The organism is Cellulomonas sp. WB94, assembly GCF_003115775.1.
Lineage (GTDB): Bacteria > Actinomycetota > Actinomycetes > Actinomycetales > Cellulomonadaceae > Cellulomonas_A.
Genome location: NZ_QEES01000002.1, coordinates 57,672 through 114,434, shown reverse-complemented (window position 1 = coordinate 114,434; position 56,763 = coordinate 57,672). Strand labels below are relative to the sequence as shown.

General features: G+C 71.3%; 51 protein-coding genes, 2 tRNA genes and 2 pseudogenes (2 of these 55 running past the window's edge). 31 read left to right on the top strand and 24 right to left on the bottom strand.

Annotation, left to right across the window (positions count from 1 at the left end; genetic code table 11):
- On the bottom strand, positions 1-4 hold the 5' portion of the coding sequence (locus DDP54_RS01630) for a M13 family metallopeptidase (RefSeq protein WP_109130282.1). It extends 1,997 nt beyond the left edge of the window; only the first 4 of its 2,001 coding nucleotides appear in the window; the start codon lies at positions 2-4; its stop codon lies off the left edge, out of view.
- 52 nt (positions 5-56) lie between these two features.
- Between DDP54_RS01630 and DDP54_RS01625 the strand changes: the two genes are divergently transcribed.
- Complete coding sequence (locus DDP54_RS01625; RefSeq protein WP_109130281.1) at positions 57-509, top strand: ribose-5-phosphate isomerase; 453 nt, start codon at positions 57-59, stop codon at positions 507-509.
- On the opposite strand, the gene DDP54_RS01620 is transcribed toward DDP54_RS01625, so the two are convergent.
- The gene (locus tag DDP54_RS01620; protein WP_109130280.1) at positions 506-1,780 is read right to left on the bottom strand and encodes a GNAT family N-acetyltransferase; all 1,275 of its coding nucleotides are present in this window, start codon (positions 1,778-1,780) and stop codon (positions 506-508) included. The two genes, DDP54_RS01625 and DDP54_RS01620, sit on opposite strands and share 4 nt — an antisense overlap.
- A gap of 103 nt (positions 1,781-1,883) precedes the next feature.
- Here DDP54_RS01620 and DDP54_RS01615 point away from each other — a divergent pair, with 103 nt between their 5' ends.
- Positions 1,884-2,978 carry a PP2C family protein-serine/threonine phosphatase gene (locus DDP54_RS01615; RefSeq protein WP_242448155.1) on the top strand — a complete coding sequence of 365 codons (1,095 nt, stop codon included), beginning with the start codon at positions 1,884-1,886 and terminating at the stop codon, positions 2,976-2,978.
- Positions 2,979-2,989: 11 nt separating this feature from the next.
- Positions 2,990-3,349 carry an MGMT family protein gene (locus DDP54_RS01610; protein WP_109130279.1) on the top strand — a complete coding sequence of 120 codons (360 nt, stop codon included), beginning with the start codon at positions 2,990-2,992 and terminating at the stop codon, positions 3,347-3,349.
- Between the two features lie 27 nt (positions 3,350-3,376).
- On the opposite strand, the gene DDP54_RS01605 is transcribed toward DDP54_RS01610, so the two are convergent.
- The 4 genes from DDP54_RS01605 to DDP54_RS01590 form a co-directional block, all read right to left on the bottom strand.
- Positions 3,377-4,411, bottom strand: a complete 1,035-nt coding sequence (locus DDP54_RS01605) for an LLM class F420-dependent oxidoreductase (RefSeq protein ID WP_109130278.1) — start codon at positions 4,409-4,411, stop codon at positions 3,377-3,379.
- Positions 4,412-4,489: 78 nt separating this feature from the next.
- On the bottom strand, positions 4,490-5,071 hold the full coding sequence (gene epsC, locus DDP54_RS01600; protein WP_109130277.1) for a serine O-acetyltransferase EpsC: 582 nt from the start codon (positions 5,069-5,071) through the stop codon (positions 4,490-4,492).
- 16 nt (positions 5,072-5,087) lie between these two features.
- Positions 5,088-6,023 carry a cysteine synthase A gene (cysK, locus tag DDP54_RS01595; protein ID WP_109130276.1) on the bottom strand — a complete coding sequence of 312 codons (936 nt, stop codon included), beginning with the start codon at positions 6,021-6,023 and terminating at the stop codon, positions 5,088-5,090.
- A 347-nt stretch (positions 6,024-6,370) separates the two neighbouring features.
- Positions 6,371-7,012, bottom strand: coding sequence for an SGNH/GDSL hydrolase family protein (locus DDP54_RS01590; RefSeq protein ID WP_109130275.1), 642 nt, complete (start codon positions 7,010-7,012; stop codon positions 6,371-6,373).
- Between the two features lie 101 nt (positions 7,013-7,113).
- Here DDP54_RS01590 and DDP54_RS01585 point away from each other — a divergent pair, with 101 nt between their 5' ends.
- The 3 genes from DDP54_RS01585 to DDP54_RS01575 are packed head-to-tail and all read left to right on the top strand — an operon-like array spanning position 7,114 to position 9,342.
- Positions 7,114-7,719, top strand: a complete 606-nt coding sequence (locus DDP54_RS01585) for an XRE family transcriptional regulator (RefSeq protein WP_109130274.1) — start codon at positions 7,114-7,116, stop codon at positions 7,717-7,719.
- Complete coding sequence (locus DDP54_RS01580; RefSeq protein ID WP_109130273.1) at positions 7,712-8,443, top strand: phenylalanine--tRNA ligase beta subunit-related protein; 732 nt, start codon at positions 7,712-7,714, stop codon at positions 8,441-8,443. Before DDP54_RS01585 ends, DDP54_RS01580 begins: the two co-directional genes overlap by 8 nt.
- The gene (locus tag DDP54_RS01575; RefSeq protein WP_242448154.1) at positions 8,440-9,342 is read left to right on the top strand and encodes an EamA family transporter; all 903 of its coding nucleotides are present in this window, start codon (positions 8,440-8,442) and stop codon (positions 9,340-9,342) included. The genes DDP54_RS01580 and DDP54_RS01575 overlap by 4 nt, the downstream gene beginning before the upstream one ends.
- 527 nt (positions 9,343-9,869) lie before the next feature.
- On the opposite strand, the gene DDP54_RS01570 is transcribed toward DDP54_RS01575, so the two are convergent.
- Positions 9,870-10,091, bottom strand: a complete 222-nt coding sequence (locus DDP54_RS01570; protein ID WP_197711278.1) for a helix-turn-helix domain-containing protein — start codon at positions 10,089-10,091, stop codon at positions 9,870-9,872.
- A 240-nt stretch (positions 10,092-10,331) separates the two neighbouring features.
- Between DDP54_RS01570 and DDP54_RS01565 the strand changes: the two genes are divergently transcribed.
- Complete coding sequence (locus tag DDP54_RS01565) at positions 10,332-11,042, top strand: hypothetical protein (RefSeq protein WP_109130272.1); 711 nt, start codon at positions 10,332-10,334, stop codon at positions 11,040-11,042.
- A 178-nt stretch (positions 11,043-11,220) separates the two neighbouring features.
- Here DDP54_RS01565 and DDP54_RS17925 read toward each other — a convergent pair whose 3' ends face one another.
- Positions 11,221-11,628: a hypothetical protein gene (locus tag DDP54_RS17925; protein WP_146192337.1), complete on the bottom strand. Its 408-nt coding sequence runs from the start codon at positions 11,626-11,628 to the stop codon at positions 11,221-11,223.
- Between the two features lie 875 nt (positions 11,629-12,503).
- On the opposite strand from DDP54_RS17925, the gene DDP54_RS01555 reads away from it, so the two are divergent.
- The gene (locus tag DDP54_RS01555) at positions 12,504-12,734 is read left to right on the top strand and encodes a ribbon-helix-helix domain-containing protein (protein ID WP_109130270.1); all 231 of its coding nucleotides are present in this window, start codon (positions 12,504-12,506) and stop codon (positions 12,732-12,734) included.
- Positions 12,709-13,068: a type II toxin-antitoxin system PemK/MazF family toxin gene (locus DDP54_RS01550; protein WP_277949574.1), complete on the top strand. Its 360-nt coding sequence runs from the start codon at positions 12,709-12,711 to the stop codon at positions 13,066-13,068. Before DDP54_RS01555 ends, DDP54_RS01550 begins: the two co-directional genes overlap by 26 nt.
- 213 nt (positions 13,069-13,281) lie before the next feature.
- On the opposite strand, the gene DDP54_RS01545 is transcribed toward DDP54_RS01550, so the two are convergent.
- From DDP54_RS01545 to DDP54_RS01535, 3 genes are all read right to left on the bottom strand, one after another.
- Entirely contained in the window at positions 13,282-14,007 is a 726-nt protein-coding gene (locus tag DDP54_RS01545) for a hypothetical protein (RefSeq protein WP_109130269.1), read from the bottom strand.
- A gap of 1,023 nt (positions 14,008-15,030) precedes the next feature.
- The gene (locus tag DDP54_RS01540) at positions 15,031-15,273 is read right to left on the bottom strand and encodes a toxin (RefSeq protein WP_109130268.1); all 243 of its coding nucleotides are present in this window, start codon (positions 15,271-15,273) and stop codon (positions 15,031-15,033) included.
- Complete coding sequence (locus DDP54_RS01535; protein WP_109130267.1) at positions 15,270-15,503, bottom strand: ribbon-helix-helix protein, CopG family; 234 nt, start codon at positions 15,501-15,503, stop codon at positions 15,270-15,272. The genes DDP54_RS01540 and DDP54_RS01535 overlap by 4 nt, the downstream gene beginning before the upstream one ends.
- Positions 15,504-15,760: 257 nt before the next feature.
- Here DDP54_RS01535 and mobF point away from each other — a divergent pair, with 257 nt between their 5' ends.
- Together mobF and DDP54_RS01525 are read left to right on the top strand one after the other, a co-directional pair.
- Positions 15,761-19,183, top strand: a complete 3,423-nt coding sequence (mobF, locus tag DDP54_RS01530) for a MobF family relaxase (RefSeq protein ID WP_242448153.1) — start codon at positions 15,761-15,763, stop codon at positions 19,181-19,183.
- Positions 19,184-20,431: 1,248 nt separating this feature from the next.
- Positions 20,432-21,565, top strand: a complete 1,134-nt coding sequence (locus DDP54_RS01525) for a glycoside hydrolase family 15 (protein ID WP_146192335.1) — start codon at positions 20,432-20,434, stop codon at positions 21,563-21,565.
- A 324-nt stretch (positions 21,566-21,889) separates the two neighbouring features.
- Here DDP54_RS01525 and DDP54_RS01520 read toward each other — a convergent pair whose 3' ends face one another.
- Positions 21,890-22,657: a site-specific integrase gene (locus tag DDP54_RS01520; protein ID WP_146192334.1), complete on the bottom strand. Its 768-nt coding sequence runs from the start codon at positions 22,655-22,657 to the stop codon at positions 21,890-21,892.
- Between the two features lie 131 nt (positions 22,658-22,788).
- Here DDP54_RS01520 and DDP54_RS17915 point away from each other — a divergent pair, with 131 nt between their 5' ends.
- Together DDP54_RS17915 and DDP54_RS01515 are read left to right on the top strand one after the other, a co-directional pair.
- Positions 22,789-24,096 carry a hypothetical protein gene (locus DDP54_RS17915; RefSeq protein WP_146192333.1) on the top strand — a complete coding sequence of 436 codons (1,308 nt, stop codon included), beginning with the start codon at positions 22,789-22,791 and terminating at the stop codon, positions 24,094-24,096.
- A gap of 14 nt (positions 24,097-24,110) precedes the next feature.
- Positions 24,111-24,509, top strand: a complete 399-nt coding sequence (locus tag DDP54_RS01515) for a hypothetical protein (RefSeq protein WP_146192332.1) — start codon at positions 24,111-24,113, stop codon at positions 24,507-24,509.
- A 283-nt stretch (positions 24,510-24,792) separates the two neighbouring features.
- On the opposite strand, the gene DDP54_RS01510 is transcribed toward DDP54_RS01515, so the two are convergent.
- Entirely contained in the window at positions 24,793-26,154 is a 1,362-nt protein-coding gene (locus DDP54_RS01510) for a site-specific integrase (RefSeq protein WP_146192331.1), read from the bottom strand.
- Between the two features lie 107 nt (positions 26,155-26,261).
- A tRNA-Gly gene (locus tag DDP54_RS01505) sits at positions 26,262-26,335 on the bottom strand.
- Positions 26,336-26,412: 77 nt separating this feature from the next.
- Between DDP54_RS01505 and DDP54_RS01500 the strand changes: the two genes are divergently transcribed.
- The 7 genes from DDP54_RS01500 to DDP54_RS01470 all read left to right on the top strand — a co-directional run bounded on the left by DDP54_RS01500 (position 26,413) and on the right by DDP54_RS01470 (position 32,832).
- Positions 26,413-26,486, top strand: a tRNA-Pro gene (locus DDP54_RS01500).
- Positions 26,487-26,695: 209 nt separating this feature from the next.
- Positions 26,696-28,081, top strand: coding sequence for a trigger factor (gene tig, locus DDP54_RS01495; protein ID WP_109132253.1), 1,386 nt, complete (start codon positions 26,696-26,698; stop codon positions 28,079-28,081).
- 233 nt (positions 28,082-28,314) lie between these two features.
- The gene (locus tag DDP54_RS01490) at positions 28,315-28,938 is read left to right on the top strand and encodes an ATP-dependent Clp protease proteolytic subunit (RefSeq protein ID WP_109130262.1); all 624 of its coding nucleotides are present in this window, start codon (positions 28,315-28,317) and stop codon (positions 28,936-28,938) included.
- Between the two features lie 43 nt (positions 28,939-28,981).
- Positions 28,982-29,689: an ATP-dependent Clp protease proteolytic subunit gene (locus tag DDP54_RS01485; RefSeq protein WP_109130261.1), complete on the top strand. Its 708-nt coding sequence runs from the start codon at positions 28,982-28,984 to the stop codon at positions 29,687-29,689.
- Between the two features lie 195 nt (positions 29,690-29,884).
- Positions 29,885-31,174 (top strand): ATP-dependent Clp protease ATP-binding subunit ClpX, encoded by a 1,290-nt coding sequence (gene clpX / locus DDP54_RS01480; protein ID WP_109130260.1) that lies wholly within the window; start codon positions 29,885-29,887, stop codon positions 31,172-31,174.
- Entirely contained in the window at positions 31,171-31,506 is a 336-nt protein-coding gene (locus DDP54_RS01475; RefSeq protein ID WP_109130259.1) for a chorismate mutase, read from the top strand. Before clpX ends, DDP54_RS01475 begins: the two co-directional genes overlap by 4 nt.
- Before the next feature lie 129 nt (positions 31,507-31,635).
- Complete coding sequence (locus DDP54_RS01470) at positions 31,636-32,832, top strand: Vms1/Ankzf1 family peptidyl-tRNA hydrolase (protein ID WP_109130258.1); 1,197 nt, start codon at positions 31,636-31,638, stop codon at positions 32,830-32,832.
- Positions 32,833-32,895: 63 nt separating this feature from the next.
- On the opposite strand, the gene DDP54_RS01465 is transcribed toward DDP54_RS01470, so the two are convergent.
- The 5 genes and pseudogenes from DDP54_RS01465 to valS all read right to left on the bottom strand — a co-directional run bounded on the left by DDP54_RS01465 (position 32,896) and on the right by valS (position 39,950).
- Positions 32,896-34,710: an AMP-dependent synthetase/ligase gene (locus DDP54_RS01465; RefSeq protein ID WP_109130257.1), complete on the bottom strand. Its 1,815-nt coding sequence runs from the start codon at positions 34,708-34,710 to the stop codon at positions 32,896-32,898.
- A 37-nt stretch (positions 34,711-34,747) separates the two neighbouring features.
- Positions 34,748-35,551: an amino acid ABC transporter ATP-binding protein gene (locus DDP54_RS18480; protein WP_109130256.1), complete on the bottom strand. Its 804-nt coding sequence runs from the start codon at positions 35,549-35,551 to the stop codon at positions 34,748-34,750.
- Positions 35,552-35,567: 16 nt separating this feature from the next.
- A pseudogene (locus DDP54_RS18475) lies at positions 35,568-36,383 on the bottom strand (amino acid ABC transporter permease); the annotation flags it as partial.
- 1 nt (position 36,384) lies between these two features.
- Positions 36,385-37,212, bottom strand: coding sequence for a transporter substrate-binding domain-containing protein (locus DDP54_RS01450; protein WP_109130255.1), 828 nt, complete (start codon positions 37,210-37,212; stop codon positions 36,385-36,387).
- A 47-nt stretch (positions 37,213-37,259) separates the two neighbouring features.
- On the bottom strand, positions 37,260-39,950 hold the full coding sequence (valS, locus tag DDP54_RS01445; RefSeq protein ID WP_109130254.1) for a valine--tRNA ligase: 2,691 nt from the start codon (positions 39,948-39,950) through the stop codon (positions 37,260-37,262).
- A gap of 140 nt (positions 39,951-40,090) precedes the next feature.
- Here valS and DDP54_RS01440 point away from each other — a divergent pair, with 140 nt between their 5' ends.
- Genes DDP54_RS01440 through cofC form a run of 3 tightly spaced genes read left to right on the top strand, consistent with a single transcriptional unit; the run spans position 40,091 to position 42,656 of the window.
- Positions 40,091-41,122 carry a TIGR03557 family F420-dependent LLM class oxidoreductase gene (locus DDP54_RS01440; RefSeq protein WP_277949573.1) on the top strand — a complete coding sequence of 344 codons (1,032 nt, stop codon included), beginning with the start codon at positions 40,091-40,093 and terminating at the stop codon, positions 41,120-41,122.
- Positions 41,119-41,943: a coenzyme F420-0:L-glutamate ligase gene (locus DDP54_RS01435; RefSeq protein WP_109130253.1), complete on the top strand. Its 825-nt coding sequence runs from the start codon at positions 41,119-41,121 to the stop codon at positions 41,941-41,943. The genes DDP54_RS01440 and DDP54_RS01435 overlap by 4 nt, the downstream gene beginning before the upstream one ends.
- Positions 41,940-42,656, top strand: a complete 717-nt coding sequence (gene cofC / locus DDP54_RS01430; protein WP_197711277.1) for a 2-phospho-L-lactate guanylyltransferase — start codon at positions 41,940-41,942, stop codon at positions 42,654-42,656. The genes DDP54_RS01435 and cofC overlap by 4 nt, the downstream gene beginning before the upstream one ends.
- A 5-nt stretch (positions 42,657-42,661) precedes the next feature.
- Here the strand turns inward: cofC and cofD are convergent, their stop codons facing one another.
- The 5 genes from cofD to DDP54_RS01405 form a co-directional block, all read right to left on the bottom strand.
- The gene (gene cofD / locus DDP54_RS01425) at positions 42,662-43,654 is read right to left on the bottom strand and encodes a 2-phospho-L-lactate transferase (RefSeq protein ID WP_109130252.1); all 993 of its coding nucleotides are present in this window, start codon (positions 43,652-43,654) and stop codon (positions 42,662-42,664) included.
- Entirely contained in the window at positions 43,651-44,481 is an 831-nt protein-coding gene (locus DDP54_RS01420; protein WP_109130251.1) for an ATP-binding cassette domain-containing protein, read from the bottom strand. The genes cofD and DDP54_RS01420 overlap by 4 nt, the downstream gene beginning before the upstream one ends.
- Entirely contained in the window at positions 44,472-45,500 is a 1,029-nt protein-coding gene (locus DDP54_RS01415; protein ID WP_242448418.1) for a putative F420-0 ABC transporter permease subunit, read from the bottom strand. Before DDP54_RS01415 ends, DDP54_RS01420 begins: the two co-directional genes overlap by 10 nt.
- Before the next feature lie 16 nt (positions 45,501-45,516).
- Positions 45,517-46,551 (bottom strand): putative F420-0 ABC transporter substrate-binding protein, encoded by a 1,035-nt coding sequence (locus DDP54_RS01410; RefSeq protein ID WP_109130250.1) that lies wholly within the window; start codon positions 46,549-46,551, stop codon positions 45,517-45,519.
- A gap of 202 nt (positions 46,552-46,753) precedes the next feature.
- Positions 46,754-48,103 carry an aminotransferase class I/II-fold pyridoxal phosphate-dependent enzyme gene (locus DDP54_RS01405; RefSeq protein ID WP_109130249.1) on the bottom strand — a complete coding sequence of 450 codons (1,350 nt, stop codon included), beginning with the start codon at positions 48,101-48,103 and terminating at the stop codon, positions 46,754-46,756.
- 232 nt (positions 48,104-48,335) lie between these two features.
- On the opposite strand from DDP54_RS01405, the gene DDP54_RS01400 reads away from it, so the two are divergent.
- From DDP54_RS01400 to DDP54_RS01365, 8 genes and pseudogenes are all read left to right on the top strand, one after another.
- Complete coding sequence (locus tag DDP54_RS01400; RefSeq protein WP_109132249.1) at positions 48,336-49,184, top strand: nitrilase-related carbon-nitrogen hydrolase; 849 nt, start codon at positions 48,336-48,338, stop codon at positions 49,182-49,184.
- A 31-nt stretch (positions 49,185-49,215) separates the two neighbouring features.
- Positions 49,216-50,633 (top strand): annotated as a pseudogene (gene hydA, locus DDP54_RS01395) (dihydropyrimidinase).
- A gap of 12 nt (positions 50,634-50,645) precedes the next feature.
- Entirely contained in the window at positions 50,646-51,677 is a 1,032-nt protein-coding gene (locus tag DDP54_RS01390; RefSeq protein WP_109130248.1) for a TIGR03842 family LLM class F420-dependent oxidoreductase, read from the top strand.
- Positions 51,674-52,570 carry an ABC transporter permease subunit gene (locus DDP54_RS01385; RefSeq protein ID WP_109130247.1) on the top strand — a complete coding sequence of 299 codons (897 nt, stop codon included), beginning with the start codon at positions 51,674-51,676 and terminating at the stop codon, positions 52,568-52,570. Before DDP54_RS01390 ends, DDP54_RS01385 begins: the two co-directional genes overlap by 4 nt.
- Complete coding sequence (locus DDP54_RS01380; protein ID WP_109130246.1) at positions 52,567-53,457, top strand: ABC transporter ATP-binding protein; 891 nt, start codon at positions 52,567-52,569, stop codon at positions 53,455-53,457. Before DDP54_RS01385 ends, DDP54_RS01380 begins: the two co-directional genes overlap by 4 nt.
- Entirely contained in the window at positions 53,454-54,221 is a 768-nt protein-coding gene (locus tag DDP54_RS01375; protein WP_109130245.1) for an ABC transporter permease subunit, read from the top strand. The genes DDP54_RS01380 and DDP54_RS01375 overlap by 4 nt, the downstream gene beginning before the upstream one ends.
- A 71-nt stretch (positions 54,222-54,292) precedes the next feature.
- Complete coding sequence (locus DDP54_RS01370; protein WP_109132248.1) at positions 54,293-55,471, top strand: ABC transporter substrate-binding protein; 1,179 nt, start codon at positions 54,293-54,295, stop codon at positions 55,469-55,471.
- Between the two features lie 118 nt (positions 55,472-55,589).
- A protein-coding gene (locus DDP54_RS01365; RefSeq protein WP_109130244.1) for an aspartate aminotransferase family protein crosses the window boundary here: on the top strand, positions 55,590-56,763 show its 5' portion. 149 nt of this gene lie beyond the right edge of the window; 1,174 of the gene's 1,323 nt are visible here — the first part of the coding sequence; it begins with the start codon at positions 55,590-55,592; its stop codon lies beyond the right edge, outside the window.

Genomic DNA, 56,763 nt, shown 5'->3' with positions numbered 1-56,763 from the left:
TCATGGGCTCAGGCTATGACACCCGGTGGGGCCTCCGGATGCGGCACAATCGGCGCATGCGCATCCACGTTGCTGCTGATCATGCCGGGTACGAGCTCAAGGTCGCGCTCATCGAGCACCTCAGTGCCGGTGACCGGTTCGAGGTCGTCGACCACGGGGCCTTCGCCTACGACGCCGACGACGACTACCCCCCGTTCTGCCTCGCGGCGGGCGAGGCGGTCGTCGCCGACCCGGGGAGCCTCGGTGTCGTCATCGGCGGCTCGGGCAACGGCGAGGCCATCGCCGCCAACAAGGTGGTCGGCGTCCGCGCAGCACTCGCCTGGAACCACGACACCGCGCAGCTCGGCCGTGCCCACAACGACGCGAACGTCGTCGCGATCGGGGCGCGGCAGCACTCCGTCGATGAGGCGATCGAGCTCGTCGAGGCGTTCCTCGCCGAGCCGTTCAGCGGCGATGCGCGGCACCAGCGCCGCATCGACCTGCTGACGGCGTACGAGGCGTCCCGCTAGAAGATCCAGCTGCACATCGGCGCGACGGGCCACCCGAACGCCCCGGAGGCCGCCTGCACGGCCCCCGCGCGGTGCTCGGTCACGAGGCCGGCTCGAGCCAGGGCAGCCAACGACCGCCCGCCCAGGTAGGTCGCAGCGAGCTCGCGCACGTCCGCGGTCAGGTCGGCCGGCTCGTCCGTCGAGGTGACCTGGGCGTCCCACGCGCCGTCCGGTCCCTGCGCGCCCGTCACGAGGCGCCACCGCCCGGCGTTGGCGGGCAGGCACGCGTCGACGACGTCGAGCACGACGTCGACGGGGGCGCAGTAGCGGCGCGCCGCAAGCGCCGCCGGCACGTCGAGGAGCCGCACCCAGAGGTTGTCCGTGACCTTGGGGACGGTCGCGCGGGCGTCGACCAGAAGGTGCAGCAGCTCGTCGTCGACCGCGAGCATCCCGGTCTCGACGGTCGCCGTCAGGTCGAGGTCCAGCAGCACCGACCACAGCCGGTGTGCGGCGGCCGCGTCGAGGGCCGCGACCTCGCGCACGAGGACCTTGCTCCGTGCGCCGCCCTCACCCCAGACCTCCTTGCGGCGCAGCAGCGCGTAGGCGCGGGGCGTGTCTCCGGCGAGCACCGTGACGACCCGCAACGGCTCGCCGCCCTCACGCCACGCGGGCGGGTCGGCGAGCTGGCGTTCCTGGAGCAGCCCCGTGTCGCGTGTGATCCAGCCGGGCCGACCGTTCCCCGTGGCCGCGTGCACCGCCTGGACGAGGGGGACGTGGACCGCCCGGTCGAGCGGCTCGAACCTCACCGTGAGCTCGTCGGACCCTGCGACGTCCCGCAGCGCGGCCCCGCGAGGGATCACGAGACGCACGTCGTCGGCTGCGGAGCCGTACCCGAACCGCCCGTAGATGGCGGGCTCGGCGGCGAACAGCGCCGACACGGGCTCGCCACGGCCCATGGCCCGTTCGAAGTGCGTGTCGATCATCGCGGAGAGCAGCCCCCGGCGCCGGTGGTCGGGCCGCGCCCCGACCCACGTGAGGCCCGCGCACGGGACCTCGGCGCCAGGCACCGGCAGCGTGAACGGGAACGACGCGTGCACCGCGGCGAGCGTCCCAGCCTCCGTCTCGACGGCCATCGTCCGCGACCAGTCCAGCGTGAGGGGGACCTGGGCGGACGTCTCGGCGTCGGGCTCGAACGCGAACGCGAGCTGGTCGACCTGCTGGAACTCGTCCTTGCGGGACTCGGGGACCTCGATGATGCGGTAGCCGGCGGGTGCAGTGGTCACCTGAGCCATTCTGGCCTTCGTGCAGGTGACGGTCACGCGAATACCGTGACCCGCAGGAGGTGCCGCGGGGCGGCAGCGTGCATGCGCGCCGTGGACCTCGATACCCTCGGGCGTGCACACCACGGCGCGCGTCGCTCGACACGAGACCCCGCTGTCGCATGCTCGCTCCCGGCTGCGCCGGCGCGGGATGGGTCTGCAAGTCACCGCCACGGCGGTGCTGGTGCTCCTGACGGTGATCGCCTCGGTGGGGATCATCAGCGCGCCGGCCTGGGTACCCCCGTCGGTGCTCCTGCTCGTCGAGATCCTCGGAGCGTTCCTGCTGCGGCTGCGCGGGATGGCCGTGCTGTGCGTGGCCATCGTCGTCCAGGTCGTCGTCATGGTCTGGACGGGCATCGCGGCCATCACGCCGGGGCAACAGCTCGTCATCGCCATCTCGATCGTCGCCCTTGTCGCGTTCACGGCGCATCGCGACCGGCTCGGTCTGCAGGGCGCGCCGAGCGACCTCATGATCGTCGACCTGCGTGACCGGCTCGCGGCTCACGGTCGGATCCCGCGCCTCCCGTCGGGCTGGCGTGTCGACACGGCGATGCGGTCGGCCCACGCCGAGGCGTTCTCCGGCGACTTCCTCGTCGCAGCGCGCGCCGGGAGCCGGGACCTCCTCGAGGTCGTCCTCGTGGACGTCTCCGGGAAGGGTCAGGGTGCCGGCGTCCGCTCGCTGCAGCTGTCCGGAGCCTTCGGCGGGCTGCTCGGGCTCATGCCCCGCGAGGACTTCCTCGCCGCAGCGAACACCTACCTGCTCGAGCGGTCGTGGGAGGAGGGCTTCGCGACGGCGATCCACGTGGCCGTCGACCTCACGACCGGCCGGTACTGGGTGGACTCGGCCGGCCACCCGCCCGCGCTCCACCTGCACGCCGGCTCGGGGCTCGTCGAGATCGTCGACACGATCGGTGCGCCGGCGCTGGGGATCGTGCGCGACCTCCCGCACGTCGAGCGGACCGGGCGCCTCGACCACGGCGACGCCCTGATGATCTACACGGACGGTGTGGTCGAGGTGCCGGGCTACGACCTCGATCTCGGGATCGACCGCCTCATGGGCGCGGCTGAGCGGGTCGTGGCGACCCGGCGCGGCGGCGCCGAGGCGGTGCTGGACGCGGTGCGCGCCGGTGACAGCGACGACCGCGGCCTGGTCCTGGTGCACCGGGACTGACGCGGGCACCGGTGGACGACGACTACCTCGAGGCCGTGCTGGACCTGGTCGACCGCATCCCGTCCGGACGGGCGATGACGTACGGCCTCGTGGCCGAGGTCGTCAGCGAGGAGCTCCTCGCCGCGGGAGGTGCCGCGCGGGGCGGACCCCGCCAGGTGGGCCACATCATGGCGCGCGCCGGCGGCGGGGTCCCGTGGTGGCGGGTCGCCAACGCGACCGGCAGGGCACCCGCTCACCTGAGCGCGAGCGCGCTCGCCCACTGGGTCGCGGAGGGGACGCCGCGCACGGCCGACGGCGAGCGGGTCGCGCTGCGTCGGGCCATCTGGTTCCCGCCGCAGGACCGCACGGGCGACCTGCCCGACGCGCCCTGACGGCGGCCTGCGCGTCGTGGCCCGCCGTCAGCCGAGCAGCTCGCGGAGCACCGGGAGCGTGCGCGGGTCCGCCTGCACGAGCATCGTCGTGATCGCGGTGGCCTCCCAGGCGGGCAGCCGCGACCGGATCTCGTCGGGCGGCCCGACGAGGGCGACGTCCTGGACGAGCTCGAGCGGTACGGCAGCGGTCGCCCGGGCGCGGTCGCCCGCGAGGTAGTGCGCCTGGATCTCGTCGCACGCGTCGGAGTAGCCCAGCCGGTCGAGCACGTTGCGGTGGAAGTTCGCGCCCTTGGCGCCCATGCCCCCGGCGTACAGCGCGATGAACGGGCGCACGGCGTCGGCCGCGCGCTCGATGTCGTCGTCGATCACGACGGGCACGGTCGCGGTGACCTCGAACTCCTCGATCGGTCGCCCGCCGGCACCGCGCTGCGCGAAGCCGTCGGCGAGCATCTCGCGGTAGCTGGCGTCCATCCGCGGCGAGTAGAACATCGGCAGCCAGCCGTCGGAGATCTCCGCCGCGAGCGCGACGTTCTTGGGGCCCTCCGCGGCGAGATGGATCGGCAGGTCGGCGCGCAGCGGGTGCACCGTCGAGCGCAGCGCCTTGCCCAGCCCCGAGCTCTCGGCCGCGGGCAGGGGCAGGCGGTAGAACGCGCCGTCGTAGGTCACGGGGTTCTCGCGCCGCAGGACGTCGCGCACGATCGCGACGTACTCGCGCGTCCGGGCGAGCGGACGCGGGTACGGCTGGCCGTACCAGCCCTCGACGACCTGCGGCCCCGACACCCCGAGCCCGAGCGTGAAGCGGCCCCCCGAGAGGTGGTCGAGGGTGAGCGCGGCCATGGCCGTCGCCGTGGGGGTCCGCGCGGAGATCTGGGCGATCGCGGTGCCGAGGCGGATGCGCGAGGTCCGCGATCCCCACCACGCGAGCGGGGTCAGAGCGTCCGAGCCGTACGCCTCGGCGGTCCAGACCGAGTCGTAGCCGAGCTGTTCGGCGGCGATGACCGCCTCCTGCGCGCCGACCGGGGGACCCGCTGACCAGTAGCCCGTGTGATAACCCAGCCGCATCGCGCGCCTCGTCTCTGATCGACCGGACGCCTCGTCGCGCCCGGGGGAGAGTGTCGCAGGTGGCGACGGGCGATCCGGTCAGATGTAGATCGCCGGGTCGAGGAAGTCGGCGTCGATCGACCACGCCGCGGGGCGCGGGCGCACCGCGGCCGGGACGCCGACCGCCACCGCGCCGGCGGGGACGTCCTTGACGACGACCGCGTTCGCGCCGATCTGCGCGCCGTCACCGATGCGGACGGGACCGAGGATCTTCGCGCCCGCTCCGACCACCACGCGGTCGCCGAGAGTCGGGTGCCGCTTGCCATGCCGCATCGAGCGCCCGCCGAGGGTCGCGCCGTGGAAGAGCACGACGTCGTCCCCGACCTCGGCGGTCTCGCCGATGACGACACCCATGCCGTGGTCGATGAACAGGCGGTGGCCGAGCTTGGCGGCCGGGTGGATCTCGATGCCCGTGGCGGCCCGCGTCGCCTGCGAGAGCAGGCGAGCGGGCAGCTGCAGGCCGGGCTGGTGCCACATCCTGTGCGCGAGCCGGTAGGCCCACACCGCGTGCACACCCGGGTACGCGACGGCGACCTCGAAGCGCGTGCGCGCTGCGGGGTCTTCACGGAGCGCGACCTCGAGGTCGTCCCGCAGGACGGACCAGAACGTGCGAAGGGACACGGTGTGGGCGCCCCGGTCAGTCGAGCAGGTCGGCGTAGAGGATCGTCGAGAGGTACCGCTCGCCGAACGACGGGATGATGACGACGATGAGCTTGCCCGCGTTCTCCGGGCGCTTGCCGACCTCGATCGCGGCGTGCAGCGCGGCACCCGAGGAGATCCCGACGAGCAGGCCCTCCTCCTTGGCGGCGCGCCGCGCGACGGCGACGGCCGTGTCGGTGTCGACGTCGAAGACCTCGTCGTAGACCGTGGTGTCGAGGATCTCCGGGATGAAGTTCGCGCCCAGGCCCTGGATCTTGTGGGGGCCCGGAGCGCCGCCGTTGAGGATCGGCGACTCGGCGGGCTCGACGGCGATGATCTGCACGCCGGGCTTGCGCGCCTTGAGCACCTGCCCGACGCCGGTGATCGTCCCGCCGGTGCCGATGCCCGCGACGAGGATGTCGACCTTGCCGTCGGTGTCGGCCCAGATCTCCTCGGCCGTCGTGCGGCGGTGGATCTCAGGGTTCGCGGCGTTCGCGAACTGGCGCGCGAGGATCGCACCCGGACGCTCGGCGGCGATCTCGTTGGCCTTGTCGACGGCGCCCTTCATGCCCGCGGCACCCGGCGTGAGGATGAGCTCGGCGCCGTAGGCACGCAGCAGTGCGCGGCGCTCCTTGGACATCGAGTCGGGCATCGTCAGGACCACGTCGTAGCCGCGCGCCGCACCGACGAACGCCAGTGCGATGCCGGTGTTGCCGCTCGTGGCCTCGACGATCGTCCCGCCGGGCTTGAGCTCGCCCGACGCCTCGGCCGCGTCGACGATCGCGACGCCGATGCGGTCCTTGACCGAGCTGGCCGGGTTGTAGAACTCGAGCTTGCCGACGATCGTGGCGCCCACGCCCTCGGTCAGCTTGTTGATGCGGACCAGCGGCGTGTTGCCGACCAGCTGGGTCGCGTCGTCATAGATGCGTGCCATGTCGTCCTCTTGTCTGGTGTCGCGGGTCGGGGTGGACGCGCGGGCGAAGGGTGTGTCGGGGTGCCTGGGGCGTGGCGCAGGGGCTGTAACGCGGGATCTGGCGCCGGTATGCCGGGGAGGTGCCGGCCGGGGCGAGCGCTGGCAGGGGGGCGGCCCTCACGGGGCGCGCCGCCGTGCGGCAGCCAGCGCTCTAGAGACAGCGACAGCTGGCGGCGGTCCGGCGGGTCGACGCTGCGACAGGAGTGGCGGACATGCAGCGGTGCATGGTTCCGACCTTCCTCCTCGTGACGGACCGCAGACGCTACGACGGTAGCCGCCCCGCGGGGCGCGTGCAAAGCAGTCGGTCGTCAGCCCAGCCCGACGGCGTCGAGCCACGCCTGAGCGAGCAGCCCGTGCCCGGCCGGCGTGGGGTGCACGCCGTCGGCAGTCCACACCTCGGGCGACGTGCGCACGGCGGCTGCGGCGAAGAGGCCGTCGGCGGGGACGAGCACCGCGCGGTACTCGGCCGCGAGGCGACGCACGACGCCGATCCGGGGATCGAGGTCGGTGCGCCAGCCGTGCTGGTCGTCGCTCACGGGGACGAGGAACGGCTCGATCAGCACGAGCCGCGCGCCGAGCTCGTCCCGGGCCGAGTCGAGGACGGCGCGCAGGTCTGACTCGTAGGACTCGGTCGACGTCGCCCGGCCCGCGTCGAAGCGGCGCCACGTGTCGTTGATGCCGATCATGACCGAGACGACGGTCGGGGCCAGCGCGAGACCGTCGTCCGCCCACCGCGCGCGCAGCAGGGCGGCCGTGTCGCCTCCGACCCCGCGGTTGAGGAACGTCAGGTCGAGGTCGGGCCGCCGGGCGCCCGCGAGCGCCGCGACGACGAAGGCGTAGCCGTGCCCGAGGCTGGTCGGGTCGGAGAAGTCGCGGCCCCACTCGGTGACGGAGTCGCCGGTCAGCAGGACACGGTCGTGGAGTTCGAGGAGCGTCGTCACGACGGACATCCCATCACGACGGCCGGCCGATCGGGCGGAGCGGCACGAGGGTCGCGACCCGGGCAGCAGGACGTCGCCAAAGTGCACGCGGAGTGCACTATGGTGCACTCATGGAAGACGGGACCGCGGGTCTGGCTGTGACGATCGGTGCGCGCGTGCGACAGGCGCGGCAGTCGCGGCGATGGACGCTGGACCAGCTGGCGGACGTTGCCGGGGTCAGCCGTCGGATGGTGGTCAACGTCGAGCAGGGTGCGGTCAACCCGAGCGTGGGGACCCTGCTGAGGATCAGCGACGCGCTCGGCGTCGGGCTGCCGTCGTTGGTCGAGCCGTCCGGCCCCAGGCCGCTGTCGGTGACACGCCGGGGTGAGGGCGCGGTGCTGTGGCGCAGCGAGTCCGGCGGGCGCGGGGTGCTGGTGGCCGGCACCGAGAAGCCCGACGTGGTCGAGCTGTGGGACTGGACGCTGGGCGCGGGGGACACCCATGTGAGCGAGGCCCACACCGCGGGGACCAAGGAGCTCGTGCAGGTCCAGCAGGGCAGCATCACGATCACCGTCGGCGACCATTCGGTCTCGCTCGAGGCGGGGGACGCGGTCGCGTTCGGCGGCGACGTGGCGCACTCATATGGAAACCCGGGCACGCAGGAGGCGAGGTTCTCGTTGGCCGTCTTCGAGCCGGGCGTCGGTTCAGGGCGTCGGTCGGAGGTCCACGATGGATGAGCCCACGCGGCTCGACGACTTCCTCGCAGGCGGCCTCGTCGCGGCGGACGTCCTCGGGTTGCGGCCCGACTACCGGGCGATGCTCGTGGCGGTCGACGGGCTCGTCCCCGGACCGGGCGACGCGGCCGGCGACGCGCTGATCCAGGCCGCGCAGGACGCTGCCTGTGAGGCGCTGGCGGGCACCGCAGTGGAGGAGGTCCCGCACGTGGCGCAGTGGCGGGAGGCCTACCGGGCGTTCGGAGCGAAGCCGCAACGAACCCGCAACAGCCTGGAGGCGCTCCTGCGGCGCGCGGCGGAGGGACTTCCGCGTGTCAACCGGCTCACGGACCTCTACAACGCGGTGTCGGTGCTGCACCAGATCCCGATCGGCGGGGAGGACCTGAACCGGTACAGCGGCTCGCCGCGGCTGGTCCGCGCCGCGGGCAGGGAAACCTTCGACACGGTCGGCGGAGGTACCGACGTGGTCGAGCACCCGGAGCCGGGTGAGGTCGTGTGGTGCGACGAGGCAGGGGTGACCTGTCGACGGTGGAACTGGCGCCAGGCTCGTCGCACCCAGCTGAGCGACGACACCACGGCCGCCTTCTTCATCCTCGACGCTCTCGGAGCGGTCACGGACGAGGCGCTCCACCTCGCCGCGGACGACCTCGTCGCTCACCTGGTCCGGCTCGGCCCCGACGTCAGGGTCGCTCGCCGCCTCCTCGCAGACGACGGCGGCGGCTCATGACCGCCCTGCTGCCGCCGTCGCCGCGACGTCCGCCGTGGGCCTCGGCGCTCGCGGCGATGCTGTCGGTGCAGCTCGGCTCGGCGCTCTCGGTGCCCATGATCGACTCCGTCGGTCCGGCCGGTACCGCATGGCTCCGACTCAGCCTCGGGGCGGTCGTCTTCCTCGCCTTCGTCCGGCCGCCCCTGCGAGCCGTCAGCCGTGGCGACGTGCCGGTGCTGCTCGGACTGGGCACAGCGACCGGCCTCGTGACGGTCACCTTCCTCGCCGCGATCGAACGGATCCCGCTCGGCACCGCCGTCGCCGTCGAGTTCCTCGGTCCGCTGACCCTTGCCGCCGTCCGCAGCCCCAGCCGGAAGGTGCTGGCCTGGCCGGCCCTCGCGCTGGTCGGGGTCGTGCTGCTCACGCAGCCCTGGAACGGGCACGTCGATCCGGTAGGGCTCGGCTTCGCCGCGCTCGCGGCCCTGGGTTGGGCCACCTACATCCAGCTCACCCAGCGGATCGGCGACCGCTTCACGGGGATGGGCGGCCTGGCCATGACCATCCCGATCGCCGCGGCGACGGCGGCCGTCGTCGGCATCCCGCAGGCCGCCGGCCACCTCACCCTCGGCGTGATCGGCGCCGCGGCCGGGCTCGCCATCCTCCTGCCGGTCCTTCCGTTCGCGCTGGAGATGCACGCCCTGCGCCACATGACAGCGAGTGCGTTCGGGACCTTGATGGCGCTCGAGCCGGCCGTCGGCGTCCTCCTCGGGCTGGTCGTGCTCCACCAGCGGCCGTCGCCCGCCCAGCTGGCCGGCATCCTGCTGGTGGTCCTCGCCGGCGCCGCTGCACAACGAGGGGGACGACGACGCCGCGGCGTGGACGCTGACGCAGCTCGCCCGGAGCTCGATCTCATCGGCTGAGCAGGGCTGAGACTGCTGACCTGCGAGAGCCGCTGGCCTGCGAAATCGTGAGGGGAGCGGGTGAGGAGAATCGAACTCCCGTAGCCAGTTTGGAAGTTACGCCGAAGGGTTGTAACGACCCTCTTCAGAACATGTTTCTGCAGGTCAGACGCTTCCGAGGTTACACCGAGTGGAACCGAGATGCACCCTGAGGGACCCCCTTATGGCACGTTATGGCATGCCACTCGGGACTGACTAAGTGCGTTGTTTGTCGACACGGCTTCATGGCGCCCGTCCCTCCACGCCGAAGCCGGCCACGATCCGCGGGCAGGGCGACGCGGCCTGGCCGGCGCCGCGGACGACGCGGTCGACAGCGGCGTCGTCGACAACGACGAGGACCCGCCGGGCGGCACCCTTGTCACGGCGCCATTGACGTGGTCCTGTGCGAACCGCCGTCAACGGCCGGGATGGGCTGACGGATCAACGCCGTCAGTCGACGCTGGTCCGCACCTGAACGGTGCGACGTGCACTCGGTCAGCGGCGATCACTCAACGTCGACCGAGTTGCGGCACTACCCGGGCGGGCCGCAGGAGGTCGTCGAGGTCGGTGCGGCGGATGCGGACGACGCGCGTCCCGACCTTGACAGCACGGAGCTGGCCGTTGGAGATGAGCTTGCGGATGAATCGTTCGGTGACGGCAAGCTCGTCAGCGGCCTCCGCAACCGTGAGCATCACCCGCCGCGCGTCCGCGGTCGGAATCGTCTGGGTCATCGAGTGCTCCTCCGGGGTGGGTTGGCGCTGCCCTCTGCCGCCCGCCGAGTGCCGGCTCCGGTCGCACGAGGGGCCGACCGGCAGGGTTCTGCTCGGGACGTTTCGCGTTCGGCGCTGAGGCTCGATGCCGTCGTGGCCATTGCTTACCTCGTGTTCTCGCGGGTACATGCGATTAGACCACACGGGCGGGTGTATCGGCAAGTACATGAGTTGGTGCCGAAACTCGCGTAGCCTGGTCCCATGTTGACTGCCCCGCGCCTGCCCGGCGATCAGACCTATGACGGGCTGCTCGTCCAGGGCGACCTGCCTGCGGGCTGGCACCTGCCGAACCGCTTTCCCGGGGAACGCCCCGACGATGCCAGCGGCGCGATCGACGCCCTGCTTGGCTACGACGATCAGACCGTCGTGGGCGAGGAGCGTCAGGCGCAGCTCGACTCCGAGCAGAACGAGACGATCGACGGCCGCTGGCGCTACATCGAGCACACCGCCACCGCGACCCGCGTGTTCATCAGGCTCCAGCGCCAGCTCCTGGCGATCCCCGAGGAGATCCGCATCACCGGGGTCGTCTACCTGCCCTGGCGCCCCGGAGACCCGATCACCAGCCAGCTCCTGCGCGAGCTGCCGACCGCTCGCATCGAAGCCGCGATCAACAAGCGACTGTTCGCCATGACCCGCACAAGCACCATCACCGGCGGCAAGATCGAACTCCCCAGCGGCCGCAAGGTCGCCGAGCGCGACCTGCTCAAACCCCTCGGCGACCCGAAGCAGACGCCTGACTTCTATGAGCTCGTCGCCCTCCAGCACGGCCAGCTCACCGTGAATGGCGACTCGAACCCGTCGGCGACCATGGCCGAGCTCAGTGGTGTCGCGCTCAGCACCGCCCAGGGCTGGGTCGCGAAGGCCCGCGCCCGCGGACTACTCCCGCCCGGGCGCCGGGGTCGGGCGGGATAAGGACCGCGGGCGGTCAGCTGCCGCCCACGGAACGGCCGCCCAAAGCCGCTCCCCGGGAACGCGCGGGCGGCGCGATGTCCGAATATCCCGGGCGGCCCAGAAAGCAGCTGAACGCGGCCGAGCGAGAGGCGTGCCGCGGAGCAGCGAGCGGGCAGCGGGCCTTGGGCGCCGCGACTTCCTATGGGGTCGCGGCGGGTCGGCTGGCAGTCACCTGCACGATCTGGTCTCCGGACAGCGCAGCACCACCCGAGGCGACGGTGGTCCGTACGTCGTAGAAACCGATCGGTGCCTGGGCGGGCAGTTGCAGGGAGGAGGTTGGCGTTCCACCCACGCGGTCTGTGGTGTGTACGTCGGTCGCGGTCACTGTCGGGGCAGGCGGGTTGGTGGCGCTCATCGCGGTCTTCAGCGCGGCCACATCCGGGAACGGGCCGGTCAGTGACGCGGATAGAGTCGTAGCCGTCGCAGCGGTGGAGGCGGTCGGTGGTTGCGCGGTGGAGGTCCAGTCCAAGGCGATGACCTCGCCGGGATAGGCCACCGTGGGCAGGCCGGACTGGCAGCAGGAGTACTGGTAGCGCGCATACTCCACCGCTGGCGCTGGTGCTTGACTGCTGCATCCGGCCGCCAGGAAGCCGATCCCTAGCACCACTGCCACCGGGCCCAGCACGTCAGGGTGTTGCCTCAGCGCACCCACCCCCCGTCCCGTCAACCGACGCCGCCTCCTCTACCGGGGCCGCGACTCACACGGGGGCGAGCGTAGCCGCCCCGACCGCGGCCTGAACCGGGCGTGCTGCCACAAGATTTGCCCATGCGCGCATTGCCGAAGGGCATCGAGCTCGACCTCGAGCCATCCACCCTCCCTCTCGACGCGCACCGGCTCTACGTCCACCCGGTCCAGGTCCGCCGAGCGCGGCGGTTCTTCGGACCAGGCGAGGTCGGATCCAATCCGCGAACTCGACGTCATCGCTGAGCTCCAGCTCCCCGAAGGTCATGCAAGCGGCATGGCGCACGCGACAAGCACGACCACTCACCGAACCGCCTTCAGAACGGGCCGACCAGCGGTCGCCATCCGGCTCAGCGGCATGAGCGAACGCTGGGGGTGCTGCTCGCGGGGGTTCAAGAGGACGGCCTGGCACCAAGTCCGGGTAGGCATCAGACGTGTCCTGCATTGCGGTTCGCGGCGTGGACGGCGACCCTCGGTGGTATGAAGTGGAGCGCCTTCTGGGCTGGGGTGAAGCACGACGTTGGTGCACTCCAGCGCCGTAAGGCCGATGGCGAGGGCTACATCCCCGCTTGGGACCCGAGTATCCCGAAACCCATGTCTTCATACGGACCCGGCAGTTGGCGCTGGGGGCGCCGCCGACACCGCTGATGAATGGGAGGTCCCGCTCGATGTCATGTCGGCGGCATAGCCGAAAGGCGACCAGAGTAGCCACTTGAGTGCCACTGGGGTAGCATGGGGTTATGAAGCTCAGTGTCAGTCTCTCCGAGGACGAGGTGGCCGCGCTCGACAAGTACGCGCACGCAGCCGGGTTGTCGTCGCGTTCTGCAGCGATCCAGCAGGCGATCCGGCTTCTGGGCGACCCGGAGCTGGAGGATTCCTACGCCGCCGCGTGGGACGAGTGGGAAGCATCGGGTGATGCCGCGGCGTGGGAGTCGACAGCAGCCGATGGGCTCGCTGATGCTGCGCGGTGAAATCCGCCTGACCGACCTGGACCCGGCCCAGCCCAGCGAGGCGAACAAGCGTCGCCCGGCCGTCATCGTCAGCAATGACCGCGCCAACGCCACAGCCGCACGCCTCGGCCGCGGCGTGGTCACCATCGTTCCGCTGACCACCACTGTCGCCCGGGTGTTCCCCTTCCAGGTGCTCCTGCCAGCCGACGAGACCGACCTTCGACTGGACTCCAAGGCGCAGGCCGAACAAGTCCGGTCAGTCTCCGTCGAACGCTTGGGCCCAGTGATTGGCCGCGTCCCCACCCACCTGATGACTCGGCTCGACGACGCCCTACGCCTCCACCTCCAGCTGTAGCTGCGCGTCATGCTTGCGGCCGTGATCGGGGGTCAGAGGGCGGCCCGTGGTCACCCAGATACCCAGTCCACGATGGATCACTGCGGCGCCTCCTCCCCGGGGCCAGAACGCCGGGGGTAGACGCGGCCGAACTCGACCAGGGGCCACACGCCCCGCGCCCGGGACCGAGTTCCCGGTCATTTCGTGGACAAGAAGCCTTCGTTGCCCGAGCGCTCAGTCTGGCGTGTCACGTACCTGCCGCGGCACGATGTGCTGGTCCAGTCCCCAGCTCTTTCCGCGTTCGCCAAACACCCCCTGCATGCCGGCCATTGCCACCATCGCCCACCACTGCTCGATGCTGTCCGCGGCGGCGTGGTTCAGCCGCAGCATGTACTCAACGTGAGCCTCATTGCTCTTGAAGGCCTCATGGAATAGGGCCGTGAGCTCGGGGCTTGCGTCGCGAGCGGTGTTGAACACGTTCTCCCAGTAGCCGACCGGAGTGTCGTCGGGTTGGGGCGATCCGGAGAGCGCGTCAAGCCAGTAGAAGCGACCCTGCTGTCCATAGGCGTTCAAGGCGGCCGCGGCCTCCGGCCAGATCGGGTCGTGGTCGACCGCATCGAGGAAGTTGTCGACGCAGCCTCGGTGCGTCGCCAGTGATGCGCGTGCCCTGATCTGCTCGCGAAGTGTGCGATCCATGTCAACGATGTTGTGCCGGTGCGCGATGAAGACGGCCTTCGACGGCCAAGTGCGCGAGTCGGCGAGGTGCACGAGACCGAGGCTCAGTTTGAGTACCTTCTCGACACCGATCGACAGCATCGTCAGGACCGGGTCGCGCGTTGATTCTTGGAGCGCCGCCGTGCGCATCGCCTGCACCCCGTAGGCGATCAGGTGCTTGGCCGAGTCCGACTCGCGGATAAGCAGCATGCCCTGCTGCTGGGTCAGGCCGTCATCGAGCGGCATACGTCCAGTCTGGCAGCCCACGCCGACAGGCGGGTTCCGACGTCCCGGAGCGGCAGATCGAGTCGCTAGACGGCAACCCGTCTGCTTGTCTCCCGCGTCCCAGCGATGGATCGTCGAATCGCTCACGCCATAGTCCCGCGTCGACCGGTTCCGCGTCGCGGCTGAGGCAGGGAGCTCGTGAACTGCGGTCGTCCGCGGCGAGCGGTTCTGCGACGGCACTATCGAACAGGCAGTCGAAGACGGCAGCCCCATCATCGCCGCCGAGCGCATCCTGGTTGAGTTCGAGTTGAACGCCCGCTCGCGCCACCCAAGCGGTGGGGTCTGCGGCATGACCGGGCGAGCGCGGCCGCCCCGACAGCGGATGGCTACTCCGTTCTGGTAGTCATGGGAGTCGACGGCAAATGCCTCGTGGGCGGAGACTCGTTGACGTGAGCAAGTTCATGGTCCAAATCGACTTCGAGGCTTCAGGGCCGGTCGAATGTCCGAAGGAGTCGGTGGAGGTTGATCCGCTTTGGCCGAGCTGGGGACGCGGCCACGTGTACAGCGTGCTCGGCCCGACACAGCGAGGTCGGCGAGAACTTGTTGTGTGCGCTGTCGTGGCGGCACGCTCACCGGGTGAGGCGTGCCAAGCAGTGACGACGCGCGTCGTCGAGTTGGCAGGCGGGTCCATCGGTGGCTCGCTGCGGCGGCGAAGCGTCAGGGTGCAACGTGCATCACCATGGCGACGCGCCGGTCGAGCGAACGACGGTCCAGGAGAGGCAGGCGGCTGGGCCGGCGATCGCGAGCCACGCCATCCGGCCCCGGGGCCCGGGCACCTGCAAGCCGAGCGTCGGCCGTGACGAAGACGGCCTTCGCCCAGCCATCACGTCTCGCTGCCGTAATCAGATCCGGATGTCCGAGAAGATCATCCGGGTAACCCCCAGGGCGGACGTCCGCTCATCGGCCACCAGTGCGCGGACGGCGGCAGAAGCGGAAGTCGCGGTCGGGAGCGTCGACGAGCGGCCCGGGTGCCGATCTCGGTCCTCACGGCAGGAGGTCGAGGTACTGCTTGCGAGCTGGCATCGCGTGGATGACCATCTCGTCGCCGCCCTCGAGAACGAGGACCACCGTCTCGAGCAGGCGAGCTCCCGTGTCGAAGCCCAGGCGCAGCTCTCGGTGGGGAGCGCCGTCCTCTTCGAGGGGTTCGATCCACAGCGACCACTCTGCCGCCTTGATCGCGTCCTCCGGCGAGATGCCGTGCTTGAGCGCGCTGCGGTGGACCTTCACGCAGCGAAATGGGCCAGCGCGGCCCGGATCGCCTCGGACCTGCTCATGTCGTTCTTTGCTGCCGCCGCGTCGAGAGCGTCGAGCTCCTCGGTGGTCAGTCGGACCGCCACGACTTGCATCGGTTGAGCCCCGCGACCAGGACGGCCACGGCCGCGACGCTTCAGCACATCCACGTCGTATCCCGCTTCGGCCTCATCGGCCCACCCCTGGATCTGTTCTTCGCTCACCACCCGCGTATCGTATAACGAAAAAAGAGACGGCTCCAGTGGTGGATCGCGCCGGTCGAGGAGTGGGACCGCCCTCACCGGGATCGACCACCCATCCGCGACGAAGTTGCTCGCTCACTGGCATGAGCTTGCCCCCAAGCGGGGTCTCGCGACTCGGAGTCGCGAACCTGTCGCCGACCCCCTGCCTGAACTGAATGGACGTATGCTACCTTCGATAGTTGCAAGTACACGCGACGATGGGGGTCGGCGTGAGAGGGGGCGTGATCCTGTTCCGGGGGGCGGGTGTGGCCGCGCGCCGCTACCTGGAGGCGGATCGCTCCCGCGCTGACGAGTACTACCTGGAAGGCGGCGTCGCGCGGGCAGAGCTGTCGGTCGTCGACGGCTCCGGTCGGGTAATTGGGGTACGAGCCCTGACGCCGATCGAGTACGCGGGTTGGGTCGACTGGGTCGACCCAGTCACGGGGGAGTCGATGGGGACGCCACGTCAGGCTGGCGAGGCGCGACACGGCTCGCCGCGGTTCGCCGAGATGGTCGTGAACACCCCCAAGTCCCTGTCGATCGCGGCCGCCCTGCACCCGGAAGTGTCCGCGGCGCTGGACGCGGCACAGCTCGACGCCGTGGCCGAGATCCGGTCCTGGCTCGGGCGGCACTCGGTCACCCGCATCGGCCCGCGCGGGAAGCAGGAGGTCGTGCCGGTCGAGCGGCTGGAGACGGTCGCCATCTCGCACAAGACCTCCCGGGCTGGTGATCCGCACCGCCACATCCACCTGCAGATCGGCACACGGGTGTGGGCCGGCGGCGCGTGGCGGGGCCTGGACACGGCGGCACTGTTCCGCCAGCAGGGCGCTATACGCGCGCTGGGCACCGCGGTGCTCGCGGCGCACCCCCAGCTGACCGCGGTGCTGGACGCACACGCCCTGACGCTCGATCCGGTCACCGGGGAGGTAGCCGAGCTGCAGCCGTTCAACGCGGTGATGAGCAAGCGCGCCGCCCAGGTCGTGCGCAACCTGGCGGTGTTCGAAGCGCAGTGGGAGGCAGCCCACCCCGGCCAGGAGCCGGGGCCGGTGGTCAGCGCCCGGTTGCAGGCCAAGGCCTGGGACCACGAGCGCCCGAACAAGAAGCCGTCACGGCTCGGCAGTGAAGCGGGCTGGCGGCGCGAGCTGGACGACGCCGGCTACACCCCGGACCTGCCCCGGGCCCCTCGACGCGTCCCGGTGGCGCTCGAGGAGCTGAGCGTGCAGGAGGTCGCGAACCGCGCCCTGGACCGGTGCGCTGCGGGTGCCTCGACGTGGACGGTGCACGACATCCAGGAGCACGTCACGCTGCTCATCACCGAGGCCGGCGTGCGGGCCGAGCGCGGCGAGCTGCGCGACCTCATCGCGATGACGACCAGGCTGGCTGCGGAGGACTGCCTGTCGGTGCTCCCGCCCGGCGCCGCGCACCCCGAGCACGTCGCGCACCTGACCAGCGTTCGGGTCGTCGCGGCGGACACGGCGCTGCGTGACCTGCTGACCAGGCGCGCCGCCCAGCCGTCGGGGGCCGTGCCGGACGTGAGCAACCTGGCGCGTGAGCGCGCCCTGGACGACGAACAGGCACGCGCGGCCGCGGCCGTCGCCTCGGGCGCCGCGCTGGTGGTGGTCGAGGGGGCTGCGGGCGCGGGCAAGACCACGATGCTCGGTGTGGCGATCGCCGCGGCGGCCGCCGAGGGTCGCGCGACCCGGATCGTGACGCCGACGAAGAAGGCCGCCGACGTCGCCGCGCGCGAGCTGGGTGTGCCGACCGACTCCGTCGCCAAGCTCGTCCACGACCACGGGTGGCGATGGAACTCCGACGGTGTGTGGACGCGCCTGGCCATCGGGGACGCCGACCCGCACAACCACCGCACCTACACCGGCCCGCCCGCGTCGGCTCGCCTGCACCACGGGGAGCGGGTCGTGGTCGACGAGGCGGGGATGCTCGACCAGGACACCACCCTGGCCCTGCTGCAGATCGCCGACGAGGCCGGAGCGAGCCTTGCGCTCGTCGGGGACCGCGCGCAGCTGCCCGCGGTCGGGCGCGGCGGGGTGCTCGACATCGCCGCCCAGCTCGCGGGGCGCACGTTCGACATGGGGACGGTGCACCGGTTCACCGACCCCGAGTACGCCGATCTCACCGTGCAGCTGCGCCGGGGCGAGCACCCGGCGCCGCTGTTCGACCGCCTGCTCGCCCTGGGCCTGGTCGTGCTTCACCGGAGCATCGAGGACGCGCACGACGTCATCGCCCGCACAGCTTTCGACGGCGACGCGGTCAGCGTCGCGACCAACGACGAGGCCCGCGCCCTGAACTCCCACATCCGGCAGGTCCGCGTGCAACGCGGCGACGTCGACGACGACCGCGTCACCTATGGAAGCGACGGGCTGCCGATCGGTGCCGGCGACGTGGTCCAGACCCGCGACAACGACAGCCAGCTCGGAGTGGCGAACCGGCAGACCTGGACCGTCCAGCACGTCACCGATGACGGCGAGGTCTGGGCCAGGGCCACCGGGGCCATCGCCGGGAACGGGCGCTCCGTCAGGCTCCCGGTCCGGTACGTCGCCGAGCACACTCACCTGGCCTACGCCGCGACCTCTTACGGCGTCCAGAGCGCGACCACGCCCGCGGCGCATACGGTCCTCAGCGACGCGCTGGAGGGGTCCGGGCTGTACGTCGGCATGACCCGCGGACGCCACCACAACACCCTGCACGTCGTGGCCGCGGACCTGGACGAGGCTCGCGAGCAGTTCACGGCCGCCCTCCAACGCGACCGAGCCGACCGCGGCCTGACCGACGCGACCCGCGCCGCGCGGGACGCGGTCAACGGCCTGGTCGCGGGCGGCCCGGTCGCCTTCGTCAACACCGAACGAGCCCGACTTCGCGAGCAGATCGAGGTCGCCGACCGCGAGGCGGCCCGGTGGGAGCAGGCCCTGGACGCCCTGGCCCGGCAGAGCGCCGAACAGCACGCCGAGAAGGCGCTGAAAGCCCACGTCGTCGCCGCGGCAGACATACACCTCGTGGACGTGCGGGCCCAGGTCGGCGCGCCGCTGATCGAGCAGGCCACGGCCGACGGCGCCGTCTACTTGTCCGCGCAGGAGCGGATGTGGCACGCGAACCGCGCCCTGCCCGCCACGGGGCGGTTCGGGAGACGGAAGGCGGACCGCACCGCCCGCGAGGCCACCCAGGCGCTTTGCACGATGCAGGAGACGGTGCGCCGAGACTGGGGTGACGTCCCGATGACGACGACGCACCTCTCGCACTGGGCCGAGGCCGTTGCCGAGCAGCGGGCAGACGCCGACCCGCGCGTGATCGCAGCCCAGCAGGACGCCGAGCACGCCCACCTCGAGCAGCAGCAACTCACCGCTGACCACGCGGCCGCGCGGTCCGCCCTACGTCAAGGCATCGGCGGCGGACACGTGCCCAGTAGCCTCCAGGCGCGCGCCGCCGCGCTGCGCGGTCACGCCCTTCAGGCGCGTCGCGCGCTCGCCGAGATCGAGGCTCTGCCCGCAACCGAGGCGGCGCAGCTCATTCGGGGCAGGACCGCACGAGCCGCGGCCGAAAGGACCATCAAGGCCGCAAGCCGGGCGCGAGCGGCCGAGCCCAGCGCATGGCACTTGGCGTCCCCGGGACACCAGTCCAGCGCCGAGCGCGAATTCGGGCCGAGCCGGTAGACGGCCACCGCCTGGCGCCCGCTCCTTGTGAGTCCTGCGTTGAGCGGTCGTGCAACCTACTCAAGGCCAAGCGCTCGAGTCGCCCTTGCGTCAGAAAAGGCGCGTCCGGGGTGTGACGCACTGATGGCGCGTCCGACTGCGAGGAGCTCTGCTCGCCGTTCCCTAGAACATGGCAGGTCGAGCAGAACGCGGTCGCCCTCCAGCAGTGACACGCGAGGACCTTGGAACGGAACGAACTGCCAATGGATATTGCTTACGTGGCGCAAGTCGACTTCGGTGACTTCTCCGGCTCCATTATGGAGGATGTATCTGGAGCCGATTATCTCGATGACCATCTCGAGCGAGAGAATCTTCCACCAGAAGGCCAACATCACCAGGCAAATTGCGGTGATTCCTAAGTAGCGAAGGGGGCCAGCTAAGAATAATCCGGCAGCAGAGGAGAGGATAGATGCAATCGCTATGGCCGCGGGCACGTCCCGCAGGAAGTGAGTCTCGGAGCGCGCAAAATCGGGCGTGCTGTCGGTTGTCATTTCCTTCTGCACCAGCCCACGCCAACGCCGTTCATCGTGTCCACGACATCATCACGCTCAGCAAGACGGTCCGCTCCCGACCGATGCACCGTCCCAAGATCACGCCCAACTGCCGTCGTTCGGTTCCCAGCACTCGCCGAATTCTTGGTCACTCCCACGTTCCTCGCGCGCGATGCTGCACCGTCGACGGTGCCGACCGACCGCCTCCCGGGAGAGTAACCGCTGTCGGACGGCGCGCACGTGAGGCATGACCTCCATCCGCAGCCCCAGCGGCATATGCGCTTTGCGGCGCGGCGGCTCGCTTGCATGCTGCAACCTCACGGTGGCGGTCTACGACGTCCCCGCAGTCACCAGACCTGATCCGCCACTAGCCCGGTAGGACGGCGCGACGCGCCCCTCTGAGGTCGCGTGATGGAGACGGGCCACTCGCGAGAAGCCGCCGCGGGTCGATTACGAGCAATGATGTGAGCGACTTCGCGCGGAGCTCGTGCGTGTGTGCCGACCCGTGACGGCGTGATCGATTGGTACGGTCGTGTCGATTTCGCAGTCCCAGGAGCCCCGGGACCGAATCGACTTAGGGGGTTCGGTCGTGGGACGTCGCCGGCGTTGGATGCCCGGCCTCGTAGTCGTCGCGGTGACCGCTTGCGTCGCTGCCGGCTGGTCAGCTATTGACCGGCGCGACGGGACATCGAGCGGCGCGTCGCATCACGTCGAACTGGTGACGACGTCGGCATGGCGTATCACCACTGACTTTTCGGACGCAGTCGGGCCGACCGCTGACCAGCGCTGGCTGGACAGCGGCACCATCCCTGGTGTCGGCACCCAGTGGGCCGACATGGTGCGCTACGCGCTCCTCGACCTTCACCAGCTGAGCGAACCCGTCGGTTTGCTCGCCGCGGGTGCGGGCGAGAACTGGGGGTTCTCGTGGCCGCGCGACAACGCGTTCGCGGCGGCCGCCCTCGCGAAGACCGGACATGCTCACGAGGCGGAACAGATCCTCGGCTTCCTCGCGAGCGTGCAGGGCGACGACGGAGGGTTCCAGGCCCGGTATCTCCTGGGTAGTGACGACCCACCCGATGGGCGTTCCCCGCAGTCCGACGGTGCGGGCTGGGCGCTGTGGGCGCTCGATCAGGTCGCCGTGTCGAGCGCCGACCCTCGCGCGACCGCCGCCCAGTTCCAGGGTCTCCTGGAGTCTGCGACTGGATTCGCGCTTGACGAGGTCAGCGACGGATCCCGCCTGCCGCCGGCAAGCTCGGACTACTGGGAGCAGCGAGAGACCAAGTTGACGCTTGGCACCGCGGCGCCACTGCTGGCAGGTTTGCAGGCGAGCGCCCGCCTTTTCACAGTTCTAGACGACCCTGTTGCCGCAATGCGGTCCAGCCGCGCAGCCGATGGAGTCGAGCAGCTCATCGCGCAGGGCTTCCGGCCCGACGGGTACCAGCGCTATGAGACGTCCGGCGGGACGGACGCGTCCATCTGCTTCCTCATGCCACCCTTCACCGACCGACCCACGGCTGACGTGGTTGACGCGTGGCGGCGCTACCAGGTCGACGCGATGCGGCCGGCCGGTGGACTTGCGCCCGGCGTGAGCTGGAAGCAGGACGGCATCTCCTGGACCCCGGAGACGGCACTTGTCGCCCTCGCCGCGGCATCCGACGGAGACTCGCAGACGGCAACCCGCTGGCTCGACTGGCTCAACGCGCACCGGACCACCTGGGGCAGCCTCCCGGAGAAGGTCAACTCCGACGGCACGCCCGGCGGCCCCGCACCACTGGCCTGGACGGCCGCCAGCGTCATCCTCGCCGTCGCCGCACTCGACGCGCGCGCCGGCTCGACGACGTCGCAACGCTGAACTCCGTGAACTGGCCGGCAATTCGGCTGACCGCGTCACCTAGCCCTGCAATTCGCGTCGAGAAGCGCCACTCGGGCGCCTCGGGCTCCGACTCGGTGCCTGACTCGAGCCGTCCTATCGGACGCGGCAGACGCTCGGCAGAGGCTGCGTTGCGGAGCGGCTATCGGCTCCGCTCTCCAGGCGCCGCAGCTGCAGCCAAAACGGCCTCGCAGGCGGTGCGCAGCCGGTCGAGGGGCTCGCCGATGGTGGCGCGGACAATCTGTGGGTCGAATTTGCAGTGGTGGTGCAGCGCCGCGTCGTCTTCCGACTTGAGGGGCTCGCACGTCACGCCGTTCGCGGTCGCTCGATGAGCACCTCATCGAGTCGCGCGGCGATCCTGCGCTGGGAGTCGTCGACGGCGTGCTGGTAGTGGATGGCGGCGCGTGGGCTCGCGTGGCCCGCGCGCTCCATCAACTCGGGGAGGGTCGCGCCCGTGGACGCCACCAGAGTGAGCGCCGAGTGGCGTTGGTCGTGCCACGTGAGGTCGTAGCGCCCGATCGCACTGCGCGCCCTGGCGAACATCGTCGTTCGCTGGCCGCTCGACAACGGCGTCCCGTTCTGTGTCCCGAAGAGCAACGCATCGCGGCCCGGGGGAGTGAAGCGCGACATGTGCTCACGCAGCGCGGCCACGGCGACCTTGGGTAGCACCACGGTCCGCTTCCCGGCCCGGGTCTTGGGCGCGCTGAACCAGTCCTGGCCGGTTCGTCCGAGCGCCAGGGACTGCTCGACCCGCACCACGCCGGCGGCGAGGTCGACGTGCTTGCGCTGGAGGGCGAACAGTTCCCCCGCGCGCAAGCCGCTGCAGACCGCGAGGATCACGGACGCCCGGTACCGCTCGGGCATACCGTCGGCCAGCGCCCACATCTCCTCGAAGCTGACGGTGCGCCGGTCTGCGCGGTCATGGGCATCCCGCTGCCCGGCACCCTTGATCGCGCACGGGTTCGCAGCGATGACGTCGTCCGCGACGGCCTGCGCCATCCCGGCGTGCAGCAGCCGGTAGGCCTGCGTCGCGGCTGTCTGACCGGCGTTGCGTCGCAACGGGCGCTCGGGCACCGATGCACCGCCGGTCGCGGCGACCCACCCGTCCCGCGCCCAACGGACTTCCTGGCGGCGCACTCCTTGGACTGGGTCCGCTTTGGCCGCCCATTCTCGCCCATCCGGACGGTTGCGTCAGTACGCTCGTCATGACTCTTGTCGGCGCCAACGGTGACGCCGACGGTCGTGACATAGGGGGCTTCATGACTCGGCGATTCTCACGAACTTCCGCATTCATCTGCACAGCAGCCTTGCTCATCGCGCTAGGGTCGACGGCAGCGCAAGCCGCAGACGCGACACCTGTCAAGGAAACTGGCGCCGGAGTCATGTCCGGAGCACGCGCCCTTCACCTGGACGCCGATGCGCTGGCTGTAGCGACGGGCATGTCAGTACTCGACGCGCGACGGACCCTCGACGAACAGCAGCAGGCGGCTCAGGCGCTTTCGGCGATGCAAGCGGCCGAACCTGCACGGTTCGCCGGCGGTTGGATGGAGACAACAGCGTCAGGAGTTGTGGCTCATGCCCGATTCACTGGCGACAGCGTGCCTTCAAGCGCCTTGGCAGAGAGCACACATGTCAAGAAGGACCTTGCAGTCGTCAACGGACCGACCGCACGTGAACTTGCCGATGCATCCGACGCAATCGCTAAGACGACAACTGAGCACGACAACGTCGTCGGCACCGGAGTCGACATCTCCAGCGGTGAGGTCGTCGTCTGGGCTTCTCCTTCGAACACAGCATCGGCGATGCTTGATGTTGCGCCCGCGTTAGGGAGCGCCGAGCTTCCCGCCGCCGTGAACGAAGCCGTGGCGACCGTCCAACGGGACGGAATTCGCGTGCAGGTGCGCGCCGCGTCCGCGTCAGCGGGGAACCAGAACCGCGGTGGCGTGAACATCTCGAGTTGTACGGCCGGCTTCTCGGTCTACTACACGGGAAGCGGCCAGAGGGGTCTGCTTACAGCTGGGCACTGCCCGAACGGAGGTGCATACGCGGTCACGCCCAACGGGTCACTTTCGTATTCGAAGTCAACCTGGTCCGAGTTGTGGAACCAGACCACTGACATGCAGATCGACGTCCTGGCATCCCACACGCCGCTCAACAGCTTCTTCGGTACCTCGGCCACGACAGCCACGACTGCCACGGGAACTGGGACGGCATGGCAAGGGCAGCACCTGTGTCACCGCGGCGTCACAACCGGGTACTCATGCGGATACGTCCAGAGCACCGCGTTCGCACCAACCTGGAGCGGCGCGTGCAATAACACGACATGCGCTTCCACGTTCGTGCAGGTCTCGGGCGTGAACTTGAGCAACAACTATGGCGACAGCGGAGGCCCGTGGTTCATCGGCGGAACTGCCTACGGAATCCACATGGGTGGGACTCTGGGGCTTGGCATCTGGTCGGTCTACACGCCGATCGCCCGCTTGGCTAACTTCGGCGCCTCGCTGGTGTTGTGATGGCGAGTGCGCGGATGGCTGTCGTTGGCATGATGGTGCTAGCGCTGACGGCAGGGTGCGGCGGCTCGACACCGGCGCCTGCTCCGACCGACGTTGCCGTGTATGACGCCTCGGGAGGCGGGCCAGGCGGGCTCGCTGCGCTGTTGGCTGGCACCCTGGAGCGTGTCGATGGCTGTGTCGTGGTCCGCGGTGATGGCATCGACATGGCCAAGGACGTCGAGTACGTCCCGGTCTTCCCGCTCGGGGTCCACTGGGACGGTGACGCTCTCGTTGTCCAGGGCACCAAGTATCGGCTCGGAGAGCACGTGCAGTTCGGCGGTGGCACGCTCTCGGAAGAGTCCGCGTCCACACTTGCGGCTGAATTGCCGGTGGCGTGTGCCGGTCGGCAGTTGTGGCTGATCTCGGCACAGTAGGGCAGCCTTCGCCTCGCACCGACTGAGCACAGGTGCTCCGTCTTGCGTCTCGGCTGAGGTGGGCGATGTTTGCTGGCCCGCTGACGACCAAGTCGGCGGGCCAGTCGACGTTGCGTTACCGACGCCGGGTCTCTGGGCGATGTCGCCGCGGCCTGCGACGCGATGCGCGCCAACTCGGAGGCTGTAATCGGGACCGCCGACGTCCGCGCTCACCTGGCGGCCCGGCGGAAGGCGTGAGTCTCTCGCAGCTCCGCGTCGTCGTCCGAACCGAGGCACTCGCACGTCACGCCGTTCGCGGTCGCTCGATGAGCACCTCATCGAGTCGCGCGGCGATCCTGCGCTGGGAGTCGTCGACGGCGTGCTGGTAGTGGATGGCGGCGCGTGGGCTCGCGTGGCCCGCGCGCTCCATCAGCTCGGGGAGGGTCGCGCCCGTGGACGCCACCAGAGTGAGCGCCGAGTGGCGCTGGTCGTGCCACGTGAGGTCTTCGCGCCCGATCGCGCCGCGCGCTCTGGCGAACATCGTCGTTCGCTGGCCGCTCGACAACGGCGTCCCGTTCTGTGTCCCGAAGAGCAACGCATCGCGGCCCGGGGGAGTGAAGCGCGACATGTGCTCACGCAGCGCGGCCACGGCGACCTTGGGTAGCACCACGGTCCGCTTCCCGGCCCGGGTCTTGGGCGCGCTGAACCAGTCCTGGCCGGTTCGTCCGAGCGCCAGGGACTGCTCGACCCGCACGACGCCGGCGGCGAGGTCGACGTGCTTGCGCTGGAGGGCGAACAGTTCCCCCGCGCGCAAGCCGCTGCAGACCGCGAGGATCACGGACGCCCGGTACCGCTCGGGCATACCGTCGGCCAGCGCCCACATCTCCTCGAAGCTGACGGTGCGCCGGTCTGCGCGGTCATGAGCGTCCCGCTGCCCGGCACCCTTGATCGCGCACGGGTTCGCAGCGATCAGGTCGTCCGCGACGGCCTGCGCCATCCCGGCGTGCAGCAGCCGGTAGGCCTGCGTCGCGGCTGTCTGGCCGGCGTTGCGCCGCAACGGGCGCTCGGGTACCGATGCACCGCCGGTCGCGGCGACCCACCCGTCCCGCGCCCACCCGGGGATCCGGCCGGTGGGGGCCAACGGCGCACCCGACACCGCCGCCCACGCCCGGATCGCCGCGTTCATGCGAGTGTCGTGCTTGCCGCTGCGTTCCCACCGCTCGGTCACCCGCCGCGTCGACTCGGCCGTCACCGCGTGGTTCCACTCGCGTACCGCGGCGGGCGTCAGCGATGCCAGCGTCCGGATCCCCAGATGGACGGCCGTTGCCCGCCCAGAGGCCGCGGTCACGGGGACGGGCGCGTCGATCCAGGTGGTCAGCACCTGCTCGTACAGAGCCCGAGTCGACTCGGCGATGTCGGTGCGCGTCGCAATCCAGCCGCGGAACCACTCGCCCAGCGGCTGCTCGCCCAAGCGTGGGTCGTGCCAGGCCCCGCGGGCCATCGTGGAGACCTCGTGGGCGAGCGCCTGGTCGGCCTCGGACTTGGTCGCGAAGGTGCCGATGGTGCGCATCGCGCCGTCGGGTCCCGTGTACCTGGCCTGCCACCTTCCGGACGGCAGACGACGGATGGCGCCGCTTGCGCGGCGGTGCGAGGTGCGGTCAGTCACGGCGGGACCTCCGGGCGCTTATGGCACGTTATGGCACGACGGGCCTGCGACAAGGGTCCAGCGGGGGTCTGACACGGTCGTCGCAGGTCTCTGACCTGCGGAAACGTTGGAGCGGGTGAGGAGAATCGAACTCCCGTAGCCAGTTTGGAAGACTGGGGCTCTACCATTGAGCTACACCCGCACGGCCGGCTCGCGCCGTCCAGCGCACCTAGGTTACCGGGTCACCGGCGTCGCCCGTCCCACTACACTCGTCGCGCACGGGATGTGGCGCAGGTTGGTAGCGCGTCCGCTTTGGGAGCGGAAGGTCGTGGGTTCGAATCCCGCCATCCCGACCGATCAGTACCTCGCCCTCGGCCATGTGACGCGCCCGTGGCTTTGGGGCGTCGCCGTGCCGTGACGTAGCATCGAGGGTCGCGTGACGCGTGTCGCCTCACCCCGTCGGGTCTCCGTCGGACCTCGGGACCGGGCACGGCTCGCGCAGCACGCCACGGATGTCGCCGGAGTCGCCGGCGCCCGCCCCGAGCAGTTGGAGACCACTGAAGTGAAGAGCGCCGTCGAGACCCTGGACGCCACCAAGGTCAAGCTGACCGTCGAGGTGCCGTACGACGAGCTCAAGCCGAGCATCGACCACGCGTACCAGCACATCGCCGAGCAGGTCACCGTGCCCGGCTTCCGCAAGGGCAAGATCCCGCCCCGCATCATCGACCAGCGCGTCGGCCGCGTCGCGGTCATCGAGCACGCGGTCAACGAGGGGCTCTCGGGCTTCTACGCCGAGGCCGTCCGCGACAACAAGCTGCGGCCGATGGGTCAGCCCGCGGTCGAGGTCACGAAGATCCCCGCGCTCGAGGGCACCCCGACGGGTGTCGAGGGCGAGCTCCACTTCACCGCCGAGGTCGAGGTCCGCCCCGAGATCACGGTCCCGTCGCTCGACGCGATCGCGATCACGGTCGACGACGTCGAGGTCACCGACGAGGACGTCACCGAGCGCCTCGACGCGTTGCGTGAGCGCTTCGGCACGCTCGTCGGCGTCGACCGGCCCGCTGCCGAGGGCGACTTCGTCGTGCTCGACCTCGAGGCGACGATCGACGGGGAGACCGTCGACTCGGTCAGCGGCACGAGCTACCGCGTCGGCTCCGGCAACCTGCTCGAGGGCCTCGACGAGGCCGTGACGGGCCTGTCGGCCGGCGAGACCACGACGTTCGAGACGGCCCTCGCGGGCGGCGAGCACGCCGGCGAGCAGGCGCAGGTCTCGATCACCGCGACGACGGTCAAGGAGCGCGAGCTCCCCACGGCCGACGACGACTTCGCCCAGCTCGCGAGCGAGTTCGACACGCTCGAGGAGCTGACTGCGGACCTGCGCGAGCAGGTCGCGCGCATCAAGGCCTCCAACCAGGCCGTCCAGGCGCGCGACCAGCTCCTCGAGCAGCTCATCGCCGCGACCGAGATCCCGGTCCCGCAGGGCGTCGTCGAGGCCGAGGTGACGCGTCACCTCGAGTCCGAGGGTCGTCTCGAGGACGACGAGCACCGCGTCGAGGTCGGCGAGCAGGCCACGACGGCGCTGCGCAACCAGATCCTGCTCGACACGCTCGCGGAGAACCTCGAGATCAAGGTCAACCAGAACGAGCTGCTCGACTACCTCGTGAGCGCGTCGCGCCAGTACGGCATGGACCCGAACACGTTCATCCAGACGGTCGACCAGCAGGGGCAGATCCCGGCGATGGTCGCCGAGGTCGCCCGCTCGAAGGCGCTCGCGGTGGCGCTGCGCAAGATCGAGGTCAAGGACGGCGCCGGCAACGTCGTCGACCTGTCCGAGTTCATCGGGACGGACGCGGAGGACGCCATCGAGGCGCTCGGCGAGACGCGCGACGACGAGTCGGACATCATCTTCGACGACGAGCAGCCGGCAGCGTCGGAGCCCACGGCCTGACCTGGACGTCCTGCCCCGAGGGCCCCGCACCGCACCCGGTGCGGGGCCCTCGGCGTCGAGGGTCCGGTGCCGCTCCAGGCACGGGGCGCTGACCTGCCCCGGGGTGTGTGCGCCGACAGCGAAAACGCCCCGACGAGGGACGTTCGGGGCGGGCCCATCGCGTTAGGGTCACTGAACATGCAGGGTCCGCACCGGAATTCCGGTCGCGGACGCAGTCAGACGAAGGAGCCTTCGTGAACGACCAGACACCGGCGATCGCCCGGGCGGACTCGCCTGGATTCGGCCTCAACGACCACATCTACAACCGGTTGCTGCGCGAGCGGATCATCTGGCTGGGCTCGGAGGTCCGCGACGAGAACGCGAACGCCATCTGCGCCCAGATGATGCTTCTCGCGGCCGAGGACCCGAACAAGGACATCTTCCTGTACATCAACTCGCCCGGCGGCTCGATCACAGCCGGCATGGCGATCTACGACACCATGAAGTACATCCAGCCGGACGTGGCGACCGTCGCGATCGGCATGGCGGCCTCGATGGGCCAGTTCCTGCTCTCCTCGGGCACCAAGGGCAAGCGCTACGCCACGCCCCACGCTCGGGTCATGATGCACCAGCCCTCGGGCGGCATCGGTGGGACCGCGACCGACGTGCGGATCAATGCCCAGCTGATCCTGCACATGAAGTCGCTGCTCGCCGAGCTCATCGCCGGCCAGACCGGCAAGACGGTCGAGCAGATCACCGCCGACTCGGACCGCGACCGCTGGTTCACGGCGCCTGAGGCGCTCGAGTACGGCTTCGTCGACCACGTCGTCACCCATGCCGGGTCTGTCTCCGGCGGCGGTGGGACGACGGCGTCCTGACCGGCGCGCCGACCGTCCCCCGCGAGAGTTCGAGGAGAACCCCATGAGCATCGAGTCGCAGTTCTACGCCCGTGCCGGGCGCCTGGGTGGTCCGGGCGCATCCGGCCTGGCCCCCACCTCACCGAACGGCCGCTACGTGCTGCCCCAGTTCGAGGAGCGCACGGCCTACGGCTTCAAGCGTCAGGACCCCTACACCAAGCTGTTCGAGGACCGCATCATCTTCCTCGGTGTCCAGGTCGACGACGCGTCAGCGGATGACGTCATGGCCCAGCTGCTCGTGCTCGAGAGCACGGACCCGGACCGCGACATCATCCTGTACATCAACTCCCCGGGTGGCTCGTTCACCGCCATGACGGCGATCTACGACACCATGCAGTACATCAAGCCGCAGATCCAGACGGTGTGCCTCGGTCAGGCCGCCTCGGCCGCCGCGGTGCTGCTGGGTGCGGGCAGCCCCGGCAAGCGCCTCGCGCTGCCGAATGCCCGGATCCTGATCCACCAGCCCGCGATGGAGGGCGGCGGCTACGCGCAGGCCTCCGACATCGAGATCCAGGCCAACGAGCTCATCCGCATGCGCGAGTGGCTCGAGGAGACCCTGGCGAAGCACTCGGGCCGCACGGTCGACCAGGTGCGTCTGGACATCGAGCGCGACAAGATCCTCACGGCGGCCGAGGCCCTCGAGTACGGCCTCGTCGACCAGGTTCTCGCGTCGCGCAAGGGCGTCGTGCCGGTCGTCGTCCAGCCGGTCTGAAGCTCGACCTGCCGGGCCCGTCACGCGGGCCCGGCAGGGACACGCCGGTCTCCCGGGGGCCCGCAGGCTGACATGTCGGCGTGGGTGGTGTGCAATGGGGGGAGCACGGGGGCGACCGGTGAGGCCGCGCCCCGTCGGAGCAGGACGACGCGCCGCCCAGCCGGACGGAGAGCGACACGAGGGAAGGGGACGCACGTGGCTCGCATCGGGGACGGAGCCGATCTCCTCAAGTGCTCGTTCTGCGGGAAGTCCCAGAAGCAGGTCAAGAAGCTCATCGCGGGCCCAGGGGTCTACATCTGCGACGAGTGCATCGACCTGTGCAACGAGATCATCGAGGAAGAGCTCGCCGAGTCGACCGAGACCGCCATGGTCGACCTGCCGAAGCCCAAGGAGATCTTCGCGTTCCTCGAGCAGTACATCATCGGCCAGGAACCGGCCAAGCGGACCCTCGCGGTCGCGGTGTACAACCACTACAAGCGGATCCAGGCCGGCGAGCTCGGCCGGTCGGGCAGTGGCATCGGCGGTGACGACCCGATCGAGATCGCGAAGTCGAACATCCTGCTGATCGGCCCCACGGGCTGCGGCAAGACGTACCTCGCGCAGACCCTCGCCAAGATGCTCAACGTGCCGTTCGCGATCGCCGACGCCACCGCACTCACCGAGGCCGGCTACGTCGGCGAGGACGTCGAGAACATCCTCCTCAAGCTCATCCAGGCCGCTGACTACGACGTCAAGAAGGCCGAGACGGGCATCATCTACATCGACGAGGTCGACAAGATCGCCCGCAAGAGCGAGAACCCGTCGATCACGCGCGACGTCTCGGGCGAGGGCGTGCAGCAGGCGCTCCTGAAGATCCTCGAGGGCACGACCGCCTCGGTCCCGCCGCAGGGCGGCCGCAAGCACCCGCACCAGGAGTTCATCCAGATCGACACGACGAACGTCCTGTTCATCGTCGCCGGTGCGTTCGCGGGTCTCGACGAGATCATCACCTCGCGGGCAGGCCGCCGCGGCATCGGGTTCGGCGCGTCCCTCCACTCCGTGGACGACGTCGACGTGTTCGGCGAGGTCATGCCCGAGGACCTGCTCAAGTTCGGGCTCATCCCGGAGTTCATCGGGCGTGTCCCGGTCATCACCACGGTCTCGCCGCTCGACCGCGACGCTCTCGTCCGCATCCTCACCGAGCCGCGCAACGCGCTCGTCAAGCAGTACCAGCGGATGTTCCAGATCGACGGCGTCGAGCTGGAGTTCAGCGAGGACGCGATCGCGGCGATCGCCGACCAGGCGTTGCTGCGCGGCACCGGGGCACGCGGTCTGCGGGCGATCATGGAAGAGGTCCTCCAGCAGGTCATGTTCGAGATCCCGAGCCGGGACGACGTCGGCCGGGTCGTCATCACCCGCGGTGTCGTGCTCGAGAACGTGAACCCCACCCTGGTCCCGCGCGAGATCCAGGGACCCAAGCGGACCGAGCGCGAGAAGAGCGCGTGACCGCGGCTCCAGACGACGTCGGCTCGCAGGGGCCGCTGCCCGCTGAGCTCGTGCGGCTGCGGGGGAGCATCGACAACATCGACGCTGCGCTCGTGTACCTGCTCGCGGAGCGGTTCAAGGCCACGCAGCAGGTCGGGGTCCTGAAGGCGGCCCGAGGGCTGCCTGCCTCCGACCTCGGGCGGGAGGCGCAGCAGGTCGCGCGCCTGCGTGAGCTCGCCCACGAGGCCGACCTCGACCCCGTGTTCGCCGAGAAGTTCCTGGCCTTCATCGTCGAAGAGGTCATCCGTCACCACGAGGCCCTCGCGAACGGTCCGGCGGCCCCGGGCGCCTGACCGGGTGAGGGTGCGCGCCGGGAGTGGCGCCGGACGCTTACGTGGCGGAGGGTAGGTGGGGTCAGCACCCGGAGTGGAGTGCCGCAGAGGGCACGGCCGGGTTTGGGATCGACTCCGGAGACGTTGCCCATGGATCTGAACTGGCTCAAGCCCCTGCTCGGCCGCCCTGCCCCCTTCACGACCGTCTATCTCGACGCCACCCCCGCTGAGGCCGCCGGGTCGTCCGAGGCCTCGGACCGCTGGAAGGCGGTCCGACGCGAGCTCGAGCACCAGGGGGCCCCCGCGGCCGTCCTGGACGAGATCGGCGACCGTGCGGCACGCCCCGCCCGCGTCGCAGGGTCGCACGGGCGGGTCCTGATCGCCGACGCGGAGGGAGTCCGGGTCGACCGGGTGCTCGCGGAACCACCGGCGCAGGCACTGGCCGTCTGCGGACCTGCGCCGGCGCTGCTGCCGGCCGCGCGCGCCGCCGACGAGTCCACGCGGTACCTCCTCGTCGAGGTCGACCGTCTCGGCGCCGACCTGACCTGGTCGGAGGGTTGGGGCCTGGGCGCTGCGCCGATGGAGTCGGTCGAGGGTGGGCACGACGTGCTGCACAAGACGAACGACGGCGGCACGTCGCAGCGCAGGCTCGCGACCCGCGCGGAGGACTCCTGGGAGCGCAACGCGCAGGTGGTCGCCGCTGAGCTCGACCGGGTCGTCGAACGGCGCCATCCCGAGCTCGTGCTGCTGACGGGTGACGTGCGGGCGGTCGCGCTCGTGCAGGACGCCGTCGGCCAGCGCGTGCGAGAGATGCTCGTCGAGGTCCCAGGTGGCTCACGCGCCGACGGCATCAAGCAGGACGTGTTCGCTGCGCGGGTCTCCCAGGCGCTGCTCGACCACCGCAAGCGACGGCGCGAGCTGGTCCTCGGCCTGTTCCGGACGCAGCAGGGTCGCGGCGGGTCCGCTGTGACCGAGCTGGGCGACGTGGTCGAGGTGCTGCGGCGCGGCCAGGTGCGCGAACTGGTCCTGGAGGAGTCGGTCGCGGGCGCGTCGTCCCCGTTGGGCGAGCGTGAGCTGTGGGTCGGGCCTGAGCCCCTTCAGGTCGCTCTCACCAAGGCCGATCTCGAGGCGATGGGCGTCGAGGAGGGCGCGCGGACCCTGCGTGCCGACATCGCGCTCGTGCGCGCCGCACTCGGTCAGGATGCGGGCCTGACGTTCGCCGAGGACGGCGCCGTCGACCTCGTCGACGGGGTCGGCGCGCTGCTGCGGTGGAGCGACGGCTCCACGCCGCGGGAGTCCGTGCTCAGCCAGTCGGCCGACAGGTCCCGGCTGCGCAACGGCATCTGAGCTCGCGGACCGAGCGCGCCACCCCGGACCCCGGTGGCGCGCTCGATTCGATGCTGCTGGTTGTCAGTCGCCCGTGCGGGTGTCGACGTAGAGCGCGTCGATCTCCGCCGCGAAGTCCTTCAGCACCTGGGCGCGCTTCACCTTGAGCGACGGCGTGAGGTACCCGTTCGCCTCGCTGAAGTCGGTCGGCAGGACGTGGATCTTGCGGATCGACTCCGCGCGCGAGACCGCCTCGTTGGCGCGAGCCACGGCTCGGTCGAGCGCGGCGAGCACGACGGGGTTCGTGGCCGCGGCAGCCGGCTCCATCGGGGGCTGGCCGTGCGCCGACAGCCAGCCGGGCAGCAGCTCGGCGTCGAGCGTGACGAGAGCGCCGATGAAGGGACGGGCGTCGCCGACGACGACGACCTGACTCACGATGGGGTGGCCCCGGAGCCGGTCCTCGAGAACGGCGGGTGCGACGTTCTTGCCGCCCGCGGTCACGATGATCTCCTTGAGGCGACCGGTGATGCGCAGGTTGCCTGCCTCGTCGAACGACCCGAGGTCACCGGTGTGGAACCAGCCGTCGACGAGCGACTCGGCCGTCGCCTCCGGGTTGTTGTGGTACCCGCGGAAGATGTGCGGCCCGGCGATCGAGATCTCGCCGTCGTCCTCGATCCGCATCGACGTACCGGGGAACGGCGGGCCGACGGTGCCGATCTTGACGGACTCGGGCCGGTTGACCGAGGTCGCCGACGTCGACTCCGTCAGCCCGTATCCCTCGAGGACCTGCAGGCCGATGCCGCGGTAGAAGTGGCCGAGCCGCTCACCGAGGGGGGCGCCGCCCGAGATCGCGTACTTCGCCTTGCCACCGAGCGCGGCGCGCAGCTTGCGGTGCACGAGCGCGTCGGCAACGGCGTGCTGGGCCTTGAGCACCAGTCCGGGACCGCTGGCCGTCTCGAGAGCGCGCGAGTACGTGATCGCGACCTTGGCCGACCACCGGAAGATCCGCAGCGTCGCGCCCGCGCCGGCCTTCTGCTCGGCAGAGTTGTAGACCTTCTCGAAGACCCGGGGCACGGCGAGGATGAACGTGGGCTTGAAGGTCTCGAGGTCCGCGAGCAGGTTGCGCGTGTCAGGGGTGTGGCCCAGCACGGCGCCGGACGGGATGCACAGCACCTCGATGTACCGCGCGAAGACGTGGGCGAGCGGCATGAACAGCAGCGTGCGCGAGTCCGGCTGCGCGCAGACCTCGGCGAGGCCCAGGGTGCCGTTGAGCGTGAGCGCCACGAAGTTGCCATGCGTCAGCACGACGCCCTTCGGGCGACCCGTCGTGCCCGACGTGTAGATGATGGTGGCGACGTCGTCAGCGCCGAGCTGCGTGCTGCGGCGCTCGATCTCGGCGTCCGGGACGTCGGCGCCGTGGGCGACAAGCGCCGCGATACCCCCCTCGTCGATGACGACGACCTCGCCGAGGCCCGGCAGCTCAGCGCGGGCGTTCTCGACGACGGCAGCGTGGGCGGCGGTCTCGACGATCGCGAGCCGCACGTCGGAGTCGGACAGGATCCAGCGCACCTGGTCGGACGACGACGTCTCGTAGACCGGCACGCTGATGGCGCCCGCGGCCCAGATCGCGAAGTCGGCGACGGTCCACTCGTAGCGCGTGTGCGACATGATCGAGACGTGGTCGCCGGGTGCGATCCCGTGCGCGACGAGCCCCTTGGCCACCGCCGCCACCTCAGCCGCGAAGGCGGCCGCGGTGACGGGCGTCCAGGTGCCGCCGAGACCCGACGAACGCTCGATCACCGTCCCGTGCCGGCTGCGGGCCACCCGCTTGGCGAGCAGTCCCGGGATGCTCCAGGCCGGGTCGGCGTCGACGAGGCTCGGGGACGTGATCTCGCGCATCGGTGCTCCAGGTCAGCGGGGGTCGGGCACGTCGACACTAGTCGGCGGTTGTGCCTCGCGCTGCAGCGGCGTGCGTCGGGTCGACGACCCGCTGGAGGAACGTGCGGGTGCGCTCCTCGCGCGGCGAGGAGATGACCTGCTCGGCGGGCCCCATCTCGACGACCTGGCCGTCGTCCATGAACACCACGCGGTCGCCGACCTCACGGGCGAACGCCATCTCGTGGGTGACGACGAGCATCGTCATGCCGGCCTCGGCCAGGTCGCGCATGACGGCCAGGACGTCGCCGACGAGCTCGGGGTCGAGGGCCGACGTCGGCTCGTCGAAGAGCATGAGGTGCGGGTCCATGCTCAGCGCGCGCGCGATGGCGACCCGCTGCTGCATGCCGCCCGAGAGCTGCGCGGGGTGGGCGCCGGCCCGGTCGGCGAGCCCGACGAGCGTGAGGTTGGCCATCGCGACCCGCTCGGCCTCGGCCTTCGAGCGCTTCAGCACGTTGCGCTGGGCGAGCGTGCAGTTGTCGAGGACCGTGCGGTGCGTGAACAGGTTGAACTGCTGGAACACCATGCCGACGTGCGTCCGGACGTGGTCGATGTCCACGTCGGGGTCGGTGACGTCGGTGCCGAGGACGCGGACCGTGCCCGCCGTCGGCTGCTCGAGGAGGTTGACGCAGCGCAGCAGCGTGGACTTGCCGGAGCCCGAGGGGCCGATGATGCAGACGACCTCGCCCGGTGCGACCTGCAGGTCGATGCCACGCAGCACCTCGCGCTCGCCGAACGACTTGTGCAGGCCGCGGATGTCGACGACGGGCGCGCCGCCCTGGCCGGCCGTGGGGCTGGTGCTCATGGGCGGTGGCCCCTCCGCTGCGGCGCTCGAGCCAGCGGGCGAGGAACCCGAGCGGGATGGTGATGATCAGGTACGCGGCGCCGACGACGAACAGGCCGGTCAGTCCGCCCGTGGCCTTGTTGAGGGCATCACGGCCGATGTAGGTGAGATCGAACTGTGGCGCCTTGAGGCCGAGAAGGAACACGAGCGAGGTGTCCTTGGTCAGCAGGATGAACTCGTTCGTCATCGGCGGGAGCACGATGCGGAACGCCTGCGGGATGACGACGGTCATCATCGTGCGGGCGTGCGACATGCCGAGCGACCGGGCCGCCTCGATCTGGCCGCGGGGAACAGCCTGGATCCCGGCCCGGAGCGTCTCGGCGATGTAGGCCGCCGAGACCAGTCCGAGCGCCAGCGCGATCTTCACGAGCAGGGACCCGATGTTCACCCCGAACGCGATGGGCACCGCGAAGCCGAACGCGACGACGACGAGCAGTGCGGGGATGCCGCGGAAGAACTCGATGTAGGTCGTCGCGATCCACCGGTACGGGCGCACCGACGAGAGCTTCATCAGCGCGAGCAGCGTGCCGAGGCTGAGACCGACCGCGAACGCCGCGAGCGTGTACAGCACCGTGTTCCGGATGCCCGTCGGCAGCTGGTGGCTGATCTGCGCGGCCGCCGTCGGGTTGAAGAACGACGTCCCGATGCGTGACCAGTCGGTCACCGCGCCGACCGCGGCGAGGGCGACGAGCAGCACCGCGTACTGGATGCCGCGCGCCGTCCGGGCGCGCTGACGCGGGCTCCGGCCGGTGCGGGGAGCCAGCGCCAGCGACTCGTCGTCCGTCACGGCCATGTCAGCTGCCCGTGGGAGCGGTGCCGATGCGCGCGGTGTAGATCGCGTCGTAGGTGCCGTCCGCGTGGATGCGCGCGAGGGTCGTGTTGATCGCGGTGACCAGCGCGGTGTTCCCCTTCTTCACGCCGAGGCCGTACTGCTCACCCGTCGAGAAGTTGGCCGCGACCTTGAAGCCCTGGCTGACGAACGGGCCGAGCACCGCGATGTCGTTGACCACCGCGTCGACCTGACCGGTCTTCAGGGCCTGGATCTGCAGGCCCAGGTCCTCGAACGTGACGGCCTCGAGGCCGTTGTCCTTGGCCCAGGTCTCGCCCGTGGTCGCCTGCTGGACGGCGATGTTCTTCCCCTTGAGGGACGCGATGTCCTTGAGGTCGGAGCCCTCGGCGACGAGCAGGCCCTGGTCGGCGTTGAAGTACGGGTCGGAGAAGTCGATCTTGGCCTGACGGTCCGGGGTGATCGTGATGCCCGACGCCACGACGTCGCACGAGCCGGTGTCGAGGTTCGCGCCCGACTGGATGCCCTCGAACGGCGTCACTGTCGTCACGAGCTCGACGCCGAGGTCCTTGGCGACCTCACCGACGATGTCGATGTCGAGCCCGACGATGTTGCCCGACGCGTCGCTGAACTCGAACGGCTCGTACGGCGGGTTGGTGCACACGGTGAGCTTGCCGGGGTCGACGAGGGTGACGTCGGCCGTCGCGGCAGTGCTCGCTGCCGAGCTGCCCTCGGTGGCAGCCGTGCTCGCCGCGGGGCTGCTCGACGACGCGCATCCGGTCAGCGCAAGGGCGGCCGCGAGGCCGAGGGGGATCAGACGCAGGGCGGTCTTCATGACGGCAGTCCTCTCAAAGGTGGCTGCATGAGTATGCACTCGGGACACTAGATATTCAAGTTGGAGGGCTTCGGCTCCGCGGGGAGCAGCTCGGCGTCGCGGGCGGCCACGGACTCGACCTCGGCGGTCTCGATCGTCAGCGTCCCGGTGACCCGGCCCGCCGCCCGCACGTCGTCGAGCGCGACCTCGATGCCGGCCCGCAGCGCCGCCGGGACGACCAGGGTGACCGCGGCGATCTCGGTCCGCATCGACACCTTGGCCTCGGACTTCACCTTGCGCAAGGCGGCGAGCGCCGAGCCCGCGGCCGTGACGACGACCGGGTCGGCGTCGCCTGCGGCGGCGCGCAGCGGCTCCGACGTCGGCCATGCGGCGCGGTGCACCGAGCCCTCGCGCCACCACGACCAGACCTCCTCCGTCGCGAACGGCAGCACCGGTGCGAACAGTCGCAGCAGGGTGTCGAGCGCGATGCCGAGCGCGGCGCGCGCGGAGGCCGTGTCGGCCGAGACGTCGGACTCGACGGCGCCGCCCGCGTACGCGCGGTCCTTGACCAGCTCGAGGTAGTCGTCGCAGAAGGCCCAGAAGAAGGTCTCGGTCAGCTCGAGCGCGCGCGTGTGGTCGTACTGCTCGAGCGCGGCCGTCGCGCGGTCGACGACGTCGGCGAGGCCTGCGAGCATCGCGCGGTCGAGCGCGACCGTCACGAGGCCGGCGTCGAGCAGCGCGGCGCGCTCGTCGGGCGCCCCGAACGCGAGGACGAACTTGCTCGCGTTGAGCACCTTGATCGCGAGCCGGCGGCCGATCTTCATCTGCCCGATCTCGAACGCCGCATCCGTCCCGAGCCGGGCCGACGCCGCCCAGTACCGCACCGCGTCGGAGCCGTGCTCCTCGAGCAGGCCCATCGGCGTGACGACGTTGCCCTTGGACTTGCTCATCTTCTTGCGGTCCGGGTCGAGGATCCAGCCCGAGATCGCGGCGTCGGACCACGGCAGGCTGCCGTGCTCGAGGTGCGAGCGCACGACCGTCGAGAACAGCCACGTGCGGATGATGTCCTGGCCCTGCGGACGCAGGTTCATCGGGAAGACGCGTGCGAACAGGTCCGGGTCCGCGAGCCACCCGCCGGCGATCTGCGGCGTCAGCGAGCTCGTCGCCCAGGTGTCCATGATGTCGGGGTCGCCCACGAACCCACCGGGAACGCCGCGCTGGTCGGGCGTGTACCCGGCCGGGACGTCGGCGGACGGGTCGATCGGCAGGTCCTGCTCGGGCGGGGCGATCGGCGCGTCGTAGCGCGGCTCGCCGTCGGCGTCGAGCGGGTACCAGACCGGGATCGGCACACCGAAGAAGCGCTGGCGCGAGATCAGCCAGTCGCCGTTGAGGCCACCGACCCAGTTCTGGTAGCGGACGGCCATGAAGTCCGGGTGGAACTTCAGCTCGTCGCCGCGCGCGAGGAGCGTGTCGCGCAGCTCGGCGTCGCGCCCGCCGTTGCGGATGTACCACTGGCGGCTCGTGACGATCTCGAGGGGCTTGTCACCCTTCTCGTAGAAGTTGGCCTTGCGCTGGGTCGCGACCGGCTCGCCGTCCAGGTCGCCCGCCTCACGCAGCGCGTCCACGACGATCGTCCGCGCGGAGAACGTCGTCTTGCCCGCGAGCTGGACGAACACGGCCGTGCCCGCGGCCGACGTGATCCAGTCCGGGGTCTCGCGGGTCAGGCGGCCGTCGCGGGTGAGGACCGACCGCGTCGGCAGCTGCAGCTCGCGCCACCACTGGACGTCGGTCAGGTCGCCGAACGTGCAGCACATCGCGATGCCGGCGCCCTTCTCGGGCTCGGCCATCGTGTGCGCGAGCACCGGGATCTCGACGCCGAACAGGGGCGAGGTCACCGTCGTGCCGAACAGGTGCTGGTAGCGCTCGTCGTCGGGGTGCGCGATGAGCGCGACGACGGCCGGCAGCAGCTCGGGCCTGGTCGTCTCGATGTACACCGGGGAGCCGTCGGGACGGTGGAACGCGACCTTGTGGAACGCCCCGGGGTAGTCGCGCGCCTCGAGCTCTGCCTGCGCGACGGCCGTCTGGAACGTCACGTCCCACAGCCCGGGTGCCTCGGCCGTGTACGCCTCGCCACGTGCGAGGTTCCGCACGAACGCGGTCTGGGCGACCGTCTGGGCGTCGCGGCCGATGGTCTGGTAGTTGTGCGACCAGTCGACGCTCAGGCCGAGGTGGCGCCACAGCGCCTCGAACTGCTGCTCGTCCTCGGCGCTGAGCCGCACGCAGAGCTCGACGAAGTTCCGGCGGCTGATCGGCAGCTGGTCGGCGGCGCGGACGCTCTTGCCGTCGGCGCCCTCGAACGGCGGCGTGAACCCCTCGGTGTACGGCAGCGACGGGTCGCAGCGCACCCCGTAGTAGTTCTGCACGCGGCGCTCGGTCGGCAGGCCGTTGTCGTCCCACCCCATCGGGTAGAAGACCTCGAGGCCGCGCATGCGCTGGAACCGCGCGACGACGTCGGTGTGCGTGTAGGAGAACACGTGCCCGACGTGCAGCGAGCCCGAGACGGTCGGCGGCGGGGTGTCGATCGAGTACACCTGCTCGCGCGTGCGGGTCCGGTCGAACGCGTACGTGCCACGGTCCGCCCAGGCGGCGTCCCAGCGCGTCTCGAGACCGTCGAGCGAGACCTTGTCCGGTACCTGCTCCGCCGTCGTGCTCGGGATGGTCGGGCCGGTCGGGGGCTGCTCGGGGTTCAAGGCGCTCATGGTCAGCCATCTTCCCAGATGCTGGTGCGGGTCCGCGCAGGCATGTGACGCCGGCCACCGGAACCTGCGCGAAACGAGGACTGGCTAGGCTCGTCGAGGCGGTTTCGCACGAGGGGCTCGACGAGCGGGAGACGGTGACGGTGGCGGTGGGCCAGGAACAGGCTGCGGGGGAGCGAGGGCTGTCGATCGGGTACGCGGCGATGCTCGAGCAGTTCCACCCGACCGAGGCGATCGAGCTCGCGGTGCATGCCGAGTCGCGCGGGTTCTCTGGCGTCATGGCTGCGGACCACTTCCAGCCGTGGGTCCCGGCGCAGGGCCAGTCGGCGTTCGTCTGGAACGTGCTCGCGGCCCTCGGGGAGCGCACCCGCGGCGACATCGGTCCCGGCGTGACCGCCCCGACGTTCCGCTGGCACCCCGCGATGGTCGCGCAGGCCTCGGCGACCCTCGCGGCCATGTACCCGGGGCGGCACTGGCTCGGCATCGGGTCGGGGGAGGCGCTCAACGAGCACGTCGTCGCGCCGTACTGGCCCGAGGCGCCCGAGCGCATCAACCGCATGTTCGAGGCGGTCGAGCTCATCAAGAAGCTGTTCCACGCCTCGGTCGCCGGACGGGACGTCAAGCACGCCGGGACGTACTACAAGCTGGAGTCCACCCGGTTGTGGACCATGCCGGAGGTCGCGCCCGAGGTCCTGATCGCGACCGCCGGGCCCGTCACAGCCAAGCGCGCCGGGCGCGTCGCCGACGGGCTCATCACGGTCGGCGCGCCGCTCGAGAAGATCGCCGGGCTGTTCCAGCGGTTCGACGAGGGCGCCCGGGAGTCCGGTCGTGACCCCGCCACGCTGCCGAAGGTGCTCCAGCTGCACCTGTCATGGGCGCCCACCGACGAGGAGGCGATGGCCAACGCCCTGACCGAGTGGCCGAACGGGGGCATGCGCTTCCCCAAGGCGGACATCCGGTCGCCGTTCGACTTCGAGCAGATGGCCCGGCTCGTGCGGCCGGAGGACTTCGCGGGACGGCTCGTGGTCTCCGCGGACCCCGACGTGCACCGGGCGGAGATCCAGCGCTTCGCCGACCTCGGCTTCGACCGGATCTACCTGCACAACGTCGGCCGCAACCAGCGGGAGTGGATCGACGTGTTCGGCCGCGACGTCCTGCCCGGGCTCGTGCGATGAGCGCGGCACCCGGCTCCGGGGCGAGCGCCGAGATGCGCGCGTGGGCGCCCGACGGGCTCGCCGAGGTCCGCCCGGGGGACGACCTCGTGATGCTGCTCGGCGCGCTCTTCGAGGCCGCCGCCCCCGGGCAGCGCCTGGCCGACGGTGACATCGTGGTCGTCACGAGCAAGATCGTCTCCAAGGCCGAGGGGCGGGTCGTCGCCGCGGTCGACCGCGAGCAGGCCATCACCGACGAGACGGTCCGGGTGGTCGCCACCCGGGAGCACGCGGGCGGCATCACCCGCATCGTCGAGAACCGGCTCGGCCTCGTGATGGCCGCCGCCGGGGTGGACGCGAGCAACACGGCCGACGGCACGGTGCTGCTGCTGCCGATCGACCCGGACGCGTCGGCCCGGACGCTGCGGGCGGGCCTGCAGGAGCGGTTCGGTGTGCATCTCGCGGTGGTCGTCACCGACACCGCCGGACGCCCGTGGCGCCTCGGGCAGACCGACATCACGATCGGTGCGGCGGGCCTCCTGGTGATCGACGACCTGCGCGGCACGGTGGACACGTTCGGCCGCACGCTCCAGGCCAGCATGGCGGCCGTCGCCGACGAGGTCGCGGCGGCGGCCGAGCTCGTCAAGGGCAAGGCCACGGGACGCCCCGTCGCGGTCGTGCGTGGCCTCGCGCACCTCGTGACCGACGACGACGGACCCGGTGCGCGCTCGCTCGTCCGGGTCGGCCCGGACGACATGTTCGCGTCCGGCAGCGCCGAGGCCTACGCGCAGGGCTGGAAGGACGCGACCGACGGCGCGACCGACGCCGGCCCCTCGGCGCCGTGACGAGACCTGCGGTGGGCCCGGCGGTCGGCCCCGCGGTGACGAGCGACCGCGCGGCGGCCGTGCGGTGGACGCTCGTCGTGCCGGTCAAGGATGCGCGCCTCGGCAAGACGCGCCTCGCGGAGCACCTGGATGACCCGGGCCGCATCGCGCTCGTGCGCGCCATGGCTGCGGACACCCTCGCCGCCGCCGCGGCGACCGCACAGGTCGACCGGCTCGTCGTCGTCACGGGTGACCCCGAGGTGGCACGGCTTGCGCCCGCCACGGTCGGTGCGGACGTCGACGTCGTCGCCGAGACGCAGCCGCGCGGTCTCGACGCCGCGGTCCGGGCAGGGCTCGCGCGGGCGCGGGCCCTGGACCCGGGAAGCGGTGTCGGAGTCCTGCTCGGCGACCTCCCGGCCCTGCGTCCTGGCGACCTCGCGGCGGTCCTCGACGCGGCCACCGCGCACCCCCGCTCGTTCGTCCCGGACGCGGACGGCACCGGGACGACGCTCCTCCTGGCGCTGCCCGGCGCCGACGTGGACCCGTGCTTCGGTCCGGGATCGGCCCGCGCCCACACCGACCGGGGTCACGTGCGGCTCGACGTCCCGCCGGGATCGACCGTGCGTCGCGACGTCGACGTGCGCGAGGACCTGCGGGCCGTGCGCGTGCTCGGACCGGGACCCCGCACGTGCGCGGTGCTCGACGAGCTCGGCCCGGCGGAGCTGGCCGGGTAGTCGGCTCAGAGCCCCACGAGAGCGAGGGCGTCGGCGGCGATGCGCGCCGTCGTCGGCACGTCCGTCATGAGGGTCGAGGCCGCACCGGCGCGGAACCCGTCGGCGACGAGGCCGTCGACCACGTCCGCGTCCACCTCGTCGACGAGCCACGCGTCGAGCAGCCCGCCCGCCGACCGCGGGCCGTAGCGCCGCGCGACCGCGGCGGCGCTGGTCTCGACCCCGATCGCGAGCAGGCACGCGTCGGCCATGCCCCGCACGGGTGCTCCGCCGACGATGGGGGAGACGCCCACGACGGCGGCCGACGTCGAGGCGACGGCGGCGCGCACCCCCGGGATCGCGAGGATCGTCCCGACCGACACGACGGGGTTCGACGGCGGGAGCACGACGACGTCCGCCCCGGCGATGGCGTCGAGCACTCCGGGGGCAGGGGTGGCACCGGCCAGACCGACCTGCTCGAACCGGAGGGCCGGCAGCGCGGCGCGGTGCCGGACCCACCACTCCTCGAAGTGCAGGAGCCGTTCGTCGCCGTGGTCCCCGGCGACGACGACGTGCGTCTCGACCTCCTGGTCGCTCATCGGCAGCAGGCGGGCGCCCGGGTGCCAGCGCTCGCACAGCCGCGCGGTGACCTCGGAGAGCGGGAGCCCGGCGCGCAGCAGCTGGGTGCGGGCGAGGTGGGTCGCGAGGTCGAGGTCGCCGAGCGTGAACCAGTCCCACCCGACGTCGTACGCGGCCAGGTCGTCGGACACGCGCCGGCTCTCGTCGCGGCGACCCCAGCCCTGGTCCTCGTGGACGGCGCCTCCGAGCGTGTACATGACCGTGTCGAGGTCGGGGCACACGCGAACGCCGTGCAGCCACATGTCGTCGCCGGTGTTGACGACGACCGTGATCTCGGCGGTCGTGCCGCCCGCGCCATCGGGCAGCCGCTGGGCGAGCAGATGACGCAGCCCACGCGTGAAGCGCGCGCCGCCGACGCCGCCGGCGAGGACCGTGACCTTCATCTCGACCCCGTCCCGGGTGCTCGGCCGTGCTGATCGTCGTGCTCCTGGAAGGCGATCACCGGGCGGCCCGTGCGCGGGTGCACCAGCACGTCGGCCTCGACCCCGTAGACGTCGCGCAGGAGCTGGGGGGTCAGGACGTCGCGCGGGTGCCCGGCCGCCGCGAGCCGGCCGTCGGCCAGCACGAGCACGTGCTCGCAGAACGCCGCCGCGAGGTTGAGGTCGTGCAGGGCGGCGACGGTCGTGATCCCGAGGTCCCGCACGAAGGTCAGCAGGTGCAGCTGCGCGCTGATGTCCAGGTGGTTCGTCGGCTCGTCGAGCAGCAGCAGCTCGGGCTCCTGCGCGAGTGCTCGGGCGATGAGGACGCGCTGCCGCTCACCACCCGAGAGGGTCGACCAGGCGCGGTCGGCGAGGTGGTCGGCGCCCGCGCTCCGGAGCGAGCGCAGCACGACCGTCGCGTGCGTGCCGTCGGGGTCGGTGCCCCACCGGGTCCGGTACGGGATGCGGCCGAGCGCGACGACCTCCGAGACGCTGAGGGGGACCGAGCTCGCCGACTCCTGCTCGAGCAGGGCGATGCGCCGCGCACGGGCGGTGCGGGCGAGCCGGTGGACCGGGGCGGTCGGCGCGGTGTCGTCGGGCCCCGCGTTCACCAGCACCGCGCCCTCCTCGGGGTCGAGCAGCCCGGCGACCAGCCGCAGCAGGGTCGTCTTCCCGGCGCCGTTCGGACCGAGCAGCCCGGTGAGGCGACCCGCGGGCGGGGTCGCATCGATGCCGTCGACGACCCAGCGACCGCCGAGCCGGGTGCGCAGCCCGCTGATCGTCAGCTCCACGCCGCACCTCGTCCGCGGCGCAGCAGGAACGCGAACACGGGGACGCCGATGAGCGCCGTCACGATCCCGACGGGAAGCTCGCGCGGGTCGAAGACCGTCCGTGCGGCGGTGTCGGCCCACACGAGGAAGACGGCGCCGACGAGCGCGACGACCGGCAGAAGGCGGCGGTGCGCCGGGCCGGTCACGACCGAGACGGCGTGCGGAAGGATCAGCCCGACGAACCCGATCGCACCGCTCACGGCCACGAGAGCGCCGGTGAGCAGCGCGACCAGGGTCATCAGTCCCCACCGGAGTCGTTCGACGTCGATGCCGAGCGCGGCTGCCGCGGTGTCACCGAACGCGAACGCGTCCAGCTTTCCCCCCTGGGCGAGCAGCACCGCGCCGACGACCGTCAGCGCCCCGCCCGCGATCGCCACGGACTGCCACGTCGTCCCCGCGAGCGAGCCCATGAGCCAGCTGAGGATCTCGCGGTAGGAGTCGCCGGTCGCGGTCCAGAAGATCACGAACGACGTCCCGGCCGCGCAGAGCTGCGAGATCGCCAGCCCCGCGAGGACGGCGCGGCCCGGGGTCAGCACCCCGCCGGTGCGCGCGAGCGTCAGCGTCGCGACGAGCGCCAGCAGCGCACCCGCGAACGCCGCGACCGGCAGGAGGAGGCCGATCCCGACGATGAGCACGGCGACCGCACCGAGCGACGCGCCGGACGACAGGCCGAGCAGGTACGGGTCGGCGAGCGGGTTGCGCGTGAGGCTCTGCATGACGGCGCCGCCGAGCGCGAGGCCGGCGCCCACCGCCGCGGCGGTGAGCACGCGCGGCAGGCGCAGGTCCCACACGATCGCGTCGGTCAACCGGGGCACGCTCGCCGTCGACAGCCCGAGGTGCCGACCGATCGCCCGGAGCACGTCCGCGGCGGCGATGTCCGCAGGCCCGATGGTCACGGCGACGACCACCGTTGCCACGAGCGCGACGACGAGCACCGGCAGGACGAGCCGCAGCGGCGGCCTGAACCCCCGCCGCTCGATCGGGGCCGGCGGCACCTCAGCCTGCGGAGTTCAGTGCAGCCAGCTGCTCGGCGAGGCTCACGGCCGCGTCGACGTTGCGGACCCCGGCCTCCGTCGAGGCGAACGGCACCGTGAGGTAGCGGTGGTCCCGGACCGCCGTGAGCTGACTCGTGGCGGGGTTCTGCTCGAGGAGGTCGATCTTCTTCGCCGCGGTGTTCCACGTCGCGTCGACGAGCACGATGACGTCCGGGTCGGCGGCCACGACCTGCTCCCAGCCCACGGGCGTCCAGGTGTCGCGCACGCCCTCGAAGATGTTGGTGATCCCCGCGGCGTCCATGATCATCTGCGGTGCGCCGATCCCCGCCCCGACGTACGGGGTGTCCGAGCCGGAGCTGTACCAGAGCGCGGTCGTCGCCTTCACGGGCTTCTCGATCGCCGCGAGCTGATCCTGCTGCTCCGAGATCAGCGTCTCGGCGCGGTCGGGGACACCGAAGATCCCGGCGACCTCACGGATCTCGCCGAACACGTCGTCGAACGTCAGGGGAGACGGCTGGTAGCCGGGCTCCTTGCACGCCGCGGGCGACACGTAGGTGCCGATCTGGAGAGCTGCGAGGCTCGCGCGGTCGCCGGCGCCGTCGGCCGAGAAGTTCGACTCCCAGCCGGCGTAGACGAAGTCGGGCGTCGAGGTGAGCAGGGCCTCCTGGCCCGGCACCTTGTCCGACAGCACGGGGATCGCCGCGGCGGCCTTCGCGTACTGCGTGGGGACGGGCCCGTCCGCGAAGGCGGTCCCGACGATCCGGTCCTGGAGGCCGAGCGCGAGCAGCATCTCGGTCGACGTCGACTTGATGGTGACGACCCGCTCCGGCGGCGTGCTGACGGTCACCTTCGTGCCGCAGTTGTCGAGCGTCGTCGGGCTGAACGTCGCCGTCGCCGGCGACGAGGCGGCCGGGGTGCCGGCAGTCGTGGCGGGGGAGCCCGCGACCGACCCCGAGGCGCAGCCGGCGAGGGCGAGCAGGAGCAGGGCGGCGGTCGCCGTCGTCGTGCGGCGGTGTGCAGCGGGCAGAGGCGTCATGGGTGCGGGTGCTCCTGATGGACGTGAACGACTGATGACCCTCATGGCTGCGTCGGCACGAAGGGAGTGAGGGTCGGGCGCACGTCGCGCACCATGGACCGGCCGCCCACGTCCGGGCGGCGCCGCCGGGTCAGAGACGACCCGGTTCCTCCGGACAGAGTAGGCCGCTGACCACGGGTTCTGGCAAGCGGCGGCGCTCCGGTCAGTCGGCCGCCGCGAGTGCGAGCACGCGCGCGACGGCGTCGAACTCGTCCCGCACGAGCCCGACCGTGACGCGCACGTGACCGCCGTCGTCGGCCGGCGGCCCCGCGACGAACGGCGTCCCGGGAGCGGCGCGGATCCCGGCGGCCGCGAGCCGGACGAGCGCCGTCTGCTCGTCGCGCACCGGGAGCCAGAGGTTGAGGCCGTCGCCCGGCTCGATGGTCACCCCGTGGGCGGCGAGGGCCTCGCACAGCGCCCGCCTGCGCGCGAAGTACACACGCCGGGCCGACGCGACGGCGTCGAGCGCATCGCCGTCGGTGAGGAGGTCGACCAGGACGTGCTGGAGCAGGCGGCTCGTCCACCCGGGACCGAGCATCCGGCGCGCCACGAGGCCGTCGAGCACCGCGGCCGGTCCGCCGACGGCGGCGATGCGCAGGTCCGGGCCGTGCGACTTGGAGTAGGAGCGCACGTGCACGACCCGGTCGGCCAGGAAGCTGCCGAGGCTCACGTCGCGCGAGGACGAGATCTCGCCCGAGTGGTCGTCCTCGATGACGTGCACCACGGGGCTCGTCGGGCCCGCCATGTGCCGACGGACGACCCCCGCGAGCTCACGCGTGCGGGTCGGGGACATGGAGACGCCGGTCGGGTTGTGGGCGCGCGGCTGCAGGACGACGACCCTCGCACCCGCCGCGAGCGCGGCCCCGAGGGCATCGGCGCGCATGCCCTGCCGGTCGAGCTGCACGGGCACGCGCTCGAGGCCCAGGTGGTCGAGAAGGTCGAACAGCGGGGGGAACCCGGGGTCCTCGACGGCGACGCGGTCGCCGAAGCGGGCGACCTGCTCGAGCGTCCGGCTCAGCGCGTCGACCGCGCCGTCGACGACCGTCAGCCGTTGTGGGGCGAACGGCCACGAGGCGCGCAGCAGCTTCTCGAGCGGCTCGACGAGCGGGGCCGACAGGTAGGTGCCGGTGTCCGCCGCGGGGCTGCGGGCCGCGACCCGGCCGAGCGCCGGGCCGAGCGGGGGCAGCAGCGCGGGATCGGGCGTGCCGCTCGACAGGTCGAGCCACGTCGCCGCGCCGCCCGTGGCGAGGTCCCGGTACCGGGGCGGCAGCCAGCCCGCCGGCTCGGGCAGGACGAACGTGCCCGAGCGGCCCCGCGAGACGACGAGCCCGACGGCGCCGAGCGCCTGCCACGCACCGCTCACGGTCGCCGGGCTGACGGCGAGGTCGGCCGCGAGCTCACGGACCGTCGGCAGCCGGTCCCCGGGGAGCAGCTGGCCGGTCCGCACGAGGCGGGACACGGCCGCGGCGATCCCGCGTCGGCTGCGGTCCTCGACGTGCGTGGCCAGGTCCATGAGCCCATCGTCACCCGCGCCGACCCGCCGTGGCACCGATCGGGGGGCAGGGCCGGACATTCGTCCAGATGTTTACGGCCCGGACACACGCGTTCTCACGAGGGAAACGCAGGGAAACGCCGCAGAAATGTTCAACCCCCACAGTCACATTCCAGGCGAGGACGCCCCGGTGGCGCACCTCGCGCACCGGGACCCGTTCGCCGGCCGCGCAGATCGAATCACCGGAGGAGCCATGACCGTCGTACGCGTCGCATTCACGCAGGCCACCTGGACGGGCGACAAGGAGTCGATGATCGCCCTCCACGAGGCCTGGACCCGTGAGGCCGCCGCCCAGGGTGCGCAGATCATCGCGTTCCAGGAGCTCTTCTACGGGCCGTACTTCGGCATCACGCAGGACTCGAAGTACTACGACTACGCCGAGCAGGTGCCCGGGCCGACGACCGACCGGTTCGCGGCGCTCGCCAAGGAGCTCGGCATCGTCATCGTCCTGCCCGTGTACGAGGAGGAGCAGCCCGGCGTCCTGTACAACACCGCGGCGGTGATCGACGCGGACGGCTCGTACCTCGGCAAGTACCGCAAGCACCACATCCCGCACCTGCCGAAGTTCTGGGAGAAGTTCTACTTCCGCCCCGGCAACCTCGGGTACCCGGTCTTCGAGACCGCGGTCGGCCGGATCGGCATCAACATCTGCTACGACCGGCACTTCCCCGAGGGGTGGCGGGTCCTCGCGCTGAACGGCGCCCAGATCGTGTTCAACCCGAACGCGACCGCCCCCGGCATCTCGAACAAGCTCTGGGAGATCGAGCAGCCGGCCGCCGCCGTCGCCAACGGCTACTTCGTCGTGGCGAACAACCGGGTCGGGCTCGAGGACAACGAGTACGGCGCCGACGCGGTCGCGTTCTACGGCTCGTCGTACGCCGTCGGTCCCGACGGCAACTACGTCGGCGAGGTCGGGTCGTCGACCGACAACCAGCTCCTCCTGCGCGACCTCGACCTCGACCAGATCCGCGAGGTGCGCGAGCGCTGGCAGTTCTTCCGGGACCGCCGCCCCGACGCGTACGGACCGATCGTCGCCCCCTGACCTGCCCCCGACCGCACGGAGAGGACAACCGATGGCCACCACGCTCATCACCGGCGGGACAGTCGTCAACGCGACCGGTCGCGGCGCCGCCGACGTGCTCATCGACGGCGAGCAGATCGTCGCGCTGCTCACGCCCGGGTCGACGGTGCTCGGCTCGGACCTCGCCGCGGGCGTCGACCGCGTCATCGATGCGACCGGGAAGTACGTGATCCCCGGCGGGATCGACGCGCACACGCACATGGAGATGCCGTTCGGCGGGACGTTCGCGTCCGACACGTTCGAGACCGGGACCACCGCAGCCGCGTGGGGCGGCACGACGACCATCGTGGACTTCGTCGTCCAGTACGCGGGGAGAACCCGCTCGACCAGTACGCGCTGTGGCACGACAAGGCCGCAGGGAAGTGCGCGATCGACTACGGCTTCCACCAGATCTTGTCGGACGTGCAGGACTCGTCGCTGACGGCGATGGACGAGCTCGTCGCGGAGGGCGTCAGCAGCTTCAAGCTGTTCATGGCCTACAAGGGCGTGTTCCTGTCGGACGACGGGCAGATCGTGAAGGCCATGCAGAAGGCCGCCGGCAACGGCTCGATGATCATGATGCACGCCGAGAACGGCTCGGTCATCGACCTGCTCGTGCAGCAGTCGTTGGCCCGCGGCGACACCGACCCGTACTTCCACGGCATCTCCCGGCCGTGGCAGGCCGAGGAGGAGGCGACGCACCGCGCGATCATGCTCGCGAACCTCACGGGCGCGCCGCTGTACGTCGTGCACGTGTCCGCGAAGCAGGCGGCACGACAGATCGCCCTGGCCCGCGACGAGGGCCAGAACGTGTTCGGCGAGACGTGCCCGCAGTACCTGTACCTCTCGCTCGAGGAGCAGCTCGGCGCGCCCGGCTTCGAGGGCGCCAAGTGGGTGTGCTCGACGCCACTGCGCTCGCGGGCCGAGAACCACCAGGACCACATGTGGCGCGCGCTGCGGACCAACGACCTGCAGCTCGTCTCGACCGACCACTGCCCGTTCTGCATGACGCAGAAGCAGATGGGCGTCGGCGACTTCTCGAAGATCCCCAACGGCATCGGGTCGGTCGAGCACCGGCTCGACCTGCTCTACCAGGGCGTCGTCACCGGCGAGATCACGCTCGAGCGGTGGGTCGAGATCTGCTCGACGACCCCGGCCCGCATGTTCGGGATGTACGGCCGCAAGGGCGTGCTGGCCCCGGGGGCGGACGCGGACGTCGTCGTGTACGACCCGAACGGGCACACGTCGATCGGCCTCGGCAAGACCCACCACATGAACATGGACTACTCCGCCTGGGAGGGCTTCGAGATCGACGGGCACGTCGACACCGTCCTCTCGCGCGGCTCGGTCGTCGTCGACGACGGGACGTTCCACGGCCGTGCCGGTCACGGCCGGTACATCAAGCGCGAGCTGTCCCAGTACCTCATCTGACCGGGAGACATCATGGACTTCGGCGTCGTCCTGCAGACGAACCCCCCCGCCTCGCGCACGGTCGACCTGGCGCGCCAGGCCGAGACGCACGGCTTCGACTACGTGTGGACCTTCGACTCGCACCTGCTGTGGCAGGAGCCGTTCGTCATCTACTCGGCGATCCTCGCCGCGACCCGCAAGATCATGGTCGGGCCCATGGTCACCAACCCCGCGACGCGGGACTGGACGGTGCTCGCCTCGCTGTTCGCGACGCTCAACGAGATGTACGGCAACCGGACGGTGTGCGGCATCGGTCGCGGCGACTCGGCGGTCCGTACCCTCAACGGGCGGCCGTCGAACCTCGCGACCCTGCGCGAGTCGATCCACGTCATCCGCGAGCTCGCGAACGACCGCGAGGTCACGGTCAACGACCGCACGCTGCGCTTCCCGTGGAGCAAGGGGTCCGCCCTCGAGGTGTGGGTCGCGGCGTACGGTCCGCTCGCGCTCAAGCTCACGGGTGAGGTCGGGGACGGCTTCATCCTGCAGCTCGCCGACCCCGACATCGCGGCCTGGATGATCAAGGCGGTGCGCGACGCGGCCGAGAAGGCCGGCCGGGACCCCGACGCGGTGAAGTTCTGCGTCGCCGCGCCCATGTACGTCGGCAACGGGGAGTCGCCCGCCGAGCGCGCCCACATGCGCGAGCAGTGCCGGTGGTTCGGCGGGATGGTCGGCAACCACGTCGCCGACATCGTCACGAAGTACGGCGAGGGCTCGACGGTGCCGAAGGCGCTCACCGCCTACATCCAGGACCGCCAGGGCTACGACTACAACCAGCACGGCCGCGCGGGGAACACGCACGCGGACTTCGTGCCCGACGAGATCGTCGAACGGTTCTGCCTGCTGGGAAGCCCGCGCGAGCACGTCGAGAAGCTGCAGGCGCTCCGCGAGCTGGGCGTGACGCAGTTCGCGGGGTACCTCCAGCACGACAACAAGGAGGAGACGCTCCGGGCCTACGGCGAGCGGGTCATCCCGGCGATGGCCGAGACCGTCGTGGCGACCGCATGACCACGCGGCCGGGCCCGGCGCGCTGGGTGGCACCGCTGCGCCGCGGGGGAGTCGGCGTCGCCGCGCTCGTCGTCGCGTGCGCGCTGTGGGAGCTCTACAAGCTCGTCGGCCCCGACACCGGCGCCCACCTCTTCGGCGCGAGCGTGCTGCCACGGGCCGACGCCCGGTCGATGCCGCACGTGTGGGACGTCGTCGCGCGGATGGCGACGCCCGAGAGCTCGGCGGCCGGCTCCCCGAGCGTCGGCGTCGCGATGCTCCAGGCGTGCTGGTTCACGCTGCGCGTCTCGGTCGCGGGCTGGCTCGCCGGGGTCGTGGGCGGGTTCGCGCTCGCCGTGCTCATGCACGGCTCGCGGATCGCCGAGTCTGCGGTCTACCCCTGGGTCGTCCTGAGCCAGACGGTCCCGCTCATCGCCCTCGCGCCGCTGGTCGTCGGCTGGGGCGGCAAGATCCACCTCGGCGACCTGGTGTGGGAGCGCTGGATGTCGGTCGCGCTGATCGCGTCGTACCTCGCGTTCTTCCCCGTCGCGGTCGGCGCCCTGCGCGGGCTCCAGTCGCCGCAGCAGGCGCACGTCGAGCTGTTCCGGGCGCAGGCCGCGAGCCCCTGGCGCACTTTCAGGTCGCTGCGGCTGCCGGCGAGCGTCCCGTACGTGCTGCCCGCGCTGCGGCTCGGCGCCGCCACGGCCGTCGTCGGCGCCGTCGTCGCCGAGGTGTCGACCGGCACCAAGGGCGGCATCGGCCGCCTCATCATCGCCTACGCCCAGGCGGCGAGCGGCGACCCCGCGAAGCCCTGGGCCGCCATCGTGGCGGCCGGGGCCCTGGGGCTCGTCGCCGCCGGGCTCGTCACCCTGCTCGGCCTCGGGCTGGGCCGCTACCGCATCGCGGAGGTCTCATGAGCACGCAGGTCCCCACCGGCACGGTGCCGGCCACCCCACGCCCGACAGGCCTGACCCCGGCCGTGGAGGCGCGCGGCGTCGGCAAGGTGTTCCGCACGAGGGCGGGTGAGGTCACCGCGCTCGAGAACGTCTCCCTGACCATCGCGCCGGGGGAGTTCGTGTCCCTCATCGGTCCGTCCGGGTGCGGCAAGTCCACGCTCCTGCGCCTCGTCGCCGACCTGGACGCCCCGACGTCCGGGGAGCTGTCGATCTTCGGCAAGGCGCCGCGTGTCGCCCGCGAGAACCAGGACTACGGCATCGCGTTCCAGCAGGCAGGGCTGCTCCCGTGGCGGACCGTGCGCGCCAACATCGAGCTGCCGCTCGAGCTGCACGGGGTCGGTCGCGCAGGCAGGGCGGCACGGGCGGCCGAGCTGCTCGAGCTCGTCGGGCTGGCCGACTTCGCCGGGCACTTCCCCCACCAGCTGTCCGGCGGCATGCAGCAGCGCGTCGCGATCGCCCGCGCGCTCGCCGAGCAGCCGAGCCTGCTGCTCATGGACGAGCCGTTCGGGGCGCTCGACGAGATGACGCGTGAGCGCATGCAGACCGAGCTCGTGCGGATCTGCCAGGAGAGCCAGGCCGCCGTCGTGTTCGTCACGCACTCGATCCCCGAGGCGGTCTTCCTCTCCGACCGTGTCGTCGTGATGTCCCCGCGGCCGGGACGCATCCGGCAGGTCGTGCCCATCACCCTGACCGGCGGCGCCGAGCGCTCCGAGGAGCTGCGCGAGGACGCCTCGTTCTTCGCCGCGGTGACCGCGGTGCGCGAGGCCCTGCACGAGGGCCACGGCGACCGGGTCCCCGCGGACGGACCGGCGACGACCCCGATGCCGCGCGGCGTGGACGCCCGATGACCGCCGTCGCGCGCACTGCCCGGTCCTGGCTCCCGCCGCTCGTCCTCGGGTCGGTCGTGCTGGCCGGCTGGCAGGCGCTCGTCGTCGGCGCGGGCATCAAGCCGTACCTGCTGCCCAGCCCGACGGCGATCGCCGCGCAGGCGGGTGCGCTCGCACCGCTGATCTGGACCGCCGCTGTGGCGACCGGCTCCAACGTGCTCGTCGGGCTCGTCGTCGGGACCGTCGTGGCGATCGGAGCGGCGATCGCCGCGACGCGCGCCCGGTGGATCGACGCGCTGATGTCCCCGACGGCCGCGGCCGTCTCGGTCATGCCGATCGTCGCGCTCGCCCCCGCGCTCAACACGATGTTCGGGACGACGTCCACGACCCCGCGCCGCATGATCGTCGCGGTCGTGGTGTTCGTGCCCGTGTTCGTCAACATGCTGCGGGGTCTGCGCGAGGTCCAGCCGGTGCACCGCGACCTCCTGCGCGCCTACGCCGCGACACCCCGTCAGACGGCACGCGTGCTCACGATCCCTGGCTCGCTGCCGTTCCTGTTCACGGGACTGCGCATCGCCTCGTCGACCGCCGTCATCTCCGCGGTCGTCGCCGAGTACTTCGGCGGGCTGCAGAACGGTCTCGGGTCGCGGATCACCGCGGCCGCGTCCAACAGCGCCTATGCCCGGGCCTGGGCCTACGTGCTCGGGGCGATCGCCCTGGGTCTCGTCTTCTACCTCGCGACGCTCGCGCTCGAACGCGTCGTCGCGCGCCGCCAGGGTCGCTGACCCTCCACCCACGTCCGCCTGCCGGTGCTGCCAGGTCGGCCGATCACCACCCACCGAGAAGAGGGATGACGATGAGACTCACCAGGCGTACCGGATGGGGCGCAGCCGCCGTCGGCGTTGCCGCGGCGCTCGCTCTCACCGGGTGCAGCAGCAGCAGCGCGACCGAGTCGGCGGCCACGGGGACGGCCGGCGCGACGGCGGCCGCGACGACAGCCGCGCTCACCCCGGTCAGGCTCCAGCTGCAGTGGTTCACGCAGGCGCAGTTCGCCGGCTACTACGCGGCCCTCGAGCAGGGCTTCTACAAGGCCGAGGGCCTCGACGTGACGATCGTCGAGGGCGGCGTGGACATCGTGCCGCAGACCGTCCTGGCCGACGGCTCGGTCGACTACGCGATCGCGTGGGTGCCCAAGGCGCTCGCCTCACGCGAGCAGGGCGCCGGGATCACCGACGTCGCGCAGATCTTCCAGCGATCGGGCACCCTGCAGGTCGCCCTCGCCGGCAGCGGCATCACGACGGCGGCCGACCTCAAGGGCAAGAAGGTCGGCAACTGGGGCTACGGCAACGAGTTCGAGCTGTTCGCGGGCATGACCAAGGCGGGGCTCGACCCGGCCACGGACGTGACGCTCGTCCAGCAGCAGTTCGACATGAACGCGCTGCTCTCCGGTGAGATCGACGCGGCCCAGGCGATGACCTACAACGAGTTCGCCCAGGTCCTCGAGGCCACGAACCCGGCGACGGGTGCGCTGTACCAGCCGTCCGACTTCTCGGTGATCGACTGGAACACCGAGGGCACGGCGATGCTCCAGGACGCCATCTGGGCGAACACCGAGAAGCTGAGCTCGGACAAGGCGTACCAGGACACGACCGTGAAGTTCATCAAGGCGAGCCTCGAGGGCTGGATCTACGCCCGCGACAACCCGGAGGCCGCCCGTGACGCCGTCGTGGCCGCCGGCTCCCAGCTGGGCAACAGCCACCAGCTGTGGCAGACGAACGAGGTCAACAAGCTCATCTGGCCGTCCAAAGCCGGCATCGGCATGATCGACGAGGCCGCCTGGAAGCAGACGGTCGACGTGGCCCTGACGACCAAGAACGACCAGGGTGCGAGTGTCATCACCAAGGAGCCGGACGCCGAGGCGCACACCAACGAGTATGTGACGAAGGCGCTCGCGGAGCTCACCGCCGAGGGGGTCGACGTGACGGGCACGACGTTCGCGCCGCTCACCGTGACCCTCGCGGCCGGCGGCAGCTGACCACGCCAGCACCGCAGGACCCGCACCACGCGGGCACCTGACCGGGGTCGGCGCCGCCGCACCGCAGCGGCGTCGACCCCGGCGGGTCCGGGCACCACCCGAGAAAGAGGCGAGAGGCATGACCGCACCGCTCGACGACGCCGGACGGCTCGCGCACGAGCTCGACCGCGCCCACGTGTTCCACTCCTGGTCCGCCCAGCGCACCCTCGACCCCATCGTCATCACGGGCGCGGCAGGGTGCGAGGTCCAGACGGCGGACGGGCGCACGCTGCTGGACTTCTCGAGCCAGCTGGTCAACACGAACATCGGCCACCAGCACCCGCGGGTCGTCGCGGCGATCGCGGCGCAGGCCCAGGTGCTGACGACCGTGGCCCCGGGCCATGCGGTGCTCCCGCGGGGTCAGGCGGCCGCGGCGATCGTCGCGCATGCGCCCGCCGGGTTCTCCAAGGTCTTCTTCACGAACGGCGGCGCGGACGCCAACGAGAACGCGATCCGGATGGCGCGCCAGGTGACCGGCCGCGACAAGGTGATCTCGTTCTACCGCTCGTACCACGGCAACACCGGCTCGGCCGTCGTCGCGACGGGCGACTGGCGGCGGATCCCGAACGAGTACGCGCGCGGCCACGTCCATGTGTTCGGCCCGTACCTGTACCGCAGCGAGTTCTGGGCGACCACGCCCGAGCAGGAGTGCGAGCGCGCGCTCGTCCACCTCGAGCGCGTCCTGCAGTCCGAGGGGCCGTCGTCCGTCGCGGCGATCCTCATCGAGACGATCGTCGGGACGGCTGGTGTCCTGGTCCCGCCGCCGGGGTACCTCGCGGGCGTCCGGGCGATCGCCGACCGGTACGGCGTGCTGCTGATCCTCGACGAGGTGATGGCCGGGTTCGGGCGGACCGGGGAGTGGTTCGCGTTCGACCACGACGGCGTCGTCCCGGACCTCATCACCTTCGCGAAGGGCGTCAACTCCGGGTACGTGCCGGCGGGCGGCGTCATCATCTCCGACCCGATCGCGGCGGCGTTCGACGACCGCGTGTTCCCCGGCGGCCTGACCTACTCGGGGCACCCGCTCGCGATGGCGGCGATCGTCGCGACCATCGGTGCGATGGAGGACGAGCACGTCGTCGAGAACGCCGCCCGGATCGGCGCGGACGTGCTCGGACCGGGCCTGGCGGAGCTGGCCGAGCGGCACGAGGTCATCGGCGAGGTGCGGGGGCGCGGAGTCTTCTGGGCGCTCGAGCTCGTGAGCGACCGCTCGACGCGCGCGCCGCTGCCGGCCCGCGCGATGTCCCAGGTCA

Bases quoted from the DNA above. Each gene is read 5' to 3' on its own strand.
- DDP54_RS01470 (WP_109130258.1), top strand. From the start codon at position 31,636: ATGGATCTGAACTGGCTCAAGCCCCTGCTCGGCCGCCCTGCCCCCTTC.
- DDP54_RS01390 (WP_109130248.1), top strand. From the start codon at position 50,646: ATGGACTTCGGCGTCGTCCTGCAGACGAACCCCCCCGCCTCGCGCACG.
- DDP54_RS01465 (WP_109130257.1), bottom strand. From the start codon at position 34,710: ATGCGCGAGATCACGTCCCCGAGCCTCGTCGACGCCGACCCGGCCTGG.
- DDP54_RS01515 (WP_146192332.1), top strand. From the start codon at position 24,111: ATGGCTGTCGTTGGCATGATGGTGCTAGCGCTGACGGCAGGGTGCGGC.
- DDP54_RS01375 (WP_109130245.1), top strand. From the start codon at position 53,454: ATGACCGCCGTCGCGCGCACTGCCCGGTCCTGGCTCCCGCCGCTCGTC.
- DDP54_RS01580 (WP_109130273.1), top strand. From the start codon at position 7,712: ATGGATGAGCCCACGCGGCTCGACGACTTCCTCGCAGGCGGCCTCGTC.
- DDP54_RS01485 (WP_109130261.1), top strand. From the start codon at position 28,982: ATGAGCATCGAGTCGCAGTTCTACGCCCGTGCCGGGCGCCTGGGTGGT.
- DDP54_RS01545 (WP_109130269.1), bottom strand. From the start codon at position 14,007: ATGCCGCTCGATGACGGCCTGACCCAGCAGCAGGGCATGCTGCTTATC.
- DDP54_RS01400 (WP_109132249.1), top strand. From the start codon at position 48,336: ATGACCGTCGTACGCGTCGCATTCACGCAGGCCACCTGGACGGGCGAC.
- DDP54_RS17915 (WP_146192333.1), top strand. From the start codon at position 22,789: ATGACTCTTGTCGGCGCCAACGGTGACGCCGACGGTCGTGACATAGGG.
- cofD (WP_109130252.1), bottom strand. From the start codon at position 43,654: ATGAAGGTCACGGTCCTCGCCGGCGGCGTCGGCGGCGCGCGCTTCACG.
- valS (WP_109130254.1), bottom strand. From the start codon at position 39,950: ATGAGCGCCTTGAACCCCGAGCAGCCCCCGACCGGCCCGACCATCCCG.
- DDP54_RS01435 (WP_109130253.1), top strand. From the start codon at position 41,119: ATGAGCGCGGCACCCGGCTCCGGGGCGAGCGCCGAGATGCGCGCGTGG.
- DDP54_RS01385 (WP_109130247.1), top strand. From the start codon at position 51,674: ATGACCACGCGGCCGGGCCCGGCGCGCTGGGTGGCACCGCTGCGCCGC.
- DDP54_RS01370 (WP_109132248.1), top strand. From the start codon at position 54,293: ATGAGACTCACCAGGCGTACCGGATGGGGCGCAGCCGCCGTCGGCGTT.
- DDP54_RS01570 (WP_197711278.1), bottom strand. From the start codon at position 10,091: ATGACCCAGACGATTCCGACCGCGGACGCGCGGCGGGTGATGCTCACG.
- DDP54_RS18480 (WP_109130256.1), bottom strand. From the start codon at position 35,551: ATGAGCACCAGCCCCACGGCCGGCCAGGGCGGCGCGCCCGTCGTCGAC.
- DDP54_RS01590 (WP_109130275.1), bottom strand. From the start codon at position 7,012: ATGTCCGTCGTGACGACGCTCCTCGAACTCCACGACCGTGTCCTGCTG.
- DDP54_RS01410 (WP_109130250.1), bottom strand. From the start codon at position 46,551: ATGACGCCTCTGCCCGCTGCACACCGCCGCACGACGACGGCGACCGCC.
- DDP54_RS01380 (WP_109130246.1), top strand. From the start codon at position 52,567: ATGAGCACGCAGGTCCCCACCGGCACGGTGCCGGCCACCCCACGCCCG.
- DDP54_RS01550 (WP_277949574.1), top strand. From the start codon at position 12,709: ATGGGCTCGCTGATGCTGCGCGGTGAAATCCGCCTGACCGACCTGGAC.
- DDP54_RS01575 (WP_242448154.1), top strand. From the start codon at position 8,440: ATGACCGCCCTGCTGCCGCCGTCGCCGCGACGTCCGCCGTGGGCCTCG.
- DDP54_RS01555 (WP_109130270.1), top strand. From the start codon at position 12,504: ATGAAGCTCAGTGTCAGTCTCTCCGAGGACGAGGTGGCCGCGCTCGAC.
- DDP54_RS01565 (WP_109130272.1), top strand. From the start codon at position 10,332: ATGTTGACTGCCCCGCGCCTGCCCGGCGATCAGACCTATGACGGGCTG.
- DDP54_RS01605 (WP_109130278.1), bottom strand. From the start codon at position 4,411: ATGCGGCTGGGTTATCACACGGGCTACTGGTCAGCGGGTCCCCCGGTC.
- DDP54_RS01585 (WP_109130274.1), top strand. From the start codon at position 7,114: ATGGAAGACGGGACCGCGGGTCTGGCTGTGACGATCGGTGCGCGCGTG.
- DDP54_RS01625 (WP_109130281.1), top strand. From the start codon at position 57: ATGCGCATCCACGTTGCTGCTGATCATGCCGGGTACGAGCTCAAGGTC.
- DDP54_RS01620 (WP_109130280.1), bottom strand. From the start codon at position 1,780: ATGGCTCAGGTGACCACTGCACCCGCCGGCTACCGCATCATCGAGGTC.
- cysK (WP_109130276.1), bottom strand. From the start codon at position 6,023: ATGGCACGCATCTATGACGACGCGACCCAGCTGGTCGGCAACACGCCG.
- DDP54_RS01405 (WP_109130249.1), bottom strand. From the start codon at position 48,103: ATGGACCTGGCCACGCACGTCGAGGACCGCAGCCGACGCGGGATCGCC.
- DDP54_RS01450 (WP_109130255.1), bottom strand. From the start codon at position 37,212: ATGAAGACCGCCCTGCGTCTGATCCCCCTCGGCCTCGCGGCCGCCCTT.